58 protein-coding genes, 1 pseudogene and 1 riboswitch (1 of these 60 running past the window's edge) are annotated in these 57,671 nt (G+C 41.4%); of the genes and pseudogenes, 25 read left to right on the top strand and 34 right to left on the bottom strand.

Annotated elements, in window-relative coordinates:
• Positions 1–233, top strand: the 3' portion of a protein-coding gene (locus Xind_RS14805; protein WP_047682930.1) for an NAD-dependent malic enzyme. The gene continues 1,465 nt to the left of window position 1, outside the view; 233 of the gene's 1,698 nt are visible here — the last part of the coding sequence; its start codon lies beyond the left edge, outside the window; its stop codon occupies positions 231–233.
• A gap of 204 nt (positions 234–437) precedes the next feature.
• Complete coding sequence (gene sanA, locus Xind_RS14800; protein ID WP_047682931.1) at positions 438–1,157, top strand: outer membrane permeability protein SanA; 720 nt, start codon at positions 438–440, stop codon at positions 1,155–1,157.
• A 38-nt stretch (positions 1,158–1,195) separates the two neighbouring features.
• Here sanA and yeiB read toward each other — a convergent pair whose 3' ends face one another.
• The 3 genes from yeiB to Xind_RS14785 form a co-directional block, all read right to left on the bottom strand.
• On the bottom strand, positions 1,196–2,314 hold the full coding sequence (gene yeiB, locus Xind_RS14795; protein WP_338114362.1) for a DUF418 domain-containing protein YeiB: 1,119 nt from the start codon (positions 2,312–2,314) through the stop codon (positions 1,196–1,198).
• Between the two features lie 60 nt (positions 2,315–2,374).
• On the bottom strand, positions 2,375–3,043 hold the full coding sequence (folE, locus tag Xind_RS14790; RefSeq protein ID WP_187650355.1) for a GTP cyclohydrolase I FolE: 669 nt from the start codon (positions 3,041–3,043) through the stop codon (positions 2,375–2,377).
• Positions 3,044–3,218: 175 nt separating this feature from the next.
• Positions 3,219–4,397: a YbfB/YjiJ family MFS transporter gene (locus Xind_RS14785; RefSeq protein ID WP_187650354.1), complete on the bottom strand. Its 1,179-nt coding sequence runs from the start codon at positions 4,395–4,397 to the stop codon at positions 3,219–3,221.
• Positions 4,398–4,578: 181 nt separating this feature from the next.
• Here Xind_RS14785 and moeA point away from each other — a divergent pair, with 181 nt between their 5' ends.
• Positions 4,579–5,820 carry a molybdopterin molybdotransferase MoeA gene (gene moeA / locus Xind_RS14780; protein ID WP_187650353.1) on the top strand — a complete coding sequence of 414 codons (1,242 nt, stop codon included), beginning with the start codon at positions 4,579–4,581 and terminating at the stop codon, positions 5,818–5,820.
• Between the two features lie 30 nt (positions 5,821–5,850).
• A complete protein-coding gene (moeB, locus tag Xind_RS14775) occupies positions 5,851–6,609 on the top strand; it encodes a molybdopterin-synthase adenylyltransferase MoeB (RefSeq protein WP_047682938.1) in 759 nt (252 codons plus the stop codon).
• A 43-nt stretch (positions 6,610–6,652) separates the two neighbouring features.
• Here moeB and Xind_RS14770 read toward each other — a convergent pair whose 3' ends face one another.
• Positions 6,653–8,248, bottom strand: coding sequence for an ABC-F family ATPase (locus tag Xind_RS14770; RefSeq protein WP_047682940.1), 1,596 nt, complete (start codon positions 8,246–8,248; stop codon positions 6,653–6,655).
• 274 nt (positions 8,249–8,522) lie between these two features.
• Between Xind_RS14770 and Xind_RS14765 the strand changes: the two genes are divergently transcribed.
• On the top strand, positions 8,523–9,527 hold the full coding sequence (locus tag Xind_RS14765) for a Gfo/Idh/MocA family protein (RefSeq protein ID WP_047682941.1): 1,005 nt from the start codon (positions 8,523–8,525) through the stop codon (positions 9,525–9,527).
• Between the two features lie 52 nt (positions 9,528–9,579).
• A complete protein-coding gene (locus Xind_RS14760) occupies positions 9,580–10,197 on the top strand; it encodes a short chain dehydrogenase (protein ID WP_047682942.1) in 618 nt (205 codons plus the stop codon).
• A 117-nt stretch (positions 10,198–10,314) separates the two neighbouring features.
• Here Xind_RS14760 and Xind_RS14755 read toward each other — a convergent pair whose 3' ends face one another.
• From Xind_RS14755 to Xind_RS14740, 5 genes are all read right to left on the bottom strand, one after another.
• Complete coding sequence (locus Xind_RS14755; RefSeq protein ID WP_047682944.1) at positions 10,315–11,532, bottom strand: MFS transporter; 1,218 nt, start codon at positions 11,530–11,532, stop codon at positions 10,315–10,317.
• 201 nt (positions 11,533–11,733) lie between these two features.
• Positions 11,734–12,000 carry a GNAT family N-acetyltransferase gene (locus tag Xind_RS21760; RefSeq protein ID WP_338114361.1) on the bottom strand — a complete coding sequence of 89 codons (267 nt, stop codon included), beginning with the start codon at positions 11,998–12,000 and terminating at the stop codon, positions 11,734–11,736.
• Positions 11,997–12,194: a hypothetical protein gene (locus Xind_RS21755; RefSeq protein WP_246432564.1), complete on the bottom strand. Its 198-nt coding sequence runs from the start codon at positions 12,192–12,194 to the stop codon at positions 11,997–11,999. The genes Xind_RS21760 and Xind_RS21755 overlap by 4 nt, the downstream gene beginning before the upstream one ends.
• A gap of 32 nt (positions 12,195–12,226) precedes the next feature.
• Positions 12,227–12,661, bottom strand: a complete 435-nt coding sequence (locus Xind_RS14745; protein ID WP_338114360.1) for a GNAT family N-acetyltransferase — start codon at positions 12,659–12,661, stop codon at positions 12,227–12,229.
• 43 nt (positions 12,662–12,704) lie between these two features.
• Positions 12,705–13,316 (bottom strand): LOG family protein, encoded by a 612-nt coding sequence (locus tag Xind_RS14740; protein ID WP_052189599.1) that lies wholly within the window; start codon positions 13,314–13,316, stop codon positions 12,705–12,707.
• A 146-nt stretch (positions 13,317–13,462) separates the two neighbouring features.
• Here Xind_RS14740 and rhtA point away from each other — a divergent pair, with 146 nt between their 5' ends.
• The 3 genes from rhtA (at position 13,463) to Xind_RS14725 (ending at position 15,514) form a co-directional block, all read left to right on the top strand.
• Positions 13,463–14,353: a threonine/homoserine exporter RhtA gene (rhtA, locus tag Xind_RS14735; RefSeq protein WP_047682948.1), complete on the top strand. Its 891-nt coding sequence runs from the start codon at positions 13,463–13,465 to the stop codon at positions 14,351–14,353.
• Between the two features lie 261 nt (positions 14,354–14,614).
• Entirely contained in the window at positions 14,615–15,121 is a 507-nt protein-coding gene (gene dps, locus Xind_RS14730) for a DNA starvation/stationary phase protection protein Dps (protein ID WP_187650352.1), read from the top strand.
• Positions 15,122–15,292: 171 nt separating this feature from the next.
• Positions 15,293–15,514 (top strand): alkylphosphonate utilization protein, encoded by a 222-nt coding sequence (locus tag Xind_RS14725; RefSeq protein WP_047682950.1) that lies wholly within the window; start codon positions 15,293–15,295, stop codon positions 15,512–15,514.
• Positions 15,515–15,568: 54 nt separating this feature from the next.
• Here the strand turns inward: Xind_RS14725 and dinG are convergent, their stop codons facing one another.
• On the bottom strand, positions 15,569–17,704 hold the full coding sequence (dinG, locus tag Xind_RS14720) for an ATP-dependent DNA helicase DinG (RefSeq protein ID WP_187650351.1): 2,136 nt from the start codon (positions 17,702–17,704) through the stop codon (positions 15,569–15,571).
• Positions 17,705–17,915: 211 nt separating this feature from the next.
• Between dinG and Xind_RS14715 the strand changes: the two genes are divergently transcribed.
• Together Xind_RS14715 and sseA are read left to right on the top strand one after the other, a co-directional pair.
• The gene (locus Xind_RS14715) at positions 17,916–18,101 is read left to right on the top strand and encodes a hypothetical protein (RefSeq protein WP_047682954.1); all 186 of its coding nucleotides are present in this window, start codon (positions 17,916–17,918) and stop codon (positions 18,099–18,101) included.
• 105 nt (positions 18,102–18,206) lie between these two features.
• Positions 18,207–19,046 carry a 3-mercaptopyruvate sulfurtransferase gene (gene sseA, locus Xind_RS14710; RefSeq protein WP_047682956.1) on the top strand — a complete coding sequence of 280 codons (840 nt, stop codon included), beginning with the start codon at positions 18,207–18,209 and terminating at the stop codon, positions 19,044–19,046.
• 131 nt (positions 19,047–19,177) lie between these two features.
• Here the strand turns inward: sseA and Xind_RS14705 are convergent, their stop codons facing one another.
• The 5 genes and pseudogenes from Xind_RS14705 to rhlE all read right to left on the bottom strand — a co-directional run bounded on the left by Xind_RS14705 (position 19,178) and on the right by rhlE (position 23,709).
• Positions 19,178–19,426 carry a GlsB/YeaQ/YmgE family stress response membrane protein gene (locus tag Xind_RS14705; protein ID WP_047682958.1) on the bottom strand — a complete coding sequence of 83 codons (249 nt, stop codon included), beginning with the start codon at positions 19,424–19,426 and terminating at the stop codon, positions 19,178–19,180.
• A gap of 462 nt (positions 19,427–19,888) precedes the next feature.
• Positions 19,889–21,163, bottom strand: coding sequence for a bifunctional O-acetylhomoserine aminocarboxypropyltransferase/cysteine synthase (locus Xind_RS14700; RefSeq protein WP_187650350.1), 1,275 nt, complete (start codon positions 21,161–21,163; stop codon positions 19,889–19,891).
• A gap of 40 nt (positions 21,164–21,203) precedes the next feature.
• A pseudogene (locus tag Xind_RS21750) lies at positions 21,204–21,365 on the bottom strand (IS1 family transposase); the annotation flags it as partial.
• Between the two features lie 42 nt (positions 21,366–21,407).
• On the bottom strand, positions 21,408–22,361 hold the full coding sequence (gene dusC, locus Xind_RS14690) for a tRNA dihydrouridine(16) synthase DusC (protein WP_187650348.1): 954 nt from the start codon (positions 22,359–22,361) through the stop codon (positions 21,408–21,410).
• Between the two features lie 4 nt (positions 22,362–22,365).
• Complete coding sequence (gene rhlE / locus Xind_RS14685; RefSeq protein ID WP_047682962.1) at positions 22,366–23,709, bottom strand: ATP-dependent RNA helicase RhlE; 1,344 nt, start codon at positions 23,707–23,709, stop codon at positions 22,366–22,368.
• A 329-nt stretch (positions 23,710–24,038) separates the two neighbouring features.
• On the opposite strand from rhlE, the gene Xind_RS14680 reads away from it, so the two are divergent.
• The 6 genes from Xind_RS14680 (at position 24,039) to Xind_RS14655 (ending at position 31,189) form a co-directional block, all read left to right on the top strand.
• Positions 24,039–24,716 carry a transcriptional regulator gene (locus Xind_RS14680; protein WP_187650347.1) on the top strand — a complete coding sequence of 226 codons (678 nt, stop codon included), beginning with the start codon at positions 24,039–24,041 and terminating at the stop codon, positions 24,714–24,716.
• A 50-nt stretch (positions 24,717–24,766) separates the two neighbouring features.
• On the top strand, positions 24,767–25,756 hold the full coding sequence (hlyD, locus tag Xind_RS14675; RefSeq protein ID WP_187650346.1) for a secretion protein HlyD: 990 nt from the start codon (positions 24,767–24,769) through the stop codon (positions 25,754–25,756).
• A 9-nt stretch (positions 25,757–25,765) separates the two neighbouring features.
• Positions 25,766–27,502 (top strand): ATP-binding cassette domain-containing protein, encoded by a 1,737-nt coding sequence (locus tag Xind_RS14670; RefSeq protein ID WP_187650345.1) that lies wholly within the window; start codon positions 25,766–25,768, stop codon positions 27,500–27,502.
• Entirely contained in the window at positions 27,499–28,677 is a 1,179-nt protein-coding gene (locus Xind_RS14665) for an ABC transporter permease (protein WP_052189600.1), read from the top strand. The genes Xind_RS14670 and Xind_RS14665 overlap by 4 nt, the downstream gene beginning before the upstream one ends.
• Positions 28,678–28,688: 11 nt before the next feature.
• A complete protein-coding gene (locus Xind_RS14660; protein ID WP_047682970.1) occupies positions 28,689–29,795 on the top strand; it encodes an ABC transporter permease in 1,107 nt (368 codons plus the stop codon).
• A 368-nt stretch (positions 29,796–30,163) separates the two neighbouring features.
• Complete coding sequence (locus Xind_RS14655) at positions 30,164–31,189, top strand: hypothetical protein (protein WP_047682972.1); 1,026 nt, start codon at positions 30,164–30,166, stop codon at positions 31,187–31,189.
• Between the two features lie 199 nt (positions 31,190–31,388).
• On the opposite strand, the gene Xind_RS14650 is transcribed toward Xind_RS14655, so the two are convergent.
• The 5 genes from Xind_RS14650 to moaA all read right to left on the bottom strand — a co-directional run bounded on the left by Xind_RS14650 (position 31,389) and on the right by moaA (position 34,515).
• A complete protein-coding gene (locus tag Xind_RS14650) occupies positions 31,389–32,099 on the bottom strand; it encodes a Bax inhibitor-1/YccA family protein (RefSeq protein WP_047682973.1) in 711 nt (236 codons plus the stop codon).
• Positions 32,100–32,298: 199 nt separating this feature from the next.
• Positions 32,299–32,760, bottom strand: a complete 462-nt coding sequence (gene moaE, locus Xind_RS14645; protein WP_047682976.1) for a molybdopterin synthase catalytic subunit MoaE — start codon at positions 32,758–32,760, stop codon at positions 32,299–32,301.
• 2 nt (positions 32,761–32,762) lie between these two features.
• The gene (gene moaD / locus Xind_RS14640; RefSeq protein ID WP_047682978.1) at positions 32,763–33,008 is read right to left on the bottom strand and encodes a molybdopterin synthase sulfur carrier subunit; all 246 of its coding nucleotides are present in this window, start codon (positions 33,006–33,008) and stop codon (positions 32,763–32,765) included.
• Positions 33,005–33,484, bottom strand: a complete 480-nt coding sequence (moaC, locus tag Xind_RS14635) for a cyclic pyranopterin monophosphate synthase MoaC (RefSeq protein ID WP_047682982.1) — start codon at positions 33,482–33,484, stop codon at positions 33,005–33,007. The genes moaD and moaC overlap by 4 nt, the downstream gene beginning before the upstream one ends.
• Positions 33,485–33,516: 32 nt before the next feature.
• Positions 33,517–34,515: a GTP 3',8-cyclase MoaA gene (moaA, locus tag Xind_RS14630; RefSeq protein ID WP_187650359.1), complete on the bottom strand. Its 999-nt coding sequence runs from the start codon at positions 34,513–34,515 to the stop codon at positions 33,517–33,519.
• A riboswitch (molybdenum cofactor riboswitch) is annotated at positions 34,502–34,696 on the bottom strand. Its footprint overlaps the gene before it by 14 nt.
• Before the next feature lie 279 nt (positions 34,697–34,975).
• On the opposite strand from moaA, the gene Xind_RS14625 reads away from it, so the two are divergent.
• Positions 34,976–35,884, top strand: a complete 909-nt coding sequence (locus tag Xind_RS14625; protein WP_047682985.1) for a gluconeogenesis factor YvcK family protein — start codon at positions 34,976–34,978, stop codon at positions 35,882–35,884.
• An 80-nt stretch (positions 35,885–35,964) separates the two neighbouring features.
• Here Xind_RS14625 and uvrB read toward each other — a convergent pair whose 3' ends face one another.
• From uvrB to bioB, 5 genes are all read right to left on the bottom strand, one after another.
• Positions 35,965–37,998, bottom strand: a complete 2,034-nt coding sequence (uvrB, locus tag Xind_RS14620; protein WP_047682987.1) for an excinuclease ABC subunit UvrB — start codon at positions 37,996–37,998, stop codon at positions 35,965–35,967.
• A 706-nt stretch (positions 37,999–38,704) separates the two neighbouring features.
• The gene (bioD, locus tag Xind_RS14615; RefSeq protein ID WP_187650344.1) at positions 38,705–39,388 is read right to left on the bottom strand and encodes a dethiobiotin synthase; all 684 of its coding nucleotides are present in this window, start codon (positions 39,386–39,388) and stop codon (positions 38,705–38,707) included.
• Entirely contained in the window at positions 39,378–40,172 is a 795-nt protein-coding gene (gene bioC / locus Xind_RS14610; protein ID WP_187650343.1) for a malonyl-ACP O-methyltransferase BioC, read from the bottom strand. The genes bioD and bioC overlap by 11 nt, the downstream gene beginning before the upstream one ends.
• Complete coding sequence (gene bioF / locus Xind_RS14605; RefSeq protein WP_187650358.1) at positions 40,135–41,286, bottom strand: 8-amino-7-oxononanoate synthase; 1,152 nt, start codon at positions 41,284–41,286, stop codon at positions 40,135–40,137. Before bioF ends, bioC begins: the two co-directional genes overlap by 38 nt.
• Positions 41,286–42,326 (bottom strand): biotin synthase BioB, encoded by a 1,041-nt coding sequence (gene bioB, locus Xind_RS14600; RefSeq protein WP_047682994.1) that lies wholly within the window; start codon positions 42,324–42,326, stop codon positions 41,286–41,288. The genes bioF and bioB overlap by 1 nt, the downstream gene beginning before the upstream one ends.
• 95 nt (positions 42,327–42,421) lie before the next feature.
• On the opposite strand from bioB, the gene bioA reads away from it, so the two are divergent.
• Both bioA and Xind_RS14590 read left to right on the top strand, forming a co-directional pair.
• Complete coding sequence (gene bioA / locus Xind_RS14595) at positions 42,422–43,702, top strand: adenosylmethionine--8-amino-7-oxononanoate transaminase (protein ID WP_187650342.1); 1,281 nt, start codon at positions 42,422–42,424, stop codon at positions 43,700–43,702.
• Between the two features lie 251 nt (positions 43,703–43,953).
• Complete coding sequence (locus Xind_RS14590) at positions 43,954–44,526, top strand: hypothetical protein (protein ID WP_047682998.1); 573 nt, start codon at positions 43,954–43,956, stop codon at positions 44,524–44,526.
• Between the two features lie 74 nt (positions 44,527–44,600).
• On the opposite strand, the gene pgl is transcribed toward Xind_RS14590, so the two are convergent.
• Positions 44,601–45,587 (bottom strand): 6-phosphogluconolactonase, encoded by a 987-nt coding sequence (gene pgl, locus Xind_RS14585; protein ID WP_047683000.1) that lies wholly within the window; start codon positions 45,585–45,587, stop codon positions 44,601–44,603.
• A 148-nt stretch (positions 45,588–45,735) separates the two neighbouring features.
• On the opposite strand from pgl, the gene Xind_RS14580 reads away from it, so the two are divergent.
• Positions 45,736–46,551, top strand: a complete 816-nt coding sequence (locus tag Xind_RS14580; RefSeq protein WP_187650341.1) for a pyridoxal phosphatase — start codon at positions 45,736–45,738, stop codon at positions 46,549–46,551.
• A gap of 108 nt (positions 46,552–46,659) precedes the next feature.
• On the opposite strand, the gene modC is transcribed toward Xind_RS14580, so the two are convergent.
• The 4 genes from modC to Xind_RS14560 all read right to left on the bottom strand — a co-directional run bounded on the left by modC (position 46,660) and on the right by Xind_RS14560 (position 49,614).
• Complete coding sequence (gene modC, locus Xind_RS14575) at positions 46,660–47,724, bottom strand: molybdenum ABC transporter ATP-binding protein ModC (RefSeq protein ID WP_047683004.1); 1,065 nt, start codon at positions 47,722–47,724, stop codon at positions 46,660–46,662.
• On the bottom strand, positions 47,718–48,410 hold the full coding sequence (gene modB, locus Xind_RS14570) for a molybdate ABC transporter permease subunit (RefSeq protein ID WP_047683006.1): 693 nt from the start codon (positions 48,408–48,410) through the stop codon (positions 47,718–47,720). The genes modC and modB overlap by 7 nt, the downstream gene beginning before the upstream one ends.
• Before the next feature lie 17 nt (positions 48,411–48,427).
• Positions 48,428–49,210, bottom strand: coding sequence for a molybdate ABC transporter substrate-binding protein (modA, locus tag Xind_RS14565; protein ID WP_187650340.1), 783 nt, complete (start codon positions 49,208–49,210; stop codon positions 48,428–48,430).
• A gap of 257 nt (positions 49,211–49,467) precedes the next feature.
• Positions 49,468–49,614 carry an AcrZ family multidrug efflux pump-associated protein gene (locus Xind_RS14560; protein ID WP_047683008.1) on the bottom strand — a complete coding sequence of 49 codons (147 nt, stop codon included), beginning with the start codon at positions 49,612–49,614 and terminating at the stop codon, positions 49,468–49,470.
• A gap of 217 nt (positions 49,615–49,831) precedes the next feature.
• Between Xind_RS14560 and modE the strand changes: the two genes are divergently transcribed.
• The 4 genes from modE (at position 49,832) to gpmA (ending at position 54,465) form a co-directional block, all read left to right on the top strand.
• On the top strand, positions 49,832–50,638 hold the full coding sequence (gene modE, locus Xind_RS14555; protein WP_187650339.1) for a molybdenum-dependent transcriptional regulator: 807 nt from the start codon (positions 49,832–49,834) through the stop codon (positions 50,636–50,638).
• A 220-nt stretch (positions 50,639–50,858) separates the two neighbouring features.
• On the top strand, positions 50,859–52,343 hold the full coding sequence (modF, locus tag Xind_RS14550) for a molybdate ABC transporter ATP-binding protein ModF (RefSeq protein ID WP_047683012.1): 1,485 nt from the start codon (positions 50,859–50,861) through the stop codon (positions 52,341–52,343).
• 214 nt (positions 52,344–52,557) lie between these two features.
• Complete coding sequence (locus tag Xind_RS14545; protein WP_047683014.1) at positions 52,558–53,388, top strand: CPBP family intramembrane glutamic endopeptidase; 831 nt, start codon at positions 52,558–52,560, stop codon at positions 53,386–53,388.
• A gap of 324 nt (positions 53,389–53,712) precedes the next feature.
• The gene (gene gpmA / locus Xind_RS14540) at positions 53,713–54,465 is read left to right on the top strand and encodes a 2,3-diphosphoglycerate-dependent phosphoglycerate mutase (RefSeq protein WP_047683016.1); all 753 of its coding nucleotides are present in this window, start codon (positions 53,713–53,715) and stop codon (positions 54,463–54,465) included.
• Between the two features lie 63 nt (positions 54,466–54,528).
• Here gpmA and aroG read toward each other — a convergent pair whose 3' ends face one another.
• From aroG to Xind_RS14520, 4 genes are all read right to left on the bottom strand, one after another.
• Entirely contained in the window at positions 54,529–55,581 is a 1,053-nt protein-coding gene (gene aroG, locus Xind_RS14535) for a 3-deoxy-7-phosphoheptulonate synthase AroG (RefSeq protein WP_047683018.1), read from the bottom strand.
• Positions 55,582–55,782: 201 nt separating this feature from the next.
• Positions 55,783–56,484, bottom strand: a complete 702-nt coding sequence (gene pnuC / locus Xind_RS14530) for a nicotinamide riboside transporter PnuC (protein WP_047683020.1) — start codon at positions 56,482–56,484, stop codon at positions 55,783–55,785.
• Between the two features lie 52 nt (positions 56,485–56,536).
• On the bottom strand, positions 56,537–57,421 hold the full coding sequence (locus Xind_RS14525; protein WP_187650338.1) for an IS982 family transposase: 885 nt from the start codon (positions 57,419–57,421) through the stop codon (positions 56,537–56,539).
• A 103-nt stretch (positions 57,422–57,524) separates the two neighbouring features.
• Positions 57,525–57,671: IS1 family transposase (locus Xind_RS14520; RefSeq protein ID WP_222941825.1), on the bottom strand; the 147-nt coding region annotated here is incomplete at its 5' end.

The raw sequence follows: 57,671 nt of genomic DNA, 5'->3' as shown, positions 1-57,671 counted from the left end.
CTGCCAGCCGCGCATTAGCAGATTGTTCACCACTGGCACATACGGGTTCTGGCCCGTTATTGCCATTGATCGATGATATTCAGAGCGTTTCCCGTAAGATCGCTAAAGAAGTCGCGAAAAAAGCCCAGATTCAGGGAGTAGCTACGGTTACTTCTGAAGATGCACTTGAAGAAGCTATTGAGCGTAACTTCTGGAAACCAGAATACCGCGTCTATAAACGCACATCATTCTGATATATTACCAATTGGCCTGCCGATAACATTGACAGGCCTTTTAGTAAAGGCCTTTAGTATAGGTACTGCCAATCTCTATAATCCAATAAACATGCTAATAATAAAGAGCATTCTATCCGATATGTTCATCCAATGCTTGCTTCGGTATATCAAGTAAAGTAGCCTTTGATCACTTGTTTATAATTATGTAAAAGGCAAAAAATAATGTGGAAGCGCCTGATTACCAGTCTGATTTTCATAATAGCTGTTTTTATGCTATCAGCCATTATGCTTGATCGCTGGATCAGTTGGAAAACCGCTCCCTATGTTTTTGACGATCTTAGACAGTTACCTGAACGGCAAGTTGGTATGGTATTGGGTACATCCAAATATTATAAAACTGGTGCGTATAACCAATATTATTTCTATCGAATTCAAGGCGCTGTTAACGCTTATAACAGCGGGAAAGTAAAATACCTGCTGCTGAGCGGAGATAATGCCCAACACAGTTATAATGAACCAAATACAATGCGAAAAGACCTGATCAAGGCAGGGATCCCAGCCTCAAAAATTGTGATGGATTTTGCTGGCTTTCGCACATTAGATTCGATTGTCAGAACCCGCAAAGTGTTTGATACCAATGACTTCACTATCATCACCCAGCGTTTCCACTGTGAACGCGCCCTGTTCATTGCAATGCACATGGGAATAGAAGCACAATGTTATGCGGTGTCTTCCCCCAAAAATATGATGACTATACGTATGCGGGAAGTGTTTGCTCGCCTCGGCGCTTTAGCTGACCTTTATATTTTGAAGCGTGAGCCGCGTTTTCTGGGTCCTCTGACACCAATTCCTATCCAGCAGGTCGCTCTTAGCGGAATTGAGGGCTACCCTGCCGTATCACCAAAAGAGTTACAGGAACTGGATAAAAAAACAGCCCAATAAATAAGAGCCTATTTTTCAAATAATAGGCTCTGCACGGTTTAAAATCTTTCTGCCAATTTTCCAGACAGACTCTGCCAAAGTGTTTCAACAGGCCCTTTTTGATGATACTTCAACCACCAGCAGGCAAATCCGATATTACACCCCCAGACGAAAGGAACAAATATTAACAATTCCAAACGGGTGAATTGATTAAATAACGCCCAATGATAAAAAAGTACGGTACAAATCAAAGTTTGCATTAAATAACAGGTTAACGGCATTCTGCCAACCTGCTGGAACCAGAAAATAACTCGACAACGGGAAATAATCGGCCAGAATCCATAAGTCAGTGCCACATAAGCCAATGCCAGGAATGGTGTCGCTAATTCAGCGAGGGTATGACGCACAGTCAAGGCGATGAAATAACTGTACGGATATAAATACTGAACTAACAGAGCAACAGAGTGGATCACCAAACCAACGACAAACAGCCACAACGCCATCCGACGATAATGGTAACTACTGTATGCTCCTTTCAACCATCCATTACGTACTAACATTGCCCCACAAAGCATTGTCCCAACCATTTGCCAGCCATACTGTACCGCGGTGACTATCATTGCCCCACTGACCTGACGCAGACGATGCTCTATCGCCAATAGCCCGCCATGGGTTTTCCAGTAAACTTCATGAAAAACATCCTGTTCTAATGGACGCCAGAAAGTACTATTTTCTTCCACTGGAAATAATCCCAACAGATAAAACATCATCAAACCGAACAGGTAAAAAACAACCCCTTGGCCAAACAGATTGTGGCGGGTAACGAGCAAATGCAACGCAAAAATGCCAGCCAAACCATATGACAGCAAGATATCGCCATCCCACAGTAAAATCCCGTGCAATAAACCAATAACAGCCAGAATCAACAGCCTGTAAAGATTCCAGTTATGATCTCGTTGCCTCAATAACTCAAGTGACGCACCAAACAGCAGCGTTAGAACAAATAAAAATTTTCCCTGAGCAAAAGTACTCAAGGCAGACCATATTAATACATCAGAAAATGAGACATCCTCTTTATAAAAGAGATTCATATAAGCAGCATATGGCAACGCAAAACTAGAGATATTCAGTAATAATATGCCCAAAATGGCGAAACCACGCACACTATCAAGAGCCACAATCCTATGGCTCGTTACTCCACTATTTAACTGACGACTTGTCATGATAATAAAGATGGATCACGATAAGTGTAAGTGGCGAACGGCTCGCAAAAATTCCTGTCGTGTATTCTGACTGGACTTAAATAAACCGCCAAGAGAAGTCGTTGTTGTGGTACTGGTTGCATCGCGAATACCACGGGCTTTCACACAGTAATGAACAGCATCAATAGAGATGGCAACATTATTTGTCCCAAGCAAAGTTTGTAGCGCAATTAAAATTTGCTGTGTCAAACGTTCCTGCACCTGGGGGCGTTGCGCAAAAAATTGCACTATACGGTTAATTTTTGATAACCCGATAACTTTATCCTTAGGAATATAAGCTACAGTGGCCTTTCCATCGATAGTTACAAAATGGTGTTCACAAGTACTGGTCAGTGTGATATCTCTCACAGTCACCATCTCATCAACTTTCATTTTATTTTGTATCAAAGTGATTTTCGGAAAATTTCTGTAGTCTAAACCCGAAAATATTTCATCTACATACATTTTCGCAATCCGACCCGGCGTATCAGCCAAACTGTCATCACTCAAATCCAGGTTTAACAGTTTCATAATTTCTGTCATATGTTCCTCAATGCGTGCCTTACGCACTTCAGGCTCTAAAGTTTGTTCACGCAATGGGGTTTCAAGACCATGAGCGACCAGTGCCGAATGCACCAGCGTAGCTTCTGTACTTAAGGATGACATTGATTTCTCCAAGAGTAATACTTCCATTATATGATGGGTTATAGCTATACCAAATATTGAATAGCTATACCCGTCGCCCGTCGTCTTTCAAATCGCATTTTTGTCAGCGCATATTGAAATCCATTGGGTCAGGTTCATAACTATACCGTCACTGCATCAATGCACCAAATCAGGATTATTTCCGATAAATTCTGTTGCGATTAAATACCAACAATCCAGCAATAACCAAGCCAATAAATGCGATATATAAAGCAGGTTCCAGTTTACCAGTCAGCCATGTTGAAATAGCAGACAACATCGGCCCGACCAATTGCCCCACAGCATAACCTGTGGTCAATAATCCCGCCATATAATGAGTATGATTAGGTGCTAATTCACGTCCATACAGCAAGGCCAGTTGTACTACACACATAAAACCACCGCCAATCAACAATGCCCCAATGACAAGGCCGCTGATCCCCGGCATTACCTCGGCTATCAATATTCCGAGTGCCTGAAGCCAGAGTGTGATCGCTAAACGAACCTGAGCCGTCGATACATGACTTAACAGGATCCCCAGTACAATACCAATGACGGAAGCGCCGCCAAATATCGGCCAGACAAATTGCGCAAATAGGCTGCCGGGAAAACGTTCAGAAGCCATTTGAGAAAGGAATGTGGCAGGCAAAATATAACCAAATCCCGCCAGACTGTAACTCCATAGCAACCGTTTAATTTCTGGAGTTAACGCCAGTTTTTGGGTAACTGCCTGTGGGCGATGTAATTCGCCACGACGCGGTAAATGACGACTAGCATAAATACTGCACAACAAGGCCAGAATGCCATAAATAAACCATGCCTGAGCAGCATTCATTCCCCACGACTGAATCCCCGCCGCTAGTGCGCCACTGATCAAAATTCCAATTCCAGTACCTGCAAAGACAGCCGCACTTAGCCCCGGACGATTCAGTTTTGCCAGTACATCATTCGCCCATGCTGCCACTAATACCAATGTCCAACCACTCGCCCAACCAATAAAAAAGCGGGCAATACTGTGTAATACCGGGCCATTCAACAAGGCCGACAGAAGTGTAATAATTACCGCTCCCCACAGCCCGCCCCACAGACGATACTCTATAAACTGCCGTGCCCGCATTGCATCATAAGAGCCAGCAAAATAACCAAGGTAATTAAACGCAGCAACAATTCCTGCTTCTGTCAGAGTGAATTGCGATTCTGCGATCATCAATGGAACTTGTGGAGTAAAAGTAAAGCGTCCTATTCCCATTGCAACAACTAAAGCAAGAAAACCGCTCAATGCAATCTGAATAGCTTGATAGTTACGGCTGCTTGGTGCGATGATTTGATTGCTCATAGTGATTATGTATTTATTCAATCAATTGTTTTAATTGCCATTATTTAGTTATAGCAAATCATGAATCTAATATACATCTTTTCTTAGTCACTAATCATACCCATTGAGCACTAGCAATTCCCCATTAAAAGGATATTTGCCATAATGCCCTCATGCCACTTGCCGCACATTGGGAGCTTACATGGATCATTGTTATACTTCAGGTTTAATTTCACTCGAACAGGCGCTGAAAAAGCTATTAACACAAGCCGCTCCTCTTACCGAGACAGAAACAATTAACCTGACACAATCAGCAGGCCGTATTACGGCTACAGATATTATCTCACCAGTTAATGTTCCCCCTTTTGATAACTCAGCAATGGACGGCTATGCTATTCGCTTTACTGATCTGCACAATACTCAAGTTTTACCCGTAACAGGAAAAGCACTGGCTGGTATACCATTTCAAGGGGAATGGCCTTTAGGTACTTGCATCCGTATTATGACGGGCGCCCCGATCCCCGTAGGTACTGATGCTGTCGTTATGCAAGAGCAGGCAGAAGTTACTGAATCAGGCGTTCGGTTTACATACCCTGTCCATCAGGGACAAAACATTCGTACCATAGGCGAAGATATCGCTCAAAATACAGCAGTCCTGCCACAGGGTATGAAACTCGCTACCGCACAATTACCTCTGCTTGCTTCTCTGGGGATTGCGAAAGTTGATGTGATCCGCAAATTAAAAGTTGCAGTTTTTTCTACCGGTGATGAGCTACAAGCAATTGGTGAACCATTACAGGCGGGGCAAATTTATGATACCAACCGTTTTGCGGTTCGTCTGATGCTGGAAAAATTAGACTGTGACGTTATTGATTTCGGTGTCATCCCTGATGATCCTGACGCTCTACGTTACGTTTTTGTACAAGCCAATGAACTCGCAGATTTAGTTATCAGTAGTGGCGGGGTTTCCGTTGGTGAAGCTGATTACACTAAACAAATTTTGGATGAAATGGGTAAAATTAACTTCTGGAAATTGGCGATTAAACCCGGTAAACCTTTTGCTTTTGGTAAACTAAAAAACGCGTGGTTCTGTGGTTTACCGGGTAATCCGGTATCCGCTGTGCTGACTTTCTACCAATTAGTACAACCTTTGATTGCACACTTATCGGGTTTTACTGCATGGCAACCACCAATGAGGTTCAGCGCCAAGGTTATGACACCTTTGAAAAAATCCCCCGGCAGGCTGGATTTCCAGCGTGGGATCGCTGCACTCAATGAGCAAGGTGAGTTAGAAGTTCGAAGCACCGGGCATCAAGGTTCGCATATTTTCAGTTCATATAGCCTCGGAAATTGCTTTATCGTACTGGAGCAGGAACGAGGTTCCGTTGTGACCGGAGAAACCGTACAGATCGAATTTTTCAACCATTTGCTGAAAAATCAATAAATAAATGAAAACCAGTGATTAACTGAGAAAATGACTATCGAACTCACCGATGAAGAAATTCTACGCTACAACCGGCAGATTGTTCTACGTCACTTTGATTTTGACGGACAAGAAAAATTGAAATCATCCAAAGTGCTGATAGTCGGTTTGGGTGGACTTGGTTGTGCAGCCGCCCAATATTTAACATCAGCAGGTGTCGGAGCGATCACTTTATTAGATTTTGATACCGTTTCCCTCTCTAATTTACAACGTCAGATCCTTCACCGTGATGAACGCATTGGTATGGCTAAAGTGCATTCAGCAGCACTAACACTACAGGAAATCAATCCTCACATTGCTATCCATCCCATTGCAGAATTATTGGATGACTTGGCCTTAGATCAGCTAATTAGTCAGCATGATATTGTGCTGGATTGCACAGATAATGTTGCAATTCGTGAGAAACTCAACCGATTATGCTATGAGCATAAAACAGCCTTGGTTTCCGGTGCGGCTATTCGCATGGAAGGGCAATTATCAGTTTTTACCTATCAAACAGGAGAACCTTGCTACCGCTGCCTGAGCCGATTATTCGGTGAAAATAACCTGACTTGTGTTGAAACAGGTGTAATGGCACCACTCGTAGGTACAATTGGTTCATTGCAGGCAATGGAAGCGATTAAGTTGCTGACTCAATACGGTGAAGTTGCCAGAGGCAAAGTATTATTGTTCGATGCGATGATAATGCAGTTTCGTGAAATAAGATTGCTTAAAGATCCCCGGTGTGAGGTATGCCAGGACAGCGAGTAACAGGCCCCATTGTTAATCTACGGGGCCTGAAAAAACGGAGGAGTTACTCAACAATCCCCTGACTTCTCAGATACTCATCATAAGTACCTTTAAAATCAATAACCTTATCGGCTTTAATTTCCAGAATACGACTGGCCAATGAACTGACAAATGCGCGGTCATGGGACACAAAAATCAACGTACCTTGGTAAAGTTCCAACGCAAGGTTTAGTGATTCAATAGATTCCATATCCAGATGGTTAGTTGGCTCATCCATCACCAAAATATTTGGTTTATGTATCATTAGCTTGCCAAACAACATCCGGCCTTTTTCTCCACCAGACAATACGCCGACTTTTTTCCTGATATCATCCTGAGTGAACAGTAAACGTCCCAGTACACTACGTACTGCCTGTTCATCATCATTTTCACGCTTCCACTGACTCATCCATTCAAATACAGTCAGATCACCGTCAAAATCACTGGCGTGATCCTGTGCATAATAGCCAATGGTGCTATTTTCAGACCATTTAATCGTACCGCTGTTTGGTTCAGCTTCACCAATCAAAGTCTTCAGCAATGTTGTTTTACCAATACCGTTCTCACCAATCACCGCCATTTTTTCGCCAACTTCCATCAGCAAGTTCAGATTCTTAAACAGTGCCCCATTATCATAACCTTGAGTCAGACCTTCTAATTCCAGCGCATTACGGAACAGTTTTTTCTCCTGCTCAAAGCGGATATATGGATTCTGACGGCTGGAAGCTTTTACTTCTTCTAACTGAATTTTATCAATCTGACGGGCACGTGAAGTTGCCTGCTTAGATTTAGAAGCATTAGCACTAAAACGGCTGACAAATGCCTGTAATTCAGCAATCTGGGCTTTCTTCTTGGCATTATCTGCTAGCAGACGTTCACGTGCCTGAGTTGCCGCTACCATGTATTCATCGTAATTGCCGGGGAACAGACGCAATTGACCATAATCCAGATCAGCCATATGAGTACACACTGTGTTCAGGAAATGGCGGTCATGGGAAATGATAATCATCGTACTGTCGCGTTCGTTCAGTACTTGTTCCAACCAACGGATAGTATCGATATCCAGGTTGTTGGTTGGTTCATCAAGCAGCAAAACATCAGGATTAGAAAATAGCGCCTGTGCCAGCAAAACACGTAATTTCCAGCCCGGAGCAACTGCACTCATCAAGCCATAATGCTGTTCTACCGGAATACCGACGCCAAGCAATAATTCTCCGGCACGTGCTTCCGCGCTGTATCCATCCATTTCACCATAAGCGACTTCCAGATCCGCAACACGATAACCATCTTCTTCGCTCATTTCTGCCATGGCATAAATACGGTCACGTTCCTGCTTCACTTGCCACAATTCCGTATGCCCCATGATGACTGTATCCAATACAGTGCATTCTTCAAAGGCAAACTGATCCTGACGCAATTTACCTAAGCGTTCATTCGGATCAAGACTGACATTGCCGGAGGTCGGTGTTAGATCTCCCCCCAAGATTTTCATAAAAGTTGATTTACCTGCACCGTTGGCACCAATCAGGCCATAACGGTTACCGTGACCAAATTTGACAGAAATGTTTTCAAACAGAGGCTTACTGCCAAACTGCATAGTAATGTTGTTTGTACTTAACACAACGTTTGCTCTTATAGTGAATAAAAAAGGAATTTAGAAAAATCGATAGTTATCTATTATGCCACAACAGGCAAAAAGTATCGCCAGTATGCTTCCAGAGCTCCTTCAAACAGTCATTTCAAGACTCACATCATCAATGTCCTCCCCCAGAAATCAGAAAAATAAATTTTTCTAATGTAAAAATATAAACTACCGGACGGGGAGCATAGAACAAAGTAAGGAGGTATTATAGACTAGAAAGGAATTTTACAATTTGAGATACCGGAAGAATAAAATGCAAAAAATCAGATGGGGTATTATTGGTTGTGGTAATGTAACAGAGGTAAAAAGTGGCCCGGCTTTTTATAAATTGGAAAATTCAGAATTAATTGCCGTTATGCGACGCAATGCAAATTTGGCTAAAGATTTCGCCAAAAGACATAATGTGCCCAAATGGTATTCTGATGCCAAAACTCTGGTTAATGATCCTGATATTGATGCAGTATACATTGCAACTCCCCCTTCTACTCATAAAGAATATACTTTATTGGCTGCTGAGGCTGGCAAAATAGTTTATGTAGAGAAACCAATGGCTCTGACATTTTCAGAATGCAATGAAATGATTGCGGCCTGCCAGTCCCATAATGTGCCACTATTCGTGGCTTATTATCGCAGAGCCTTGCCGAGATTTACCAAAATAAAATCGCTAATTGATTCCGGTGCAATTGGCACTCCACGTATTGTGATCTGTCAATTATTCAGAGAAATGGAATCTCGTTATCTGGATCCGGATAATCTTCCCTGGTTTGTCAAACCAGAAATATCCGGTGGTGGATTATTCGTTGATTTAGCTTGCCATACACTGGATATGTTGGATTTTCTTCTGGGAAAAATTATTTCAGTCAAAGGGCACTCTAATTCACAGGCAAAAGCCTATCCGGCAGAAGATTGTGTTTCAATGTCATTGATGTTTGAAAATCAGGTGCAGGGAGTAGGTATCTGGAATTTTGTTGCCAGCTCTCGTGAAGATAAAGTAGAAATCGTTGGTACAAAAGGCAAAATAACCTTTGCAACATTCGGTGATTCCCCAATTTCATATTACGATGAAAACAATACACTGCATCATTTCCATTTTGAAAATCCCACACATATTCAAATGCCATTAATCCAGACAATAGTGCATCAATTACAGGGAAAAGATATCTGCCCTTCTAATGGTATATCCGCTTCACGAACCAGTTGGGTTATTGATGAAGTTCTAAAAAAATATAGAGCTGAGCTACACTCTAAAACTAAATAATCATTATTCTATCCGGCATGACATAATCTAATTAAATCACGGAGCCATCAATATGAAAATATTAGTGATAGGAGCAACAGGAAATATAGGAAAGCACATTATCAGTAATATCAAAAAATATCATCCCTTGCTGACTGATAACCCTACAGATCTTGAAATTCTTCAAGCCAGTCGTCATTCATCTGAATACCCGCTTGATATTTTCGATACTCAACAATTAGATAATTTTTTATCTAAAAATAAGATGTTTGAAGCTATTGTCTGTGTATTCGGTAAAACCAACTGGACGAAACCAAAAAAGCTGAGTGACTATGAGGAAAGTCTCAGGAATAAAGCACTGGGTCAGATCAACGTTGCACTCCGTGCCTTGCAATACGTTAAACCCGGCGGCTCAATCACTTTAACATCCGGTATTGTTGGTAAAATAATGTCGCCTAATGGTTCACAAACGGCTGTAACCAATGGTGCTATTGATGCTTTTGTCCGCTCGGCAGCAACTGAAATCACCAATATCCGAATCAACGTAGTTAGCCCAAGATTACTGGATGAATCATTTACCCGTTATGCCAAGTTCTTCCCCGGACAGGAAACTTGTACAGGAGAACAAATAGCTAAAGGTTATATACGTAGTATTTATAGTAAAGAAACAGGAATGGTTATTGAAATATAAACTCTTTTCTATCTGTCGTCTTTCAAATTACAATTTTGTTGTCTGCATTTGCAATCCATAAAGTATATTATTAGCGGTTTTTATAACCGCTAATAATCAATACTATTTGAATCGATACTATTTGGCATCAAGCTTCTCATTTTTTCCAATTACTATCCCCAAAATTCCCTGTATCCCTAGTATAATGAAAAGCATCCACATAATGATATTCCATGAGGATGTTAAATCATGAATATAACCAGAAACAACCGGGCCACAAAACGCAATCAAATAGCCAATTGACTGTATCATTGAGTTTGCTCTTGTAACATTGGCGGTATGATTGAAACGCAACAACGGCAGTAAAAATGCAACTCCTGTACAAATACCAGCACCGATTCCCATGATCATAACTGCAACAGGAATTAAACTTTTCTGACCATACACGAATAGTACAATCCCCAACATACCAATAATTGGGTTAATGATGAACATTATTTCCTGTCTTTTTATTTTATAGATATAAAATGCCGTTAATGTTGCAAAAGGTATCGCAATTAATGAGAACAGAGCTGCGTAGGATGCAGACTCAGTCTGGCCTAAACCATAAGAACTGATAATTTCGGGGAACCAGGCAGTAATGATATAAAAATTAAGCGATAAAATAGAAAAATAAACAGCCATAACCCAACATGGAATACTTACCCACGGATTAATGACCTTATCCGGTTTATCATTATCATTACTAGGGGAATGCGGGCTACTGTCTGAGGACTGAGATTTCTTATCAGAAAATAATAAAATCAAGAACAATGAAAATATCGGGATTAAGATCCAAATCCATGATACTCCGTTCCAGGAAAGCCCAAAAACATGCTTAACAGGTAAAGTGAGACCTGTTGCCATTGCTGGCCCCAAATACAGAGAAGCCGTATAAGATGATGATAAAAGAGCGATCCTGTTACTCCCCAATCTCTTAAAAAATGAAGGTAATGCAATATTTCCCAATGCAATGGCAAACCCAAACATTACTGTAGAAGTCAACAGTAATATCAGAGAGCTGTTTAACCTTAAAAGATAAGCAGCAATAGCGACAATAAATGTCATCAATAAGGTTTTATATAAACCTATTTTACTTTCAAAATAAGGAGTTAAGGGAGAAAATAAGAAAAAACACAAGGGTGACAGAGATGTTATCAAACCAAACGTAGAATGACTTATTTTTAAATCGTCGATGATTTCCTGTGACATCGGTGGGATATAAGATATCGGTACTCTCAATCCCAAACCAGCAATCATAATAAACAATAGTAACTTAAGAATAAAGCTATTACTAAAGTGTTTCCCTATTTTCATTATTTCACCACAGAAATTTAGAGGTTTATCATATTTTGACTTAACGAGATTGAGGATACACCAAATAAACTTTTTGCCATATTTATTTTAAATTCTGGCAGACAAATATTCTTTTAGCAAGCTCCAGAATTATTAATTTACCTGTAATATTTGTTAACAACGTTAATCATATGGGAAATATCTTTTCTCTTTGATGAGTAGCTAAACTTCCTTTTTTACAATGAGCTCCGCTAACATTTCCTCATACTCATTACAATAACTCACTTCGGTAAAACCAAAATGCGGGTAGAATTTGTGGTGTCGTTCACTCGTTTCATCATGACAAACAGATATTTTATGACAATTTGTCTGTTGTTTCATTTCATCCAGCAATAATTGTATGGCAACACTGCCGATTCCCTTATTTTGATACGATTTGTCGATCATCATGCGATAAAGATTATATTCATTAGGTCTTCCTTCATTCACACAACGTTCATACATAGCGAAACCGACAATTTTTTACCAAAATATATTACTCTTGGCCTGCAATATTGGTTGAATTTTGATTCAGCAATTGACTCCGAATTCGACGCAACGAATTTTTCTTGCCCTGGTTCAACTTCAAGAGACATAACATCTCGATAATTATCTTCATCCACTTCAACTAGCGAAATTTGCATCTGCTTTCCCTTGAATCACAATGTAATAGCCATTAATTTGCTAATTTCTTTATAACCTTCCCTTTCATAAAGTTTCGTCGTTTCGTCGCTGCAACATTTTTTGATAAAACATTGAGTTCCAAATGAGTATAGTTATTTTTCTTCGCCCACCTTTTCATTTCTGTTAATAATCGCTGACCAATGCCCTGACTTCTGACATCCTGACTGACAACTAAATCAATAATATAGCCATAATTTCTCGGTATCAGACAGTTAAATGGCGGTGTTTTATTTTCTTGTGCAATGCAGAAGCCTTTAATATCGCCATTATCATCTTCTGCAACTAATAAATAGAATTTATCATCATTTATACTGGAAATAATAAATTCTCTATCTTGTTCCACATCTCTCAATCGGTCTGGCTGCAATGCAGCCATTTCACTGAATAATATATTGTAGAGTGATGAAATAGCATCAAGATCCTGCATAGAGGCAGTTCTTATTATCATGCCTGCGCTCCTAATATCAGTATTAATTGTAAGTTTTTATTGAAGGCACTACATAATGTTCAAAACGGTCAAGTAACACAGTAGGATTTTTCTCAATAATCGCCATATTGCGATATTTTTCCTGCAAAAACCACTCGTCCGCCATTTTATTAATCATAGAGATAAGAGGATCATAAAAATTATTGATATTCAGAATACCACATGGTTTACTATTAAGGCCAATCATACTCCATGTAAAGACTTCACTAAATTCTTCCAATGTACCAAAACCACCAGGCAATGCAACAAAACCATCAGCAAGTTCAATCATTTTATTTTTACGCTGATGCATAGTTTCCACAATATGAAGTTCAGATAAATTCTTATGAGAAATTTCACGTTCTTCCAGCAATGCCGGAATGACACCAATAACTCTGCCTCCTTCGTGTAATACTGTATCTGCAACTGTTCCCATAATTCCTACACTGGCACCACCATACACCAAAGTAATACCACGTTTAACAAGCTCTTTTGCAAAAAGAATAGCATTCTCTTTATAAATTTCAGATGCTCCCAAACTTGAACCACAATAAACCGCAATGCTCTTTATTGCCTCATTTTTTTTTGATGAACTCTTCAATACAGTCTCTTTCATGTCTAAACTCCACATTATTATTTTTTTAATTTTTGATTATACGTTAGCTTAATGAACATACAACACATAATACAGTTGAGTTCTGATTATTTCGCTGCGAAGATAACCCTCCCTAAATAACATGTTGTAATTGAGGTTTTCTGCAAATGTCTCTTTCCAAACATCGGGCGGCATCTTTTCCTCTGCTTCCTATCATTTTATTGTTATTTTCAATGACATCAATTCAAGCTGGTGCATCATTAGCCAAAACAATATTTCATGTCATTGGTGCGCCCGGTGTAACAGCTCTGAGACTCGCATTGGGGACAATGATTTTATTCCTGATCTTTAAGCCCTGGCGTCTGAAATTTCAGCGGTCATCAATCATTCCTCTCCTTGCCTACGGTATTTCACTCGGTGGAATGAATTATCTGTTTTACATGGCACTTTCCAGAATTCCTCTTGGTATTGCCGTTGCGCTTGAATTTACTGGTCCTCTTGCTGTTGCCATGTTTTCCTCACGTCGTCCACTGGATTTTCTCTGGATCGCTTTGGTCATTGCCGGATTAGGTTTTCTGTTACCTATTGGGGACGATGTCAGCACACTTGATCCTATAGGTATTTTGTATGCATTAGGAGCCGGTTTTTTTTGGGCGCTCTATATTATCTTCGGTCAACGTGCTGGTGCAGGCTATGGTGCTGCAACAGTTTCTATTGGTTCATTAATTGCTGCCTTGATTTTCTTTCCAGTAGGATTAATCCAAACCGGCCCCGAACTCCTGTTTGATGTCTCATTACTGCCCGTTGCTTTAGGGATCGCCATTTTATCGACCGCATTTCCCTATACACTGGAAATGATTGCGCTTACCCGCTTACCTGCCAAAACATTTGGTACTTTAATGAGTCTGGAACCTGCATTAGGTGCCTTGTCAGGTATCATTTTCCTGAACGAGCACTTAACTACGACGCAATGGATTGCCCTTTTCTGCATTATCTGTGCCTCAATTGGTTCTACTTCCACCGTGAAACAGAAAACCAAAATCGAAAAGGTTGAATAAGCTGCTTTATCATATTACATAACTCATCAAGGCCGGATGAACTTAGTATTATCCGGTTTTGATTATTACCATTATTGATTAATGATATTTTTATCAACTATCAATTTGATAGAATAAAGCAATATGACTTCTGATAAATGATCAGCTACTTTTAATATATCCAATAAAATAATTCATTATATCTTTTGGATTTCAAAATACAGCCAGCAGGGCTGAAACCTGAAAGACGATAGGTATAGTTTAAATTAAGGAAGCGTTACGATGAGTACAGCAAAATTTATCAGAAAAAATCCCTCTAAGCTGATTTACACCCGTAATAATATTGATGAGGGTATTAAGCAAAGTTCTATTTCTACCCTGAACCATATGGTGATCCAATTTATTGACTTGTCCCTGATGACCAAACAAGCTCACTGGAATATACGCGGCAAAAACTTTATTGCCATTCATCAAATGCTGGATGATTTCCGTACCACACTTGTTGAGCATCTCGATACTTTTGCAGAACGTGTAGTGCAGTTAGGCGGTACTGCTCTGGGAACAACTCAGGATGTTCATAAAGGGACTCGGTTAGAAAGTTATCCAACAGATATTCATGATGTGCAAGATCACTTAAAAGCACTGGCAGATCGCTATGCCATCGTTGCCAATGATGTCCGTCAGGCTATTGTTGATGCAAAAGATGAAGACACAGCAGATATGTTCACCGCCGCTTCCCGTGATCTCGACAAATTTTTATGGTTTATTGAAGCAAATATTGAGCAATAAGATATTAAAAGTATCCTTTCATGATTTTAAGGCCGTTACCACGGCCTTTTTTGTTATTAAAAATATCTAAAAATAGAAGTTTTAGCATAAAAAATCATACTAACCTTTAAAAAATTATTTTTCTCTCTATAATCCTGTCTGTTCTAAAAATAAACATAAGGATCATATACGATGGATATCGAAGTCAAAGATACTAATGGTGCACTACTGAATGAGGGTGATTCAGTCCAGGTCATTAAAGATCTGAAAGTCAAAGGAACCTCTAAGACATTGAAACGTGGCACATTAATTAAGAATATTCGCCTTACCAACCGGGAAGATGAAATTGAATGTAATGCCGATAAAATCAAAGGATTAGTATTAAAAACCTGCTTCCTGAAAAAAGTAGGATAAATAGCGGTTATCCATAAAATTCTGCTTAAAGGATAAATAATATTAACTCTTTTATTATTTATCCTTTTTCATCCGCACTAATTCTTCTTCCGAGAGTATTTTGGGCTGTTCAATCGGAAATACAGGCAACGCCTTCAGCAATCGGGAACCATAACGCTTGGTTAATAACCGTTTGTCGTAAATCACTACATCCCCATAACATTCATGGCTGCGTATCAATCTCCCCACTTGTTGGATCAAACTGAAAGAAGCACTCGGCAGACTTTGCACTTCAAATGGATAACGCTTCAAAGACTTAAGCCATTCACTTTCAGTAATAATGACGGGATTTGTAACAGGTGGAAAAGCAATTTTGTGGATATGCACTTGTGAAAGGTAATCGCCTTTTAGATCCAGCCCTTCCGCAAAAGATTGTAACCCAACCAGAACACTGGCCTGCCCTTCATCAATACGTTTGCAATGGGTTTCCACCAGTCGATATCGCGGCTGATCTCCTTGCACCAGTAACATCAATCGTAAGTCTTTTACGAAAATGAGAAAACCGTCCATTGCTCGTTGGCTGCTAAATAACACCAACATTCCCTGATGTTTACCCTGCAAAACTTGTGCACGAAAATAACGAGCCATCTCTTCAAGATGTTTCATTTCATTATGAATTGTGGGTTCTTCTGTCATCTGAGGAATAACCAGATGCCCTTGCCGCACATGCTCAAAAGGAGATGATAACGTAATAAAGCGATCATCATGATTTTCATGTAAACCCGTCAGCTCCTGAATACGGGAAAAACTATTCAGGGAGCGTAATGTTGCCGATGTCACCACAACATGAGGAATATTCCGCCATAATAATTGAGTTAATTGCTCACTTACCCGAATGCCTACGCAATGAAAGTAGAAATGTGACTGACTCTTCTCATAACGGCGTGTTAACCATTTTGATATCGGAGCATGGGAAGATTCCTCCTGTACAGCCAATCGCCATAGTTTTGTCATATTTTCGAAATAACCTAATGTCCGGCTAGTCTGCAAGATAGCACGGTGCAGCCTGACAATATCCTGTTTGGCGGTTTGCTCGGTAAGATCACTTAAAATCGCTTCAGATAAGCCGCGTAATCCATCAGTAAGTTTAAAGAGTTGCTGGCAACACAACAGCAAATTATCCGGCAGTTTTCCCAATTCAAACAGATATTCTTCCACTTCACTGTTTTCAGGCAACAATACCTGTGTAATACCCGATAGTTCTTTAAAACATTCACGGATTTTTTCACAGTGTGTCTGCAAACGGGTAGTATTGGCCAAAGTGGGTGGTTTTGCCGGGCGAAACTGAAGCAAATACTGTTCTACATGACGAACAAATGAATCCAGTTGCCCATTTAACTGAAATAACGTGATTTCCCCTTCAACTTCCAGTGAATCTCTTGCAACATCGGGAACATGATGGCCTTCATCCAAAACCAACAGCAAATTTTTAGCTTCTGGTAAGACAGATTCACTTTCCAGTGCTGCCATAACCAAAGCATGATTGGCAACTACGACATCAGCATCTTCAATTTCCCTTCTGGCAAGAAAGAATGGGCAGCGATGGTAAAACTGACAGTTTCTCGCCAGACAGTTCACTTTATCCGTGCTGATCTTTGACCATAGCGTATCCGGCAATGCCAGTTTATGATGATCGCGTAAACCATCCCAGACAAAAGTGGTGTAATCATTGCGTAATCGGCGGCACAGCTCCCGTTCCTCACTATTAGCAATCGTTATCTGATCTTCCATCAGAAACATCAAATCAATTTGCTCTCCATCAGCAGCACAGATAGCCTCCAGATTACGCGGACAAACGTAACGCGCACGACCAAAAGCCCCGGTAAATTTCAAATCGGGAATAATCTTTCGCAATAATGGTAAGTCCTTACTGTAAATCTGATCTTGCAAGGCGACATTGGCTGTACTTACCACCAGTAGTTTTTTTTCCGCCCGACTGACAGCAATACCGGGGAGAAGATAAGACAGCGTTTTTCCCACACCTGTTGGTGCTTCTATCACTAAATGCCGCCCTTCTTCATCAGCCAATGTTTTTGCTACTTCGGCAATCATCTGACGCTGCGAAGCTCTTGGAACGAAACCATTGATATGAATGGATAGTGCCTTATACCATTGGCTGATTTGAGTTTTTATTGAATTGGAAAGTGCCATGAGTTTTGCTGCATAAAAATTGGAGTACTATTCTCCCACAGAGTTGTTATCAGATCAGCCTGATATCGTCATTATTGGAAACAGCTTTTGAAAAGTGGAGGGTATATCGCTTGTCTGGAATGCAGAAGACTATATACTGCTGACTTTCTATGTGACAAAGACCTTGTAACTAAAAAAACCTTGTAACTAAGAACGTTATTGAGAAACAAAGATGAAAAAAATCCTGCTTATTATTATCGTATTATTCACTCTTGGCTCCATTGGCGGCATTATTTTAGCAGGAATGAATATGTATAACCGTTCAACAGCATCAACAGAAGAACCTCAACAAACACAGCAAGAGCAAATACAGCAGGAAGTAGTACAACAGGAAACTACATCAACAGAACAACAATAGTAATCAATACACTTTCAAATTTATCGTCCCCCTGAACTTAACAGTATTTGCACTGAACAGCATAATGTATGCAATATCCGACATGCACATCAGATGAGGAAGCTTATGAACAATGAATATTTTGTGACTCCACAGTGGCTAAGCGAACATCTCAATGATGAGAATGTCGTCATTATTGATGCCAGTGCTCCTATGCCAACCCAAACTATCGACTATCATCAGAAGTGGGTGGAGAACCATATCCCAGGCAGCCAGTTTTTTGATCTTGATAAAATAGCTAATCTCCAAACCGAATTACCACATATGCTACCGGAGCCAGAAACTTTCCGGCTGGCTGCCAGCGCAATGGGAATAAGTGAAAGTCATTTGGTAGTGATTTACGATCAGGGGAATATGTTTTCTGCCCCTCGTGCGTGGTGGACGTTTAAGATTTTTGGTGCTCAGCATATCCGTATTCTGGAAGGTGGCTTACAAGGCTGGCAACAGGCGGGTTATCCAACAGAATCAGGAGCAGTCAACCGCCAGCCCCAGAAATTCAATATTCAATTTACGCCTGAATATGTTTTTTCCCAACAACAGATCCTTGATGCCCTGCAAGGCAATGCGCCGACACAGTTTATTGATGCCAGAGCGGAAGATCGTTTTCAGGCCAAAGTACCAGAGCCGCGTCCCGGTTTAAGAATGGGTCATATTCCTGGCGCCAAAAATGTCCCGTGGACAGCATTAATTGAGAATGGACGCTATAAATCACCAGATGAAATCGAACACATCTTTAAACATCAAAGCGTCGATTTAAACCGACCAATTATTACCAGTTGTGGCTCTGGTATGACAGCAGCCGTTTTAGTATTAGGACTTGATATAATCGGTCATAAAACAGCAGGACTATATGATGGTTCCTGGGCGGAATGGGGAGCAGATGATATGCTTCCATTAGAAAAATAGTGATCTGTCTGATAAATTTTAAACACACCGAAATTTAAAAGGGCATTAAAGTATCATGCCCTTTTTCTAATACTTTTTTCTATCGATCATATGATATCAACCAAATTAAACCTATTACTTTTGCTAATCGATTAGTTAGAAACTTTATGGTATATAAACAGAACGATTAATGCGCCAATAACTGCAATAGCGAAACTCCCCAGGTTAAAACCATCTACTTTTCCCATACCCAAAAAAGTACTGATATAACCACCAACAACCGCACCAATGATCCCTAAAATCACCGTCATAATGATACCACTGCTATTATCTCCCGGCATAATCCACTTCGCTATAATTCCGGCAATTAAACCAAAGATAATCCATGACAAGATACCCATATCCAACCTCCTGAATTTATAGTTAAATAAGATTTATATTAGTTAAGAACTAAAAATAGCTATGGGGTGATCTTACTGAAAGTTTCTTAATTCCACGTCCTAATTTAAGACACTAAATAAAAGAATTGCAAATAGTAAAAGATAAGATATTTGTAAGTGATTAGTAATATTTATAGAATTCGCTGATATTAAAAATCGGCACTAATTAATTTAATATCAATATTAATTTTTCCAGATTAAGCATTACAATAAATTAGTCAAACCTAATTTTTATAAATAATAAGACTTGTAGATCGACTGAAAATTACCATAAATAATATTTATAAAAATCAGAATAAGATAAAAAAATCAAAAAATGGATTAATTAATATAAATAATCTTATTTATCTTCAGAACCCACATATTCTCATAACAGTATAAAAGCCTATCCAATTTAGGCTTTTATTCAAATAATATTGAAAATTATTTTGCTGCATCCAGTGCTTGTGCAAGATCGGCAATAATGTCATCAATATGTTCGATTCCGATAGATAGACGGATCAGATCACGTGACACTCCAGCTTTTACCAACTCTTCATCATTCAGTTGACGGTGAGTTGTGGATGCTGGATGACAAGCCAATGATTTTGCATCACCAATATTAACCAAACGTATAATCAATTGCAGGGTATCGATAAAGCGTATCGCTGCTTTTTCTCCTCCTCTGATGCCGAAAGAGATAATAGCAGACGATTTACCATCCATATATCGAACAGCCAAATCATATTCAGGGTGTGCCGGCAATCCTGCGTAATTAACCCAGGAAACCTGAGAATGTTGTTCCAGATACTGAGCAACTTTCAGGGCATTTTCAGTATGGCGCTCCATACGAAGAGCCAATGTTTCAAGACCTTGTAGGATCAAGAAGGCATTAAAAGGGGAAAGTGCCGCACCAGTGCTACGCAGTTGCCCGACACGGCAGCGAGCGATAAACGCCGCGGAACTAAAATGTTCGATGTAGTTTATTCCGTGATAGGAAGGATCCGGTGTATTTAAAACCGCAAAACGATCTTGATGTTCTGCCCAAGAAAATTTGCCTGAATCAACAATTATTCCACCAATAGAAGTTCCATGACCGCCGATATACTTGGTCAAAGAGTGAATGATAATATCCGCGCCATGTTCAAACGGGCGGCATAAATAAGGTGTTGCAACAGTATTATCGACAATAAGCGGAATGCCGTGCCGATGGGCAATATCAGCTAATGCCTGGATATCAACAATATTCCCGCTTGGATTAGTGATGGTTTCGCAAAAGACGGCTTTGGTTTTTTCGTCAATTATCGCTTCAAGGGTAGTAAAATCATTATGATCAACGAAACGAACTTCAATCCCAATATTCGGGAAATTGTGCGCCATTAAGTTATAAGTTCCGCCATACAATTTTGCTACGGAGACAATGTTATCTCCCAAACCAGTAATCGTCTGGATAGCGTAGGTAATTGCCGCCATGCCAGAAGCAACTGCAAGCGCCCCAATTCCTCCTTCTAAAGCAGCGATACGTTTTTCCAATACATCATTAGTTGGGTTCATGATGCGGGTATAAATGTTACCTTCAACTTTTAAATCAAATAAATCAGCACCATGCTGGGAATCATCAAAAGAGTAGGACGTTGTTTGATAGATTGGGACTGCAACGGCTTTGGTTGTAGGGTCAGGTGAGTAACCGGCATGGATGGACAGTGTTTCTAATTTCATTGTCATTTCCTTCAGTGAATTACAGAGTAAGGTCATGTATTCAACCTGCTGATCGACCGCCAACATAATATGCGGTTTCGATAAAAGTACCAATGACTTTATCGTGCATTTTCAGTGATTCTGAATAACTCAATACTTTACTATTTAGCCTTGAAATTCAGTTAAATAGGGTCATATTTTCACGTTCGATATGTAGTGTGAAGAAAGGTATATAATAAAAATTACACTGCCACTTTAATTTTAATTATACATACAAGCCACTCTCTACGGCTAAAGAAATAACTTCAGATATAGCAGATGAAGTTTTCAATGCTCTGATTTGCATAAATAGTTCATCAGCTTCATCATATTCTTTGCGTAGATAACCAAGCCATTGCTTGATACGTGTGACATGATATATGCCTGAATCTCCTTGCTTTTCCAGCCAGATATACTTTTGCAGGAGCTGGAGCACCCCATGCCATGCCATTTTCGGTTCATTATATTTAATAACACGGCTTAGATTCGGCACATGCAACGCACCACGTCCAATCATTACCGAATCACACCCGGTAACGTTGATACACTCCTGTGAACTCTGCCAATTCCATATTTCACCATTAGCGACCACCGGAATAGTAAGGCGTCGGCGGATATCGCCAATCGCCTGCCAATTTATGCATTCTGCTTTATAGCCATCTTCCTTAGTACGCCCATGCACAACCAATTCCGTTGCACCCGCTTGCTGAACAGCATCCGCAATTTCAAACTGACGGGCATCGGAATCCCACCCCAGACGTACTTTGACTGTAACCGGCAATTCTGCCGGTACAGCTTCTCGCATGGCTTTAGCACCACGATAGATAAGTTCAGGATCTTTCAGTAACGTGGCCCCTCCTCCACTACCATTAACTGTTTTGGAAGGACAACCACAATTTAAATCAACTCCCCACGATCCCAATTCCACCGCTCTGACCGCATTTTCAGCCAACCATTCAGGATATTGCCCCAAAAGTTGTATCCTGACCGGCGTACCCGATGGAGTCCTGCTCTGATGATGCAATTCAGGACATAAACGGTAAAAAGATTTCACTGGCAACAAGCGGTCCACTACACGCAAAAATTCGGTAATGCAAAGGTCATACTCATTGACCTCACTCAATAACGCCCTAACCAATGAATCCAAAACCCCTTCCATCGGAGCCAGCAAAACACGCATGGAATTACTCTCCTGCTGCCACTTTGGCTGGCCTACGATGACGGCGCTGCTGTGATGATGCACCTTTGCCACGTGGGTTACGACTATCACGTGGGTTACGACTATGATGTTGCTGACTATCCTGTTTGTTACTGCTTCGCTGATCCTGACCACGGGATTGATTACTGCGCCCGTTGCGTCCATTCTGGATAGGCTCCGCTTTAATGGAGGGATCGGGTTCATAACCAGGAATCGCGATACGTGGAATTTCCCGTTTCAGCAAGCGTTCAATATCTTTTAATAGCTTATGCTCATCAACACACACTAGTGATATTGCCTGCCCTGTTGCTTCTGCGCGACCAGTGCGGCCAATACGGTGTACGTAATCTTCTGCAACATTAGGTAATTCATAGTTAACGACATGAGGCAATTGGTCGATATCCAATCCACGAGCAGCAATATCCGTCGCGACCAATGCACGTATCCGGCCTGCTTTAAAATCGGCCAATGCACGAGTTCTGGCTCCTTGACTCTTGTTGCCATGAATAGCCGCCGCAGCAACACCATCCTTATTAAGTTGTTCTGCCAGACGGTTCGCACCATGTTTAGTTCGGGTAAATACCAATACCTGCTGCCAGTTTTGGCTGCCAATCATATAAGAAAGCAATTCTCCCTTACGTTTCTTGTCCACAAAATGGACAGACTGATCGATCTGTTCAGAAGCCGAGTTACGACGAGCGACTTCCACACTAACCGGATCACGCAGCAATTTATTAGCAAGATTTTTGATTTCATCAGAGAATGTAGCTGAAAACAGTAAGTTCTGACGTTTAGCGGGTAGTTTGTTCAGTACCCGACGGATATCATGGATAAATCCCATATCCAGCATGCGGTCGGCTTCATCCAAAATCAGAATTTCCACATGGGATAAGTCCACGGCATTTTGATGTTCCAGATCCAGCAAACGGCCCGGTGTGGCGACCAAAATATCGACTCCACCACGTAATTTCATCATTTGTGGATTGATGCTAACACCACCAAATACTACAAATGAACGCAATCGGAGATATTTGCTGTAATTACGCACATTTTCACCAACTTGTGCGGCTAATTCACGGGTTGGTGTCAGGATTAATGCCCTGACCGGCCGACGCCCTTTGGATTGAATGGGAGATTCGCTCAATAACTGCAAGACAGGTAAAGTAAAGCCCGCCGTTTTCCCCGTTCCTGTCTGGGCACTAGCCAGGAGATCTTTACCAGATAGCACAACAGGAATTGCCTGTCGCTGAATAGGGGTAGGTTCTGCATAGCCTTGTTCTTCAATGGCACGCAAAATATCAGCCGACAAGCCGAGTGACTCAAAATTCATAAATAAGAAATACTCCAGACTTCACCATTCCTGATATCAATTCAGGGGCAGTTTTATGGGAAGAAAAAACAGACGCGATTAAATCGCAAAAGAAATTACACAAACTGCAATGCTCCATAAGGGTGCATTATAACAGATAAGTTTTTTCAATCAGCATGAGTACACAAGTAAATTTACATCAGCCTGTTTTATACTCTTTGTCGTTTGTCGTGCAAATTTAGCTTTGTTGACTGTATCTTGAAATCCAGTGGCTATAGCTTTAAAGTTAATCATACGATTGATATATTTATAACCATTTCAGCAATTTTTATCACAGGATATTTCTTAACATGGCAGCGAAAACGGCTCAGACTTCACGAGGTGAACAAGCTAAACAACAACTTCTTGAATCTGCATTAGAAATTTTTGGTAAATCAGGTCTGGAAGGTGCAACCACTCGTAATATTGCCCAACACGCAAAACAGAATATCGCTGCTATCGCTTATTATTTTGGCTCCAAAGAAGGGTTATACCTGGCTGTTGCACACCATATTGCAGAAAGACTAAAAGCTGAATTTTCTCTGCTGATTAAAACTATTGACCAATTTTTTATCACTACTTCTCAACCTTACTCACAAGACCAGATACTGGCATTTATTCATCAAGGCTTGATTAGCTATAACCGTCTTATTTTCGATAAAAGCAGTCTGAATCTCAGTCGCATTATGTCACATGAGCAATTGACACCGACAGAAGCTTATAGCGTCATCCATGAACAAGGGCTTGCCCCAATTTACTCTCGCTTGAATAAGTTGATCGCCTATTATATCGGTGCTGATGAAGGAAAAATTTCAACACAAATCCATACTCATGCCTTATTAGGCGAGATCCTCTCTTTCCGGCTGGCACGAGAAGCTCTATTACGCCAAACCGGTTGGGATAATATTGGCACCAAAGAGTACGAATTAATTAACCAGGTTTTGACTCAACACATTAATGTTTTGCTTAATGGGTTGCGAAAAAAATAACCAACAAACAGCGTAAGTTGAAAATTTAATAACGCATAAGGGATAGTAGTATGAACACTAAAAAGTTTGCTCTTGTCCTATTGGCGATCATCATGATTATCGGTGTTATTAGTCTTTATTATTATCAGGAGAAGAATGACAAAGAGTTAACCCTATATGGCAATGTTGATGTCAGAACTGTCAACCTTGGCTTTCGGGTCAGTGGTAAATTAGAAAATCTGCTGGTGGATGAAGGAGACACCATCACCGCAGGACAACTCCTTGGTCAACTCGATAACTCCCCTTTTAATAATGCATTGAATCAAGCCAAAGCAAATCGCGATGCAATCAGGGCAAATCTTACCAAAACAGAAGCAGGTTATCGCTCTGAAGAAATTGCTCAGGTACGCGCCGAAGTTGCTCAGAAAGAGTCAGCATTCCGCTTTGCCGATAGTTTTCTGAAACGTCAACAGGAATTATGGCAACGTAAAATGATCTCAGCCAATGATCTGGAAAACGCCAGAACAGGGCAACGTCAGGCATTGGCCGCTTATCAAGCCGCAAAAGATAAATTACGTCAGTTTGAAACAGGATATCGCAAAGAAGAAATCGCCGCCGCTAAAGCACAACTCGCACAGGCCGAAGCAACCGTCGCACAAGCTGAACTCAATTTACAAGATACCCGCCTTATTTCACCATCCGCCGGAATTATTCTTACCAGAGCCATTGAACCAGGGACAATTCTGGCCGCCGGAAATACAGTATTTACACTATCACTGACTAATCCGGTCTGGATCAGAGCATATATCAATGAACCTAACCTCGATCAGGCGGTGGCAGGACGCGATATCCTGATTTATACCGATGGGCGGAAAAACCAACCCTATCACGGTAAAATTGGCTTTGTTTCTCCGACCGCTGAATTTACCCCCAAAAATGTTGAAACCCCGGATTTAAGAACCGATCTGGTCTACCGATTGCGCATTATTGTCAGCGATCCCGATGAGGGGTTGAAACAAGGGATGCCTGTCACATTACGTTTTACTGAGCCACACAAGTAAGGCTAAAATATGACCAGTTCAGAATATACGATAAAACTGAACGGCGTGGAGAAAACTTTTCCAGGGTTAGAAAAACCCGCTGTATCCCATCTGAATGCAGAAATCTTCGGGGGTTCTGTAACGGGTCTTGTCGGCCCGGATGGAGCAGGAAAAACCACACTGATAAGAATGTTGGCAGGGTTATTAAAACCTGATAGTGGCAATATTGAAATCATGGGGCTGGATCCCATTAAAGACAGTATTGAAGTACGTTCTGAGCTTGGCTATATGCCGCAAAAGTTCGGTCTGTATGAAGATTTAACCGTATTAGAAAATCTCAATTTGTATGCTGATCTCCGCGGTGTACTCGGAGAAGAACGAAAAACCACCTTCCAAAAGTTACTGACCTTTACTGATTTAACACGTTTTACTGACAGGCTGGCAGGTAAACTCTCTGGCGGAATGAAACAAAAACTAGGGCTTGCCTGCACATTGGTCGGCAGCCCAAAAGTGTTATTGCTTGATGAACCCGGTGTCGGCGTAGATCCCATTGCCCGGCGGGAATTATGGCAGATGGTGCATGAACTCGCTTCCGATGGAATGTTGATTTTATGGAGCACCTCTTATTTGGATGAGGCTGAGTTATGCCCTGATGTTTTATTACTGAATCAGGGGGAATTACTCTATCGCGGCCAACCACAGAAATTAACCCAAGGTATTGTCGGACGCTCTTTTCTGCTTGATATCGAACCTGACTCACGCCGAAAAACACTGCAACATGCACTCACCTTGCCACAAGTGACTGATGGTGTGATCCAGGGTAGATATCTCCGTTTAATTTTAAAAGCGGATGCAGATAAAGATGAGTTACTTCAGCAACTAGGTTTACCCGATGTAGAAATGCTGGATGCCGAGCCACGTTTTGAAGACGCCTTTATCGACCTCTTAGGTGGTGGCCCTTCCCACCGCTCAGAGCTGGCAGAAATCATGCCTCAAATCCCACCGAATCCGACAGAAATCGTGATAGAAGCCCGTAACCTGACGAAAAAATTCGGGGATTTTGCGGCGACAGATCAGGTGAACTTTCAGGTGAAACGCGGGGAGATTTTCGGTTTACTGGGACCAAACGGAGCCGGGAAATCGACGACATTCAAAATGATGTGCGGATTAATGCTCCCTACTCACGGCAATGCGCTGGTACTGAACATGGATTTAAAAACCAGTTCAGATAAAGCTCGCCAGCGTCTCGGTTATATGGCACAAAAATTTTCACTCTATGGCGACTTAACTGTAGAGCAAAACCTGAAATTCTTTTCCGGTGTTTATGGTTTGAGTGGCCGCCATCAGCAGAAAAAAATGACAGATATGATCAGTGCTTTTAGTCTGAGACCCATTCTGCACCAAACTACCGACAGCCTGCCACTCGGCTTTAAACAGCGTCTTGCCCTCGCCTGCGCCCTGATGCATGAACCGGATATTCTGTTTTTAGATGAACCAACTTCGGGCGTTGATCCACTGACTCGTCGTGAATTCTGGCTGCATATCAACGGCATGGTGGATAAAGGTGTGACTGTGATGGTAACGACACATTTCATGGATGAAGCAGAGTATTGTGACCGTATCGGGCTGGTTTTTCGCGGAAAGTTAATTGCAGCAGGTACGCCTGATGAGCTGAAACAGCAAGTATCGGCCACTGACCGCCCTAATCCTTCAATGGAAGATGTTTTTATCGATCTCGTGGTGAATTATGATAAGGAGCCGCAATGAGTGACATTGAACAGAATCATCCTGCTTCTATTCCCTCTACTCAAAAAGCAGTCAGTTTTTCATGGCGGCGATTAAAAGCACTTTGTATTAAAGAGAGCAAACAGATTATCCGCGATCCCAGTAGTACCTTAATTGCTGTGGTTATTCCACTCATATTACTGTTTATTTTTGGTTATGGAATCAACCTTGATTCCAGCAAACTTCGCCTCGGAATTTTGATGGAGCAACAAAGCGAAGATGCCCGCGAGTTGGTGCACGCATTTATAGGATCGCCTTATATCGATGCCACAATCAGCAATGATCGCCAACTTTTAATCAATAAAATACAAGCGAGTGAAATCCGCGGCATTATTGTTATTCCGGTTAATTTCGATGCCCGGCTTGCTCGTGTCGGCGATCATGCTCCGATTCAGGTAATCACAGATGGTAGTGAACCCAATATCGCCAATTTTGTGCAAAGCTACGCTAAAGGTATCTGGCAAATCTGGTTACAGCAACAAAGTCAGGATCGTGGAGTTTCAACGACTCCATTGATTGATATGCAAGTTCGTTATTGGTTTAATCCTGCCGCTATCAGCCAACATTTCCTAATCCCCGGTGCTATTTCAATTATCATGACAGTCGTTGGCGCAATCCTTACTTCTCTGGTTGTCGCACGTGAATGGGAACGCGGCACCATGGAGGCCCTTCTGTCCACCCAAGTTACCCGAACCGAACTGTTGCTTTCTAAGTTATTGCCTTATCAGGTTCTGGGCTCTTTCGTTATGGTGCTTTGCATGGTATTCGCTGTGTTTATTATGGGCATTCCTTATCATGGTTCCCTCTGGGTACTCGCTTTGATTTCCAGCCTGTATCTTGCTACAGCTTTGGGAATGGGATTATTAATTTCAACGGTCACACGCAATCAGTTTAATGCCGCAATGATTTCCCTGAATACCGCCTTTTTGCCAGCAATTATGCTATCCGGCTTTGTGTTTGAAATTAACAGCATGCCAGCTTTGATTCAGGTATTCACTTATATCGTTCCTGCCCGTTATTTTGTCAGTAGCCTACAGACGCTATTTTTAGTAGGTAATGTCGGTACTGTTTTAATCACAAACTTATTGTTTCTGATTGCCAGTGCCATCGTGTTTATTAGCCTGACTGCATGGAAAACCCGCCGGCATCTGGATTAAAAGGAAAGAACATGTTTCATCGTCTATATACACTCGTCATGAAAGAATTGCAGTCTCTCCTGAGAGATCCTAAGACACGAGCCACGCTGATCTTACCCGTGATCTTCCAGATGAGCCTGTTTCCGTGGGCTGCTACGCTGGAAGTAAAAAACGCTACCATTGCAATTTATGATGAAGACAAAGGACGGGCTTCCATTGAATTAACCCAACGGCTGGCTAAATCGAAAGCCTTTCCTGATGTTATTATGTTGAACAGTTCACAAGAAATTCGTCCAACATTGGATAATCGTGATGCCCTGTTACTGGTCCGTTTCCCACAAAATTTCAGTGCCCATCTCGCCAGCCAAACCCCTACTTCAATTCAAGTCCTGCTGGATGGACGTAATTCAAACAGTGCACAAATTGCCGCTAATTACCTTCAACACATTGTAATGGATTACCAGAAAGAATTACTGGGTAATGCACCGGGACTCAATAACAGTGAATTGATCATTCGTAACTGGTATAACGCCAATCTGGATTATAAATGGTTTGTCGTTCCATCTTTGGTTGCCATGATAACGACCATTGGTGTTCTTATCGTTACTGCCCTTTCCGTTGCCCGTGAAAGAGAACAGGGAACATTGGATCAATTACTGGTTTCCCCGCTGACTACCTGGCAGATTTTTATTGGCAAAGCCATTCCAGCGTTAGTCGTAGCAACGATTCAGGCAAGTATCGTTTTATTGATTGGAACATTGGGTTACCAGATCCCTTTCTCCGGTTCATTGTTATTATTTTATGGTTGTATTCTGGTTTATGGATTGTCGCTGGTTGGGTTTGGCCTCCTTATCTCCGCCATCTGTTCAACTCAACAACAGGCTTTTATCGGTGTGTTTGTGTTTATAATGCCAGCTATTTTGCTCTCTGGTTATATATCTCCCGTCGAAAATATGCCAGTCTGGTTGCAAAACATAACGTGGATAAACCCAATCCGGCATTTTACTGATATAACCAAGCAAATTTATTTAAAAAGTGCTGATTTTTCAGTTATCTGGCATAGTTTATGGCCATTATTGCTGATTATTGTCACTACAAATGGAATCGCTTATCGGTTATTTCGGAGTAAGATTGCCTAACGGCAGAGAAGTCGCCTAATAACCATTTTTCCATCCTATGAGTTGATACGCGGATTTTTTCTTCTACACTAAAAGAAGAGAGGTGAATATCTTCTTATTTTTCTTTTAGTAGAGTCTTTACTTTTCAAGTTGCCTTTTTGTTGGCAGTGATCGTTCACCCTAGCCACTGTAGATTCTATCTATGTTTCCAGGGATTCATTCCCTTTCTGCTGCAACGTAACTGTTTCCTCAGCTAAGTTACCAACGGCATAAGAACATAATTAACATATGATTAAAGGAGATTTATTTGTATTTCCATTTGTTATACAAGGATTTTAAACTAATTTATTATTACAAATAATAACACCATGATCTAAGAGGATAGTTTTATGGATAATATTAAAAATATTAATCAATCTTCTGATTGGCATGGATTAAATGATCTTAAAATAAAACTTTGTTATATAAAAGAAGGTAATAATGCTAATATATTTGCTAACTCAAGAAATATGGTTGCGGTCATCATCCAAGTACAACCAACTGATATTTCAGGTAATACTATATCCATTTCGAGCAAATTAATTTCAGAACATATTTATCTAGTTGACTATAATACAGAAGAGAAACTTATTTATAATGCACAAGAAGATGACAACTTTACTTGGTCATATACCAATGAACCCAACGAATTTACAGCAATATCAGAAAATTCATCTTGTATTAAACAATACCAACATGATAAATCAGAAAATAATGTAATTTTATATATATATTGTTCACCTAAAGTGGAGAATCAAGCTAAACAGATAGCTGTATCAGTTAATGCCCCAAAAGGTAAATACTCTACTGCTCATCAGGAAAAAGAGGGAGCATTTATCCAATTAACACCGAATAATGAAATATATTATCACATGTCCGATCTAGAAATAAATGAAGAACTTATCGCAACTCATAATGAACGGGAAGACTACTTCTTCTGGAATCAATTCAATACATATGTATCTCTTAAGCCAAAAGATCAATGTGGGGAACGGAATATTATAAAATTAAAAAATGTCGGCGGTGCACTCGATTCTGTTCATCAACTCTATCATATAAATGTCGGGTATTTTCGTTATTATGCACATTTTCTCTGGTCATTAGGCGAACATACGACCGTCTCCGTGGGCAATACTAAGTGGTTTAATTTAGATATTCCACATCCTATAGATATAGAAATTAGACAAAAAGCTAATGCTCTTTGTTTTACCGTCATTTTCATGGGATTCGATTCCATTGGTAAAACACAAGATACTTGGTACAACATGTATATAAGTATCTATGACCAATTCGGTAATAATGGCATGTTTGATGTCGTACCAAGGAATGATAACGACCACGAGAAAATTAAAATTCATCTTAGAGATCATGAATAATCATTAATTACCTTGTCTATAACAAAACAAAATTCGCTCACCAATTTCTTATATTAATCTCTTTGACAGATAATTAATTGTTTCAAATTCTCGGTATTCGTTGTAGTCCAAACTGAAGAAAAATCCTTATATTGAAAGCCAGTAGCAAAAGACCCTGCCAAACAGGGTCTTTAATATTTTAGGACAGAAATCGCAGTAATTAACGACGATCACCCAGAATACGCAGCAACATCAGGAACAGGTTGATAAAGTCCAGATACAGCGTTAGTGCACCAGTAATGGAGTATCTACGCAGGTTCTCTTTATCATTGACATCCAGTTCAGCACCCATTTCTTTCAGTTTCTGAGTATCGTAAGCAGTCAAACCAGCAAAGATCAGAACCCCAATATAGGTAATGGCCCACATCAGAGCCGGACTTTTTAGCCAGATATTGACCAGAGAAGCCAATACAATACCGATTAGCCCCATAAACAGGAAACTGCCTAAACCGCTCAAGCTACGCTTCGTGGTATAACCATAGACACTCAGTGCACCAAACATCGCTGCCGAAATAACAAAAGTGCTGGCAATAGAGCTACTGGTGTAAACGACAAAAATACTGGATAACGTCAGCCCGGTTAGCATGGAATAGAGCATAAACAGCCCTGTTGCCAGAGCACCACTCATTTTATGCACCAGACCAGACAGCACAAACACCAATGCAAGTTGTGCAATGATCAAGCCATAAAATACGATAGAGTTACTGAAGATGGCAGATAAAATTTCTGGCGTATTTGCCACATACCATGCAACAAATGCGGTTAACAACAGACCACAAGTCATCCAGCCATAGACTTGCGCCATATAAGTTTGTATACCTGAACCAGCTTGCTGGACAATCGAACCACTAGAACGTTGATATCGGTCCATGACGAGTACCTTTTATGACAATGTTTAAGGGTTAAGACTGTTAAAAATAAACAATCTATTTCAAATGCTATACATTAGCATAAAACATGAACAAAACCATCTGCCAATTAATGACAATTTTAGTGACATATTATTTCTTTACCCAGTTTTAGAGATAGTTCGCAAACTACTCCACTAATGTATTTTTTCTGACTTTATATCATTGAGTTAACCAACGACTGGCTGCTTCCCGATCGCTTTCCTTTGCTTCCACCCAACGCTCTCCATCAAAAAGGAGTTCTTTTTTCCAGAAAGGAGCCTGAGTCTTCAAATAATCCATCAAAAATTCAGCCGCAGCAAAAGCCATGCTGCGATGGACACTGGTTACGCCGACAAATACAATTTCATCCCCCGGATATAACTTTCCAATACGATGAATAATGTTGATACGTTGTAATGGCCAACGCTGGCGAGCTTCCTCAGCAATCTTCTGCAACATGTTTTCCGTCATGCCCGGATAATGTTCTAATATTAACGCCCGGACATTATCGCCAAGATTGTGGTTACGCACCTTGCCTGTAAAGGTCACGACCGCACCATCTTCATCACACTGTGCCAGCCATTGGTATTCTGCTCCAACATTAAATACCTCTTTCTGGACACAAATCCGTGTATTTTTCACGCTTATCCTCCTGTAACAGGTGGAAAAAATGCCACTTCATCACCATCACGCAGAGGATGTTCAGCATGAACAAAAGATTGATTCACAGCTACCAGCAATTTGCTTTCTTCCAATGCCAATTTCCAGCGCTCGCCTTTTTCAAGTAGTGCCTGACGAAGATGGGCCACCGTTGGATATTCACTGGACACTTCAAGATAATCGGTTCCCACCAACTCACGGATTTGAGCGAAAAACAGAACTTTTATCATTTTTCCACCTTAAAATTTCCCGATTTTCCACCACTTTTTTCCAGCAAACGTACAGACCCGATAACCATATCTTTTTGTACTGCCTTGCACATGTCGTAAATTGTCAGTGCTGCTACGGAAGCGGCTGTCAGAGCCTCCATTTCCACCCCGGTTTTGCCTGCCAGACGACAACAGGATTCAATTCTGACGCGGTTATGTTCTGTTTGTGCCTCTAATTGAACCTCAACTTTGCTGAGTAACAAAGGGTGACATAAGGGAATTAATTCCCAAGTCCGCTTCGCTGCCTGAATGCCCGCAATGCGGGCCGTTGCAAAAACATCCCCTTTGTGATGATCGCCGGCCATAATCATAGCCAGCGTTTCGGCCTGCATTTCAACAAAAGCTTCCGCTCTGGCCACACGCACAGTTTCTGCTTTGGCAGAAATATCCACCATATGAGCTTCACCCGCAGTATTGATATGAGTTAATTGGGACATGCTTGCTCCTGAAAATAAATTAAGCCGTTAAATTAACCGCCAATAAAAGAAAGGTTAGGGGTAATGCCACTGTTCCCCTGATGCAGAAAATGCGTTTCACGTTTATGACGCAACCCGCCCTGAATACGTAATTTCAAATCATTAAGTGATGTGTCATCGGATAATAAATCACGTAACGGGATCCCCTGCTCTCCAAACAGGCACAGGTGAAGATTGCCAATAGCGGAAACACGCAGGCGATTACAACTTTGGCAGAAATCTTTTTCATACGGCATGATCAAGCCGATTTCTCCCTGATAGTCTGCATGCCTGAACACCTGAGCTGGCCCGTCACTACGTGTTCGCGGCTGTTGCTGCCAACCTTGTTGAAGTAAACGATGCCGGATCACCTCACCAGAAAGATGATGGCGTTGGAAAGTTGCACTCCCTTCTCCCGTTTCCATCAATTCGATAAAACGCAATTGAATTGAACGGTGCTTTATCCAATCAAGAAAAGCTGGCAGGCTGGTATCATTGATATTTTTCATCAACACCGAATTAACTTTTACTGTGCTGAAACCCGCTTCAAAGGCCGCATCAATGCCACGCATAATCTGGAAAAATTTATCCTGTCCGGTAATAGCGTAAAATTGGCGGGGATCGAGACTATCTACACTCACATTGATTGCTGTAAGGCCGGCTTCTTTCCAGCGAGCAACTTCACGCTCCATACGGTAGCCATTAGTCGTGACAGCAATTTTTTTAATCTGCGGATTTTCATGCACCGTCGCAATAATATCGCAAAAATCACGGCGCATAGTAGGTTCTCCTCCGGTCAGACGAATCTTCTCTGTACCAAGCTCGGAAAACGCACGACTGATACGACGGATCTCCGGCAGGGTCAGAAATGATTTGTGTTCCCTGGAGGGAGAGCTGTTAGGTTGGTAACCGTCGGGCAGGCAATAGGTGCAACGAAAGTTACATACATCAGTAATCGATAACCTCAAATAGTAAAACTTGCGGGAGAACATATCTATGAGTTGTTCCACTATAACACCTTCCAATCATGGGGGATGCAGGCATTTCTGTCTTGCACCCTGGTGACTCAAGAGCCACGGCCAAAGCATCATATCGGTGTGGTATCCATTTGACAGGGCTATTTATGGTAGAACTAATTAGTAAAAAATTACACAACAAAGACTTAGATGCAGAGGCTAGGGGTTAATTTCAAACTTGGTCATCATGTAAACTATTACGTGAATAACCAAGCCTTAGTGTGGATTCTAACGCTTAAATCAATAAAAAGCTAACTTCGACACCGATATATATCTTTATATACAAAGAGTTAATAAACATCATCAACATCAAACTGTTGTCGGCTATTCATTCTATTTATGTAGAAAAATAGTTGATAAAAATCGCATAAAATCATGGCAATTGCTCAAAACGTCATACTTTATGATAGATTACATAAAATTTATTCAATTGCATTTATTCAGTAACAGGAACCCTATGCGAAACCGAATATTAGCCGATTTGGATCGTGTTGTTGCCCTCGGAGGTGGTCACGGACTTGGGCGCGTCATGTCTTCCCTCTCATCTCTCAGTACCCGACTGACTGGTATTGTCACTACAACAGATAATGGTGGCTCAACCGGAAGAATAAGACGTTCCGAAGGAGGTATCGCTTGGGGAGATACCCGCAATTGCCTTAATCAGTTGATTACGGAACCTACTGTTGCTTCAGCTATGTTTGAGTATCGGTTTGGTGGTAATGGCGAGCTGGCAGGGCATAATCTGGGTAATTTGATGTTGAAAGCGTTGGATCATTTAAGTGTCCGGCCTCTTGAGGCGATTAATCTGATCCGCAATCTACTGAAAGTGAATGCTCATCTGATCCCTATGTCTGAACAATCTGTTGATTTAATGGCCGTAGATGATCAGGGAAATACAGTGTATGGTGAAGTGAATATTGACCAACTAAATTGTGTCCCGCGAGAGTTAATGCTTTACCCCCATGTTAACGCTACTAAAGAAGCACTGGAAGCAATTGAACAGGCTGATTTAATTCTAATCGGCCCCGGTAGTTTTTTCACCAGTCTGATGCCGGTATTACTGTTGGAAGATTTAACTCAATCCTTGCGTCGCAGCAATGCCAATATGATTTATATCGGTAACTTAGGGAAAGAACTCAGTCATGCTGCCGCTGATCTCTCATTGAAAGATAAACTCGCTATGATAGAGAATACGATTGGTCGCAAGATGATTAATGCAATCATTGTTGGCCCATGCACAGATACCAGCAATTTGAATGACAGGATTATCACACAACAAATTTTGGAAGCTCAGGATATTCCTTATCGTCATGATCGCGAATTATTACGACAAGCGATAGAAGAAACGTTGCAAAAACTGGGGTAATTCATTCGTTAGTAGCATATGTTACAGATTACATAGCTAAATTGCCGATGGAGAGTGATTATTTCACTCTCCATTTCAATTTAAGAATTGACAATAAACTGTGCTCTTAATGCCTGAACCTGATCACGCACGTTAGCCGCTTGTTCAAATTCAAGATCCCGGGCATATTGGTACATCTTTTCTTCCAATTCGCGGATTTTACTCTCCAATTCTTTCGTTGAGAGTTTTTGGTAATCATCCATCCCCAAATCTGCTTTACCTCTGCTTTTGCTCTTAGTTCTCCCTTTACCATTAACAGGTTGACCAAGTTGCAGAATATCACCGATTTTTTTATTCAACCCTTTTGGTGTAATACCGTGCTCTTCATTAAACGCCTGTTGTTTAGCACGACGACGTTCTGTTTCATTAATTGCTTTCGCCATGGAATCGGTAATTTTATCACCGTACAGAATCGCTTTGCCATGCAGGTTACGCGCTGCACGCCCAATTGTCTGGATCAAAGAACGTTCTGACCGAAGGAAACCCTCTTTATCGGCATCTAAAATTGCAACTAAAGAGACTTCCGGCATATCCAAACCTTCACGTAACAAGTTGATCCCAACCAGTACATCAAATTCTCCCAGGCGCAAATCACGGATGATTTCCACCCGCTCAACGGTATCAATATCAGAATGAAGATAACGCACCCGCTCGCCATGCTCCTCCAGATATTCTGTCAAATCCTCCGCCATACGCTTGGTCAGAGTGGTTACCAGCACACGTTCATTTTTTGCTGCACGGGCACGAATTTCAGATAATAAGTCATCAACCTGAGTCGCAACTGGACGAACTTCAACCTCTGGGTCAATAAGACCCGTTGGACGCACCACCTGTTCAACCACTTCATTACCGGATTTCTCCAGTTCATAGTGACCGGGTGTTGCCGATACATAAATGGTTTGTGGTGCCAGAGCTTCGAATTCTTCAAAGCGCATCGGACGGTTATCCAACGCTGATGGTAACCGGAAACCATATTCCACCAGTGTCTCCTTACGAGAACGATCCCCTCGATACATACCACCCAATTGTGGAATAGTGACGTGGGATTCATCCACAATCAACAAACCATCTGCTGACAGGTAATCGAATAAAGTCGGAGGCGGTTCCCCCGGAGCACGGCCGGACAGATAGCGGGAGTAGTTTTCAATCCCAGAGCAATAGCCCAGTTCATTCATCATTTCCAGATCAAATTGGGTTCTCTGGGTTATACGCTGTTCCTCCAGCAGCTTATCTGAAGCCAGAAGAACTTTACGTCTCTCATCCAGCTCAACTTTAATATATTCTATCGCCTGGAGGAGACGCTCACGTGGTGTTACATAGTGAGTTTTGGGATAAACAGTATAACGGGGAACATTATATTGCACCTGCCCTGTCAACGGATCAAACAAAGAAAGCCGTTCTACTTCATCGTCAAACAATTCAACACGCAACGCATGTTCATCTGATTCAGCAGGAAAAATATCAATCACTTCACCACGTACACGGAAAGTTCCTCGCTGGAATGCCTGATCATTACGCGTATATTGCAACTCTGCCAGACGACGCAGGATAGAGCGCTGATCTATTAACATCCCGTTAGTCAGATGCAGCATCATTTTCAGGTAACTATCGGGATCACCCAAACCATAAATTGCAGAAACAGAAGCAACCACAACAACATCCTTTCGCTCCAACAAGGCTTTTGTTGCAGACAAGCGCATCTGTTCAATATGCTCGTTCACAGATGCATCTTTTTCGATAAAAGTATCAGAGCTAGGCACATAAGCTTCTGGTTGATAATAATCGTAGTAAGAAACGAAATACTCTACTGCATTCTCAGGAAAGAACTCCTTCATTTCGCTATAGAGCTGAGCCGCCAACGTTTTATTCGGAGCCAAAATCATCGTTGGTCGATTCATATTTGCAATAACATTGGCTATCGTGAATGTTTTGCCTGATCCCGTAACCCCCAATAACGTCTGATGGGCAAGACCATCTTCCAGCCCATCCTGTAATTTTCGGATAGCTTCTGGCTGATCCCCGCCAGGCTCGAAATCAGAACATAACTTGAATACTTTGCTCGTCTCTTTACTCATCTTCCACCCGATATCATTGCATGCCTATATACTCATCTTTCAAGTTACAACTTTACTGACTGCACGTTGAAATCCATCACGTATATATGCTAACCAAAACGCCCTTATAATACTGGATAAAAAACCAGCTTCAAGTAGATCAGCAAAATAATATTGTCCCCAATTCAAAAGTTGTACCCGACAGACGTTAACCAAGAGCAGAAACAACCGTAAGGTGATAATAACAATTAGTTAACATTAGTTGAGGCTATTTTTATCCCCAGATAGCGATTTTACTTTTTCCTATTTTCATTGTAGCTACTGAAATGATAAAGCAGAGAATGATCAAGAGGCGTTGAAAAGGATTGATTTTATATAACCAACTAATTTTAAACAAAAAAAATTCAAAGGAGAGAATAACAGCAAATCTTGTGCAAGCCGCGTATCATCTTGTGTCAGACTACTTTTCTAAACCTAATACACAAGGTTATCCACAGGAACAGTGGATAACTCAACAAATCCTATTAGCTATGGGAGGTTGCAGAGTTATCCTCTTCTGCGGATTTCTTCAATGGCGAAATGTTTTCATACTATTTTGAAATAGTTTCACGCTATTTTTTGTGCAAAAACAGGATAATAATTGTTAAAAGAAAGTGTATTTTATACCAACATCTCCACCAGAACCCACTTATTTAGTGGGCTATTTTAACTAACAGCAAATAAATAATTAGTTAACCAATAAATCAATATTTATATATTCTCCAATGTTATTTTTCTTATCTGAGTCGCTTAAATGGGGTATCACACCAAGTAAGGGTGCAGAAATCATCCGTTTTAATGTTGCTAAATACTCAGCCTGACGCTTGCCAGCGGGTTCTATTTCATTCGCAACCCAACCCACTAATTCCAAACCTGAACCTTGAATAACTTTTGCTGTTAAGACAGCATGGTTAATACAACCCAATTTAATCCCTACCGTCAAAATCACAGGCAGTTTTTCCTGAACCACCCAATCTGCGAAAGTGGTATTTTCAGATAACGGTGTGTACCAACCACCAGCCCCCTCAATTAACACCCAATTCGCTTTTACCGCCAATTCTTCCAGACCTTGTGATATCACAGTAAATTCGATCGGCTGATTGAGTTCAGCACTGATAATATGGGGAGAAGTAGGTTCCACAAATACTAATGGATTAACTTCCTGGTAAGACAGAGATACTGAACTGTTATACTGCAAAGCTAAAGCATCTCTATTACGTACCCCTTCCGAAGTGATTTCACTGCCTGATGCCACTGGTTTATAACCCGCAGTTTGATAGCCTTTTTTATTCGCCGCTTGTAACAAGGCACAACTGACAACCGTTTTACCCACTTCGGTATCAGTCCCGGTAAGAAAGTATTTATTTGTCACAATAAATGACTCCAAAAACAATTTGATAGCTTAATGGGTAACTTCCATTCTTTCTCGGATACACTTCTGAAAGAACATTCAGGCGTTTTTTCGTCATCAAACCCTGTTGACGGCCACGATGAAGGTGTGTAGCTCCGATACCTTTCAAGGAATTCAATAAAAGCAGCAACTGTGGATAATGCTGGCTATATTGCTTGTGTATGAATTGATGCCGGTACGGTTGACACGCATCAGCAATTGCCTGCAAAGACAGGAATTGATTAATGTGTCGATAAGCATCAACGCGCTCCCATGCTGCTTCCAGCTCACACAGTGAGCCCTGTGCAAGAGTGGAAAATAAAATAAGGCCTCCGGGACGGGTTACACGATGGAATTCCTGTAATGCACATGGCAGATCATTACACCACTGTACAGCCAAGTTACTGAAACAGATATCTACACTACTATCGGCCAGCCCTAAGTGCTCAATATCGCCTTGCAGGTAGTAGTCAGCAGCTTGCTGACTCTGAGCATGGTTTAACATGCCGGCAGCCAGATCCAATGCGATAACCTGTTTACCCCATTGTTTCCAGCGGTTACTAAAAAAACCGGTGCCACAACCAGCATCCAATACCCGCATACCGGTATCCTCTGCACGAGCCAATTCCATCAGGTATTCCCCGGTTTGTTGTTGCAGCTTTGCAACCATGTCATAGCATGAGGCTGCCCTGCCAAAAGCTCCCGCAATCGCCTGTTTATCAACACATTTAACAGCCAGAACCACGCAACACCTCCAGTAATGCATCAATATGTTGTCGGGTATGATTTGCTGTCAGTGTGATACGCAAGCGGGCACTATCCGGTGGCACTGTCGGTGGAAGAATCGCTTTTACCCATAATTTTTGTTGCATAAGTGAATGGGATAAAGCGATACAACGTTCATTATCACCAATGATCACAGGCTGAATAGCCGTTTCAGAATCCATCAGGGAAAAAGGTAAGTTTTGTGCCTCACGGCGAAAATATCGGATATTATTTTGCAATCGGTAGCGTAATTCATCTCCAGCCCGGATTTGCCGCACAGCTTCAGAAAGAGCTATAGCCTGAGCAGGTGGCATAGACGTGCTGTAAATCAAGTGTCGGGCATATTGAATCAGGTACTCTGCGGTCTGCTCATCACACAACACAGCCGCACCACTTAAACCAAATGCTTTACCAAATGTGACGATTAAAAGCTCTGGTTTCACATTCTGCAACCAACAACTACCCCGTCCTTCATCCCCACGAATACCGATACCATGAGCATCATCAACCAGTAACCAACTGCCCGTAGATTGTGTTTGCTGTGCAATCACATCAAGTGGCGCGCTATCTCCATCCATACTGAAAATGCCCTCGGTGACCACAAATGTTTTACCTGCACACTCTTTTGCCAGATGCTGTTTCAGAGAATCAGGATTATTGTGCAGAAAGCGTCGCAATTGAGCTGGAGATTGCATAGCGGCTTCCATCAATGAAGCATGGCTCAGGCGATCAGCAATAATACGATCCTCTTTTTCCATCAATGCCGCTATCACGCCTTGATTAGCGGCATAACCAGAAATGAACAGTAAAGCCCGGGAATAACCAAGCCATTCCGCCAGTTGTTGTTCCAGCATATGGTGAGCGGCGGTATAACCTGTAACATGCCCAGAACCACCACTGCCTACACCATACCGCTCCGCCCCTTGTTGCCAGGCAGCAATAATTTGCGGATGTTGGCTCAACCCAAGGTAGTCATTACTGGAAAAGTTCAGATACTGACCATCAGCAGTATCTAAGAGTTGCCCATCTGAACCCAAATGGACTTGCCTGCTACGCCATAAAGATGTGCCCCGGCGTTCAGCCAAACGCCGGGAGATAAAATCTGACCAATTCATCATATTGCCGCATTATAGAATTGTTCATTTTCAGCACTGTTTATGATCGCTTCTGCCAAGTGTTGCTGCTGCTGATTATCACCGAATGCTGTTTTTGTCTGCTGAGGATTGATGCCCAGTCTGCGGAACAGTTGCAGGTCTTTGTCTTCCTCCGGATTCGGAGTCGTCAGTAATTTACAGCCGTAAAAAATAGAGTTGGCCCCGGCCATAAAACACATAGCCTGAGTCTGTTCATTCATCTGTTCACGCCCTGCGGATAAGCGGACATGAGATTTCGGCATCATGATCCGAGCCACCGCAATGGTGCGAATAAAGTCAAATGGATCGACGTCTTCGTTACTTTCCAGTGGCGTTCCTTTAACTTTTACCAGCATGTTGATTGGCACACTTTCAGGCGGTTTCGGCAAGTTTGCCAGTTGTACCAACAATGCTGCCCGATCACGAATTTCCTCACCCAGACCGACAATACCGCCAGAACACACCTTAATGCCTACATCCCTGACATTTTCCAGTGTATCCAGCCTGTCCTGGTAACTGCGTGTGGTAATGATATTGCCGTAAAATTCCGGCGAGGTGTCCAGGTTATGGTTATAGTAGTCCAGACCCGCTTCTGCCAGACGCTGCGCCTGAGATGAGTTCAACATTCCCAGTGTCATACAAGTTTCCATACCCAATGCCTTAACTTCTTTAACCATCTTCTCCAGATAAGGCATATCCCGTTCGTGTGGGTTTTTCCATGCTGCCCCCATACAAAAACGGGTTGAACCTGCATTTTTGGCTTTGCGTGCAGATTCAATGACTTTTTCCACCTCCATCAGGCGTTCTTTTTCCAGACCCGTTTTATAACGGGAACTTTGTGGACAATACTTACAGTCTTCTGGACAGGCTCCGGTTTTTATTGAAAGAAGTGTGCTGACCTGTACTTGCTGTGGATCAAAATGTTCGCGGTGTATCTGCTGTGCCTGAAACAATAATTCAAAAAAAGGCTTATCAAACAGCGCCTGTGCCTGTTTGATAGTCCATTGTTGACGCTCACTCACAGTAATTTCTCCAGTGTGAAAAATGTTGTCAGTTTAAATAACGCCGCTATCATGTCAACTAAAACAAACACAAAAAGGTTTACAATAAATTTATCATGAATCATTCAGATATTGAATTTGACCTGCGCCATATCTGGCATCCGTATACATCAATGAGCAATCCACTGCCGACTTATCCTGTTGTTTCAGCCAGTGGTGTTGAACTGGTATTGTCAGATGGTCGTAAGTTAATTGATGGTATGTCTTCATGGTGGGCTGCCATTCACGGCTATAATCACTCTGTGCTTAATGAAGCGGCAACGACTCAAATTGGCAAAATGTCTCATGTCATGTTTGGCGGTATTACCCATCTACCTGCTATTGAACTGTGTAAACAGCTAGTGGCAATGACTCCTGTGCCATTAGAGTGTGTTTTTCTGGCCGATTCCGGATCTGTTGCCGTGGAAGTTGCCATGAAAATGGCGCTGCAATATTGGCAAGCCAAAGAGAAAAAACAGGAAAAAAGACGCCAGAAATTTCTGACACTACGTCATGGTTATCATGGCGATACTTTTGGCGCAATGTCGGTCTGTGATCCCGATAATTCAATGCATAGCCTTTATAAAGGCTATCTCCCCAATCATCTGTTTGCGGATGCCCCTCAATCCCGTTTTGATGGTGAATGGCAGCCTGAAGATATCGCTTCTTTCCGGCAATTGATACAACAGCATCATGACGAAATCGCTGCTGTCATCCTGGAACCGATTGTTCAGGGAGCGGGCGGAATGCGAATTTATCATCCTGAGTATCTGCGTCGGGTCCGTCAGCTTTGTCATGAATACCAGATTTTGCTGATTGCGGATGAGATCGCTACCGGATTTGGCCGCACGGGTAAGTTATTTGCCTGTGAACATGCTGAAATCGAACCAGATATTTTATGCTTAGGCAAAGCACTAACAGGCGGTTATATGACGTTATCTGCAACGTTAACAACTCGCCATGTAGCAGAAACCATCAGCCAGAGTAAGGCCGGCTGTTTTATGCATGGCCCAACTTTTATGGGCAATCCACTGGCTTGTGCCGTTGCCAGCGCCAGCCTGAAACTACTTACTGGAAGCCAGTGGCAACAACGTATTCAGTCAATTGAATCCCAGTTAAAAAGAGAGTTGCTGCCTCTGAAATCACATGAAATGGTTGAAGATGTACGGGTATTAGGTGCAATCGGCGTTGTAGAAATGAAACAGCCTGTTGATATGGCTTCTCTACAGCATCATTTCGTACAACAGGGGGTTTGGATAAGACCATTTGGACGCTTAATTTATTTAATGCCTCCTTATATTATTCAGCCTGAGCAATTGTCGAAACTGACAAATGCTATTACTGATGCAATAATTTAACAATTAAGGCCAGTACTATAATTATGCTGGCCTTATTTTTCTAATAATTTAATTATCTCTTCTATTTTTCAACTTATTCATTTATCGATTTATATCATTAAACTCGCCATATAATTATCCGATTTAACTTCAAAAATCAGTCACTGATAAATATTAGTAAATAATTAGCTATATTCTTCATCATTTAAAAATAAATTTTCTGATATATTGCGTACACAGTCATATTTATTCTAACCAGAGAGGGATATATCATGAACCAAGAAAACTTAGTTGTTCCTTCTAAAGACGAGTTGGAAGCTATATTCACACAGTCCAACGATATGTATGCGCAAGAACAATTACATTATGAGGCAATAGCAAAAGAGAAACCTGAACTGGCTCATTTATTTGGTAAAAACCCTGGGGCAAATTCATTACCTCATCCTGGCTTAAATATAACAGAATATGTCAGTGGATATTTTAATATTAACACATACCTCCAATATGGAAGTTATCCGTTTATTCAAGTATCATCTTATCCTGTTTTAATTGGAACTGCTCCGAATACAAGAAGGAATGCTAATTTCAATGGGTATATTTATGGTGGATATAATATGCCACAATTGAATTTTAATAATCTCTACCTTGGTGGTGTGATACACCATACCAATACAATTATAAACACTCCGCTTAATTTCCAGCTTTTCATTTACCCGCAAAAAATATATCTGCGTCTATTTAAAGGAAGTGTTTATTTGGGAGATTTAATTTCTGTATATCAACATCATATATTGGTTACATATCCTATTGTTTTCTCAGGGGTTGGCACCTTTAGCCTTGCCTAAAAGACAGCCGGATATCAGCATAATTCTTCAGAAGAAAAATCTAATGCCGCGCTAAAAATTTGCGCGGCTTCTAATTACAATGCCAATATTGTTACCCACATAGGACCTTTACCAACCGGATAACGTGCCAATTGGGTCAGTTTTCCGCTGTATTTATCAATGCTGGATACTGAAATATGATCGGATTTCTGCCCTGAAGAGATTAAAAAGTTACCACTGTAATCTATGGCAAAACCACGAGGCTGACTTTCTGTCAGGTAATGTCCTGCTAACGTCAGATGATAGCCATCTTGTGAAACACGGAAATGACTAATCACACTTTCAGAACGCTCGCTGGTATAGAGATGACGGCCATCCGGTGTGATATGAATATCCGCAGACCAACGGACACTGGAAAAATCAGCAGGTAATGAATCAACAGATTGTACTATGCGGTATTTCTCCCATTTACGCAGCACATCTACGGTTGAATCGAGCTCATTAATGCAATAAATTGCCTCTTTTTCTGGATGAAAAGCCATATGTCGTGGGCCTGCACCAGCTTCTGTTGTAATTTCGTCGGTACGGCTTTCTGTCAGATATCCCTGCTCATTCAAATCAAAAATACGAATACGATCTTCTTTCAAACATGGAACCAATAATTGGCGATTCTCCCGATCAATATTGACCGAATGTGGCGCTTTCAACCCTTCTACAATTTGGATCGGTGCTTTGACCACACCATTTTTGTCAATAGGGTGAACACTTAAGTTGTTGAAGCTATAGGAAGCAGAAAATAAAAAACGCCCTGCTTTGTCCGTTGAAATATGAGTCGGGCTACCCGGTAATGGTGCAATGGCTTGCTGCTCCAATCGACCATCAGAGCCAATTTTATAAGTTACGATGTTGAATTGAGGGCGTATCCCTACATATAAGTGTTGACCATCAGGATTAACCACCATCGGTTGTACTTCACCCGGTACATTTACCGTCTGGAGTAACGAAAGTTCTCCAACAATATTCAGAGACCAGACATGAATCTGACAACTATTCGGACTGGCTGTATAAACCACTTGTTTCATTTGCTCTCCTTAAAGCTCCATCACTATTTTATTGATCTGTAATGATTCTTGGGAAAATTTGTTTGTTAAACTGAATGCATATCAGTTTAACTGTTTTTAATTAGCATATAATATTTGCTTAAATCATCAACAACCTAGAGGCTAACTCATGTCATACCGCGTTATCGCGCTGGATCTGGATGGAACATTACTTGATCCACAAAAAAATATTCTACCAGAGTCAATAACAGCCCTAAGTGAAGCCTGCCAGACAGGTATTAAAGTTTTGATTGTCACTGGGCGTCATCATGTTGCTATTCACCCTTTCTACCAAGCACTCCAACTCGATACTCCGGCTATTTGCTGTAACGGGGCTTATTTATACGATTACCACGCTAAAAAAGTTCTGGCTGCCGATCCTCTCTCTATTCAAGAAGCCTCTCAAGCACTTTCTTATTTGCAAGGTGCGGAAGTTGAACATCTGATGTATGTTGATGATGCTATTTTATATGAATTTCCACACACAATTGCCCGTACCATTGCGTGGTCAAATTCTCTGCCTAAGCACCAACGCCCTACTCTCCAGCTCATTAAGAATTTTCAGGAAGTGCTGCACAATGTGAATTTCATCTGGAAGTTCGCTACCAGCTCTCCCGATTTAGAGAAACTGCGTGAGGTTAGCGAGCAAATTGAGAAAAATGTGGGTCTGGAATGTGAATGGTCCTGGTTTGATCAGGTCGATATCACCAAAAAAGGCAATAGCAAAGGGATGCGTTTACAGCAATGGGTAGAGTCACAAGGGATGAGTATGAAAGATGTCCTCGCCTTTGGCGATAATTATAATGATCTCAGTATGCTGAAAGCAGCAGGTCTGGGTGTTGCTATGGGAAATGCTGTCGATGATGTCAAAGCACGGGCAGATCTTGTCACAAAGAATAATGCTCAGCCCGGTATTGCGGAAGTCATTCGAAAATATGTGCTTTAGTTTCTCACTTAATTAGCTGGATCTAAGGGAGAGCGAAAAACAATTTCACTCCCTGAATGATCTACCCTTTTATTTTTTCTCAGTTTTTTCTTTCATGAATAGTTGTCCTTACAGGTGACGATTCAGTGAAATACTCTTTATCTGAGCATATAACCATTGCCCTGTGCGTAAGTTAAGCTCCTCCCGCGCCCATGGTGTGATCCTTGCCCACAGAAATTGATCGCTTAACGACAATTTGACATCAATCTGACCAGCCTCTTCAAAGATCTCGATGACCTTCACCTGTAAGGTATTACGGATACTGCTGCCTCTTGGTGGTTCTAAGACTAAAGAGACGTCCGATGCATCAATTCGTATACGTAAGTCAGTTCCTGCAACTGCATCGATTTTCGGCAACCAAAGGGCTTTATCTCCCACCGCTACTGCCGTCATCTGATGACGTTGATGGTGATCCATCACAATCACAGGTAGTATGCTGCTAAGACTCTCTTTTTGTAACCACGGACGCAGTATGCTGTTTGACCATATTTCTTCCAGTGAACCTGTGGCTCTGATTTTTCCCTTGTCCATAACAACCACATTATCGGCTAAACGGATAACTTCATCCAAACTGTGACTGACATACAGTATTGGGATCTTGACGTCTTCAGACAATTTTTCCAGATAAGGCAACAATTCACGTTTACGCGGCAGATCCAATGAAGCCATTGGTTCATCCATCAACAGTAATTCAGGCCCGGTCAATAACGCACGCCCAATTGCAACTCGCTGTTTTTCACCTCCTGATAAAGTCATCGGGAAGCGGGACAGTAAATGCCCAATACCGAGTAAATCGACAATTTTATCAAATTGCAGTTGCATATCGGGTGACATGCCATATTGCAAATTTCCTTTGACCCGATAATGAGGAAAAAGGCGGGCATCCTGAAACACGTATCCAATTCGGCGTTTTTCTGGTGGCAGAAAAATTTTTTGTTCTGTATCAATCAAGATACGTTCATTCAAGGCAATTCTGCCTTTTTGTGGTCGGGTTAAACCAGCAATGACATTGATTAACGAAGTCTTACCTGCACCTGAAAGCCCAAATATGGCGGTAATGCTTTCTGTTGGCAAAGTGGTATCAACCTGCATACGCAGATCACCCAAACGCTGGTCAAAACTTAGCTCTAACATGCTGCCCCCAGTCGCTTTCTTCCCCAACGAGTTAACCACTCAGAGATCAACAATGAAACCAAGGCCAGCACTACAGCAATGATACATAAACGTGCCGCTGCCGTTTCTTCACCGGGCATTTCAATCAATGTGTACATAGCCAGAGGGATAGTGCGTGTTTCTCCGGGGATATTCGATACAAAAGTGATTGTGGCGCCAAACTCCCCCAGTGAACGGGCAAAAGCCAGCACAGAGCCAACAATTATTCCCGGTAATGAAAGCGGTAAAGTAATGGTAAAAAAGACTTTAAGTGAACTTGCTCCTAATGTGCGGGCGGCCAGCTCCAGACGAAGGTCTATAGCCTCCAATGCCAACCGGATGGCTCTGACCATTAACGGAAAAGATACAACGGCTGAAGCCAGAGCAGCTCCTGTCCAGTTAAACGCAAAGCTCACGCCAAACCAATTATAAAGAAATTCCCCAAGTACACCTCGGCGTCCCATGCTGATTAACAGCAGGTAACCAACAACAACCGGAGGTAATACCAACGGCAGATGGACAAGGCTATCAAGCAGAGACTTCCCCAAAAACTGACAGCGCGCCAAAACCCATGCCATCAAGATCCCTAATGGCAAACTGAATAACACCGCAATACCTGAGACTTTCAGGCTCAGTAAAATTGCCTGCCATTCATATTCACTTAACATCTCCAAAAGTATAGTTCCTACAGTGGACTAAAGCCGTAACGTTTGAAAATGTTAACGGCTTTAGGCGTTTTGAGATAATCATAAAAATCACGTACTGCTTGATTTTCATGACCTTTAATAATTGCAATAGGATATTCCACTGGTTTATGACTCTCTTGCGGGAATATACCAACCACTTTCACTTTCTTACTGGCAACGGCATCAGAACCATAGACAATTCCCAATGGCGCTTCTTCCCGTTCCACCAAAGCCATACCGCTGCGTACATTATTGGTACGAGCCAACAATGGGTTAACCAAGTTCCACGCGCCCAGATATTGCAGTGATTCTTTAGCATAAATACCAACAGGAACATAATCAGGATCACCAACCGCTAAACGTCCTCCAGACAATAAAGACTGCCATTTTGTTTCTCGATTGAGATCGATTTTATTCAATTTACCCTCTTTGGAAGCAATCAAAACCAGTTGATTCCCTAGCAAAGTATGACGAGTATTTTCAACAATAAGTTTCTTATCAGAAATATAATCCATCCATTGTTGATCAGCAGAAACAAAGATATCTGCGGGTGCTCCCTGCTCTATCTGGCGAGCTAATGTTGAAGACGATGCGTAAGAAGCAACAATATCTCCTCGATTTTCTTTTTTATACTGCTCAGCAATATCATTAAGTGCATTCGTTAATGATGCAGCAGCGAAAATAGTCACCTTCTCCGCTGCCCAACCCTTTCCGACAAGTGCAAAAGAAACCACAGTTCCTGTCAGTAACTGATAAAAATTCTTTGCTATGCGCTTTTTCATGTTGTATTCCACTTATGATAACCAAGACGGTGCGCTGTATATAACAAGATACAACGTTAAATGAAAATACTATTCTGAGATTAATCGGCAAGTTGTGAGCCAGTTTTAGCTTTTGTGTTCACTTAGGCAGGTGTTGCAATCCAGGATGTGGAGAATTTTTACTTGTAAACTGGCGGTTGATGAGAAAAAGTGTAAAGCAAAAAAAAATTACCCGGAAAAACCGGGTAAGGTGAACTCTGATGATCAATCAACTGAGATCAAAGCTTTCGTTCAAGATTTTTCGATTCGTTTTTGGAAATAATGTTAAACAGCTCGCCAAGCCCGTAAATCAATCCCAGAATTACTGCCATGACAACAGGAACCATAACCAGCGCAAACGCCATACTTTTAATCAACTCAAACATGTAAACCTCATATCATGAGTGACTATCATCTAGCCTAAAATAAACTGTACCGTATTTAACTCTCTTTGTCCCCTCCCCTACCAGGGCAAGAGCAACGTACTGCACAGACAACAATCTCACTATTCTAGACAATAAAAAGATAACAGTAACCGACGAAACGTGCGATTCTTACAGTTATTCTGTAAAAACTTTCAAATAGTTGCCTGAATAAATCACTATGCAAGCAGAAATATTGTTAACACTCAAATTACAGTGCCGGGTTTTCGCCGATCCCCGACGAATCGAGTTACTAAAACAGATTAAAATCACGGGTTCTATCAGTCAGGGGGCTAAGCAGGCTGGTATCAGCTATAAAAGTGCCTGGGATGCTATCAATGAAATGAATCATCTCGCAGATGAGTTACTGGTTGATCGTGCAACTGGTGGTAAAGGGGGTGGAGGTGCCCAACTTACACGTTATGGTGAGCGTCTGATACAGCTCTACGATCTGCTGGAAAAAATTCAGCAAAAAGCATTTGATGTTCTCAATCAGGATTCATTACCTTTGGATAGCTTGTTAGCAGCCATATCGCGCTTTTCCCTACAAACCAGTGCCAGAAATCAATTTTTCGGAACCATTGTCGAGCGTGATGATGAGAGCGTTCAGCAAAATATCCGTATCCTGCTGGCTGATAACAAAACATCAATTTGTGCTGCGGTAACAGAGCAAAGCGCTAACCGATTAAACCTGACAAAAGGTAAGGAGGTGATCGCCTTAATTAAAGCTCCGTGGATTACCTTAAACAAAGGCACTGTAGCTGTAATTTCCTCCAACAAGATCTCTTTTGAGAATAAGTTATCTGGTCAAATCAACCAGATTGAAACAGGAAAACAATGCAGTGAAATTATTCTGACGCTTGATGGTGGTGAATCACTTTGTGTCACGTTATCTAATCAGGAAATAGAAAATTTGGATCTTCAACTGCATGACTCTGTGACTGCGCTTTTTAATGCAGATAAGGTGATTATTGCAGCATTATATTAATTAGCGATATTTTATCGATATTTGCCCCTGATACTTACTTGTTAGGGGCATCTGTACTGTTGTTGTAATGGTTGTTGTAACGATTGCTGTAACAATTTTTGTACCTCCCTTCCCAAAATATCAACCCATAACGAATAACAGACGATTACTCATTGACATTGAACATTATTCCGCTTATTTCTGTGATCCTTTAGTTGATGTTGCTTAAAAAGGAATAGAAATGTCTGAATTGCAAGTAAAGCAAAGTAGTTTCCGTTTAAGTGACACCCGTATTCTGCGGCTACCGTCACTAAAAATTATTTCCGGGGAAAACTGGGCATTTGTTGGCGCTAATGGCAGTGGAAAGTCTTCTCTGGCTCGTGTTTTATCAAATGAATTAACTCAACTGACAGGTGAAACACATTGTTCTTTTCATACTCCGATACGAGTCTCTTTCGAGCAGCTTCAGCAATTGATCGATGAAGAATGGCAACGCAACAATACAGATTTGCTCAGTGAGGATGAAGAAGATACGGGACGTACTGCCGCAGAAGTGATCCAAATGTATCACAAAGACAATGAATTGTGCCTTGAACTGACAAAATACTTTGGCATTAAAGACTTGCTTTCACGCCGTTTTAAGTATCTTTCTACTGGAGAAGTACGCAAGGTATTGCTTTGCCAGGCATTAATGGCCGATCCAGACCTTTTAATCCTTGATGAGCCTTTTGACGGGTTAGATGCTTATGCCAGAAATCAATTATCTCAATTATTAGAAACTCTGACCACAAAAGGCATCACTCTGGTTTTAATCTTAAACCGATTTAACCAGATCCCTGATTTTGTCGAACAAATTGGTGTATTGGCCGATTGTCATTTGACATTAGTCGGAGAAAAAAAACGTATTTTGGCTGAATCTCTTGTAGCACAGTTGGCACACAGTGAAGCGCTAAAAAACATTCAACTACCAGATCCAGACGAATGTCGTGCTGATAAGCAACTCCCCGCCGATCAACCTTTAGTATCAATGCACAATATGGTTGTTCAATACAACGATAAACCAATATTACATGGCTTGAACTGGCAGGTTAATCCTGGTGAACACTGGCAAATCATCGGTGAAAATGGTGCCGGAAAATCCACTCTCCTCAGCCTGATCACTGGCGATCATCCTCAAGGTTATAACAATCACCTGATTTTATTTGGCCGCCAACGAGGAAGTGGTGAAACTATTTGGGATATAAAACGTCATATTGGTTATGTCAGTAATAGTATTCATCTCGAATATCGTGTCAGTACCAGCGTCCGTAATGTTATCCTCTCCGGTTTCTTTGATTCTATAGGTCTTTACCAGGCAGTTTCAGATCGTCAGCAACAATTAGCTGATGAATGGCTAATGCTATTAGGCTTATCCGGCGCAACTGCAAACAGTCCATTTCATAGCCTGTCATGGGGACAACAGCGGTTGGTGTTGATTACCCGCGCTTTAGTGAAACATCCGACATTATTAATTCTGGATGAGCCATTACAAGGGCTTGATCCACTCAATCGTCAATTAGTTTTGCGCTTTATTGACATCATGATTAGAAGTGGTGATACACAACTTTTGTTTGTTTCTCACCACCAGGAAGATGCGCCTGAATGTATTACTCATCGGCTGAAATTTATTCCTGATGGTGATGTCTACCGGTATGAAACAGAGCAGGCTTCTCGTTCCCTTTCGTGAGTTCTTAATGTCTCTCACAATAAAACTAAGAGGGGTAAGTTTACACACTGCATCGCCTCTCGAATGAAGAAGATTGTGTGCCAGCTCACAGAATGGTAAGGAACACTTTTTTGGTAATTTTTACTATTTTTTTTGAATTTTTTCTCTCTTGCTATAAAATCTCGGTCTATTTTTAGACTATTTATCCATTTTTTCAAAAATAACCGAGAGTTGTATGGGCTGGACTTTACTTGCCGTTTCGTTGGCACTACTAGATATTCGCCAAAAAATCGCTTTTTTCATTGCATTTTTAGCTATTGTTGTTGGGATCAGCACTTATGTGCTGGCCTATCCCGCGATTATCTCACTATTAATGATAAGTGTGTTGGGTGTAACACATATCTATTTCAATACCAAAATGCATACTATTGGTAAAAATATAACCGAATTGCTATTGGTTATCGTGAGTATTTTATTATTTATACATCACATCCCCGGTTTTCATAACCTGAAATATCTGGATAAAGTACAGGTTGGGCCACTCAGCGCACCTTTTTCCATGTATTTTAATTTTGACAAAGCATTGATCCCCTTTATTTTATTATGCTGCATGCCGAGTTTATTCCGCCGCAATCCGGTGGTTAATGCTCCGGCACATGGTTGGGCACTGTTAATCGCAACTATACCTGCATTATTAGGGCTCGCGACTGTTCTCGGTGGATTAGCCGTTGAACTCCATCTCCCTAGCTGGTTTCCTGCATTTGTTGCTGCCAATATCTTATTCGTTTCATTGGCAGAAGAAGCCTTATTCCGTGGTTATATTCAACAAAAACTCAGCCAGTGGATGAACCCTTATTTTGCACTTATCATAACTTCGCTAATATTTGGTGTTGCTCATTTTGCTGGCGGTGCCCTGTTGATGGCTTTCGCAACACTGGCGGGTCTGATTTATGGTATAGCATGGATGTGGAGTGGACGTTTATGGGTAGCTGTCGGCTTCCACTTTACGCTTAATGTGTTACATCTGCTGTTTTACACTTATCCGATAAAAGCAGTCATCAGCTAAACGGAATCTGATTCTAATCAATCTCCAGTTGCAGCCATACTCAATAAATTTCAAGATGCGGTTCAACGGCAAGAGAACAAACTTCGGGGAATATAGATCTATGTAACAGATGCTATGTAACCGAGACGAGTGAATGCCGCCAATGAAGCTGCACTTGAAAAATGGCAGGAATAATCAGGCTGCAACTGTCTTCAGATGTGCCCAAACATGATTTAAAACAGGTGTTCCGAGACTATTGTTTGCCGTTTCGGTCTATCACGCCATATAATGCCCCCAGCGACCATTTCATTTTGTATTAAAAAGTTAATGATAGGAGTTTAAGCTATGGCTGTAACTAAGCTGGTTCTTGTAAGGCATGGTGAAAGTGAGTGGAACAAAGAGAACCGCTTTACCGGCTGGACTGATGTCGAATTGTCTGATAAAGGCCGCACTGAAGCACAACAGGCTGGTCAATTGCTAAAACAAGAAGGTTTTACTTTTGATTTTGCCTACACTTCTGTTTTAAAACGTGCCATTCATACTTTGTGGAATATTCTGGACCAAGTCGATCAGCAATGGCTGCCAGTTGAAAAAAGCTGGAAACTGAATGAACGTCATTATGGTGCACTGCAAGGTCTGGACAAGGCTGAAACAGCGGCCAAATACGGTGATGATCAAGTTAAATTGTGGCGTCGTGGGTTTGCAATCACGCCTCCAGACCTGACTAAAGATGATGAACGTTATCCTGGCCATGATCCTCGCTATGCAAACCTGAAACCAGAAGAACTTCCTGTCACAGAAAGTCTGGCAACCACTATCGAACGTGTTGTCCCTTATTGGGAAGAAGTTATCAGACCTCGTGTTGCAAATGGTGAAAAAGTCATTATTGCCGCTCATGGCAACTCCCTGCGTGCGCTGGTGAAATATCTGGACAACATGGGCGAAGACGAAATTCTTGAATTGAATATCCCAACTGCTGTGCCATTGGTTTATGAATTTGATGAAAACATGAAACCAATCAAACACTATTATCTGGGTAATGCAGATGAGATCGCTGCAAAAGCAGCCGCAGTAGCAAACCAAGGTAAAGCAAAGTAATTCAGACTATCTCTTAAAGATAATAAGCAAAAGCCGGAAATCATTCCGGCTTTTTATACTGGTTTAACCCCGGCGAGCTCTGACAGCCTGAGATAATTGACGCAATAAAGTCTCTGTATCATCCCAGCCAATACAGGCATCTGTCACACTTTGACCATAAACCAGGGGTTCGTCACCAGCCAAGCTTTGGTTGCCTTCAACCAGATTGCTTTCAACCATCACGCCGATAATCGCAGTTTCTCCTGCGGAAATCTGGCCACAAACATCAGTACCAACATCCATTTGCCTTTTGAATTGCTTCGCACTGTTTGCGTGGCTGAAATCAATCATTACCCGTGGTGCCAATCCTGCTTTTATCAACTCTTCTTTGACAGCACCGACATGTTCAGCACTATAATTCGGCTCCTTACCACCACGCAGAATAATATGGCAATCCTGGTTACCTACCGTGTTAACAATCGCAGAGTGACCCCATTTAGTCACTGACAGGAAACAGTGTGATGAGCCGGCTGCATTAATGGCATCAATCGCAACTTTTATTGTACCGTCAGTACCATTCTTAAAACCAACCGGGCAAGAAAGACCAGATGCCAATTCCCGATGAACCTGGGACTCTGTTGTACGCGCTCCTATCGCTCCCCAACTCATGAGATCTGCAAGATATTGAGGTGTGATCATATCAAGGTATTCGCCTGCTGCGGGTAATCCCATGTCGTTAATATCTATCAGAAGCTTACGTGCTATGCGTAATCCATCATTGATATCAAAACTACAATCCATTTTCGGGTCATTAATTAACCCCTTCCAACCTATTGTGGTACGAGGTTTTTCAAAATAAACCCGCATCACGATTTCCAAATCTGCCTTTAATTCCTTACGTAATTTGTTCAGGCGCTCTGCATACTCCAATGCAGCCTTTGGATCATGAATTGAGCACGGGCCAATTACTACCAATAGACGATCATCTTCACCCGCTAAAACGTTATGAATAGCTTCACGGGATTCACGGACAGTAATAGCAGTATCTTTTGTCGCAGGAAATTTTTCGAGCAATGCAACTGGTGGTAATAATTCTGTTATTTTCCTTATTTTTATATCGTCATTCTGGTAATTCATCGACCTTCCACCTAATGAGTTTACAGTTATTTGAAATAATTTTGTGATCTCAATCTAACTGTTAGGCGCTGTCCTGTAAATAATCTTTGTGGGTAAGAAAAGAACTTTTTTCACAGAAAAATATAAATAAACAAGCCATAAGGCAATTAATGACTTATGGCCTGCGCTAACTGTTAGTTTACGTTTTTAATAGATCACACTTCATTCATTATTTTTTGTTGCTTTGATCCACAAACGAGCGCCATTCAGAGCGATCCCCGTCAGGATAATGTACTGCAACGACATAGCCAGAACACCTTGATAAAAGTAAATCACTACACTAATAACATTAATAAGCACCCATATCAGCCAATTTTCTACATGCTTACGAGTCATTAAAATCATTGCCACTATCGATAGCACTGTCATCACTGAATCCCAGAATGGGAACGCATCTGGCTGTAAATTCGGCATGGTAATATTGGAACCCATACCCTGTAAAACAAGAACCACAATTTTTGCCATATAACCAAAGATCTGATCAATATTGAATGTCATGATCAGGATAAAAATAATAGAAACTGCCGCAACACTAAGCATTTGTTTAGGGTTCAACCAACGGATCTTTAATTCTATTTGTTTCTGTTCGTTGATTCGGCTCCAGGCATACCAACCATAAATATTAGCGGCGAAGAAAAAGATTTGTAGGATAAGACTGGCATAGAGTTGAATTTGGAAAAATATCACAGCAAATAATGACACATTAATCAAACCAAACAGGTAATTAATGATTTTTTCTTGACTGGCGAGCCAAATACATAATAAACCGGCAATTGTACCAACAGCTTCTATGTATGAGAGGTTATAACCATTTGTTCCTAACGGAATATGTACTAATATGTTATGAATGTTGAAAAAATCCATGCTTTCTTATCCTTACCATAAATAATGTTTAGTATATTAACCCCAATTCCGCTTAAGCTATTGCTGAAATATCTTCTTCTGAGTAGAAAATTTTCAGTGATGGCTTTTTCTCTTTAAGGCAGTAAGCAATCAATCCCGTTAAAATCGTTAACAAAAAACCGGTTATACTTCGGTGACGAGAATGTTCTAATTGAGAGCCGTTTTTTAATTGTCCATTAATCGTTTCAATGATAAAACGCTTTTTAAGCATAACCTTATCCCACTCAGCCAGTGCAAGCGCTTTCATGTTGCGGCGCTTTTTCGTGATAAAGGTGATATCCGTTTTAGCTAAATCATCCGCCAATTCCTGACTCAGATATCCTTTGTCGCCGTAAAGAGAACCCGTGAGATCTTTTGATAATTCGCGAACAGGTTCCCTATCATCCACATTACCCAGGGTCACTTTAAGCGCTAAAATTTCGCCCAGATGGTTAATAATCAGGTGTAATTTGAACCCATAGAACCATCCCATTGAGGTTTTTCCGCGTTGCGCTATGCCCTGAAAGACCTTATGACGAGGAATACGGATGTTATGACAAACGCGCAAACTCGTGGAATCGATAAAAGCAATGCCTGTCGGTTTTCCTTTTAATTGAGTCAGATAACTGGATAAAGGTACCAAAACGGACGGGGCAACGCTGATAAAACGGGTATAACTGAGCAAGGAGGGGAAGTCGCGGTGGTGGTATTGCCAGATATGCTCCAAATAAAAGTTTTTAAAATCACGGTAATGCGACCGCTGAAAGAGGATTAAAATTGTCATGATTTCACTGGGATACATGCGGCCTTGTCTGCGGCGCAGGCGGTATCCGTTATCGAGACAAAACTGCGCCCACTGGGGGATGAAAAGACGACAAAAGTCGTCGACATCGCAGAAAATTTCAACTAACTTGTCCATGGCCTGTTCCTCCCCGGAGTCGTTTTAGGCTTTCACCAAAACTTTGCTCCTGGAACAGGCCTCTCGTCAATTTCTTATCCAGAATTCAGGTTAGTTAGTTCGCTTAGAGAAAGTAGTATTCACGCTCAATAAACGTTCCTATCACTTTATCGTGTATTTCTTCAGATTTGGAATAGCCTATCGTTTTTCGATTCAGCCTCTTTATCCGGATACGGAGAGTGAGATTAGTTCTCTCAATACGTTGGGTAAA

It is taken from the genome of Xenorhabdus indica (genome assembly GCF_014467235.1).
GTDB lineage: Bacteria > Pseudomonadota > Gammaproteobacteria > Enterobacterales > Enterobacteriaceae > Xenorhabdus > Xenorhabdus indica.
Note: the sequence above shows the minus strand (reverse complement) of the source record. Positions and strands in the feature narration are given on the sequence as shown.

What these genes read in the sequence shown, in the direction of transcription:
- Xind_RS14660 (WP_047682970.1), top strand. Translation starts at nt 28,689, where the DNA reads ATGTTTCATCGTCTATATACACTCGTCATGAAAGAATTGCAGTCTCTC.
- Xind_RS14545 (WP_047683014.1), top strand. Translation starts at nt 52,558, where the DNA reads ATGGGCTGGACTTTACTTGCCGTTTCGTTGGCACTACTAGATATTCGC.
- Xind_RS14650 (WP_047682973.1), bottom strand. Translation starts at nt 32,099, where the DNA reads ATGGACCGATATCAACGTTCTAGTGGTTCGATTGTCCAGCAAGCTGGT.
- rhtA (WP_047682948.1), top strand. Translation starts at nt 13,463, where the DNA reads ATGTCTCTTTCCAAACATCGGGCGGCATCTTTTCCTCTGCTTCCTATC.
- hlyD (WP_187650346.1), top strand. Translation starts at nt 24,767, where the DNA reads ATGAACACTAAAAAGTTTGCTCTTGTCCTATTGGCGATCATCATGATT.
- uvrB (WP_047682987.1), bottom strand. Translation starts at nt 37,998, where the DNA reads ATGAGTAAAGAGACGAGCAAAGTATTCAAGTTATGTTCTGATTTCGAG.
- dusC (WP_187650348.1), bottom strand. Translation starts at nt 22,361, where the DNA reads ATGCGTGTTTTGCTGGCTCCGATGGAAGGGGTTTTGGATTCATTGGTT.
- moeB (WP_047682938.1), top strand. Translation starts at nt 5,851, where the DNA reads ATGACTATCGAACTCACCGATGAAGAAATTCTACGCTACAACCGGCAG.
- Xind_RS14740 (WP_052189599.1), bottom strand. Translation starts at nt 13,316, where the DNA reads ATGAAAGAGACTGTATTGAAGAGTTCATCAAAAAAAAATGAGGCAATA.
- modE (WP_187650339.1), top strand. Translation starts at nt 49,832, where the DNA reads ATGCAAGCAGAAATATTGTTAACACTCAAATTACAGTGCCGGGTTTTC.
- bioA (WP_187650342.1), top strand. Translation starts at nt 42,422, where the DNA reads ATGAATCATTCAGATATTGAATTTGACCTGCGCCATATCTGGCATCCG.
- Xind_RS14785 (WP_187650354.1), bottom strand. Translation starts at nt 4,397, where the DNA reads ATGAGCAATCAAATCATCGCACCAAGCAGCCGTAACTATCAAGCTATT.
- Xind_RS14665 (WP_052189600.1), top strand. Translation starts at nt 27,499, where the DNA reads ATGAGTGACATTGAACAGAATCATCCTGCTTCTATTCCCTCTACTCAA.
- folE (WP_187650355.1), bottom strand. Translation starts at nt 3,043, where the DNA reads ATGTCATCCTTAAGTACAGAAGCTACGCTGGTGCATTCGGCACTGGTC.
- pnuC (WP_047683020.1), bottom strand. Translation starts at nt 56,484, where the DNA reads ATGGATTTTTTCAACATTCATAACATATTAGTACATATTCCGTTAGGA.
- rhlE (WP_047682962.1), bottom strand. Translation starts at nt 23,709, where the DNA reads ATGAATTTTGAGTCACTCGGCTTGTCGGCTGATATTTTGCGTGCCATT.
- sanA (WP_047682931.1), top strand. Translation starts at nt 438, where the DNA reads ATGTGGAAGCGCCTGATTACCAGTCTGATTTTCATAATAGCTGTTTTT.
- sseA (WP_047682956.1), top strand. Translation starts at nt 18,207, where the DNA reads ATGAACAATGAATATTTTGTGACTCCACAGTGGCTAAGCGAACATCTC.
- Xind_RS14715 (WP_047682954.1), top strand. Translation starts at nt 17,916, where the DNA reads ATGAAAAAAATCCTGCTTATTATTATCGTATTATTCACTCTTGGCTCC.
- Xind_RS14745 (WP_338114360.1), bottom strand. Translation starts at nt 12,661, where the DNA reads ATGCAGGATCTTGATGCTATTTCATCACTCTACAATATATTATTCAGT.
- Xind_RS14590 (WP_047682998.1), top strand. Translation starts at nt 43,954, where the DNA reads ATGAACCAAGAAAACTTAGTTGTTCCTTCTAAAGACGAGTTGGAAGCT.
- gpmA (WP_047683016.1), top strand. Translation starts at nt 53,713, where the DNA reads ATGGCTGTAACTAAGCTGGTTCTTGTAAGGCATGGTGAAAGTGAGTGG.
- dinG (WP_187650351.1), bottom strand. Translation starts at nt 17,704, where the DNA reads ATGGCACTTTCCAATTCAATAAAAACTCAAATCAGCCAATGGTATAAG.
- aroG (WP_047683018.1), bottom strand. Translation starts at nt 55,581, where the DNA reads ATGAATTACCAGAATGACGATATAAAAATAAGGAAAATAACAGAATTA.
- modC (WP_047683004.1), bottom strand. Translation starts at nt 47,724, where the DNA reads ATGTTAGAGCTAAGTTTTGACCAGCGTTTGGGTGATCTGCGTATGCAG.
- moaC (WP_047682982.1), bottom strand. Translation starts at nt 33,484, where the DNA reads ATGTCCCAATTAACTCATATCAATACTGCGGGTGAAGCTCATATGGTG.
- dps (WP_187650352.1), top strand. Translation starts at nt 14,615, where the DNA reads ATGAGTACAGCAAAATTTATCAGAAAAAATCCCTCTAAGCTGATTTAC.
- Xind_RS14725 (WP_047682950.1), top strand. Translation starts at nt 15,293, where the DNA reads ATGGATATCGAAGTCAAAGATACTAATGGTGCACTACTGAATGAGGGT.
- Xind_RS14670 (WP_187650345.1), top strand. Translation starts at nt 25,766, where the DNA reads ATGACCAGTTCAGAATATACGATAAAACTGAACGGCGTGGAGAAAACT.
- Xind_RS14655 (WP_047682972.1), top strand. Translation starts at nt 30,164, where the DNA reads ATGGATAATATTAAAAATATTAATCAATCTTCTGATTGGCATGGATTA.
- pgl (WP_047683000.1), bottom strand. Translation starts at nt 45,587, where the DNA reads ATGAAACAAGTGGTTTATACAGCCAGTCCGAATAGTTGTCAGATTCAT.
- Xind_RS14760 (WP_047682942.1), top strand. Translation starts at nt 9,580, where the DNA reads ATGAAAATATTAGTGATAGGAGCAACAGGAAATATAGGAAAGCACATT.
- Xind_RS14580 (WP_187650341.1), top strand. Translation starts at nt 45,736, where the DNA reads ATGTCATACCGCGTTATCGCGCTGGATCTGGATGGAACATTACTTGAT.
- modF (WP_047683012.1), top strand. Translation starts at nt 50,859, where the DNA reads ATGTCTGAATTGCAAGTAAAGCAAAGTAGTTTCCGTTTAAGTGACACC.
- Xind_RS14525 (WP_187650338.1), bottom strand. Translation starts at nt 57,421, where the DNA reads ATGGACAAGTTAGTTGAAATTTTCTGCGATGTCGACGACTTTTGTCGT.
- bioC (WP_187650343.1), bottom strand. Translation starts at nt 40,172, where the DNA reads ATGCATTACTGGAGGTGTTGCGTGGTTCTGGCTGTTAAATGTGTTGAT.
- Xind_RS14560 (WP_047683008.1), bottom strand. Translation starts at nt 49,614, where the DNA reads ATGTTTGAGTTGATTAAAAGTATGGCGTTTGCGCTGGTTATGGTTCCT.
- Xind_RS14755 (WP_047682944.1), bottom strand. Translation starts at nt 11,532, where the DNA reads ATGAAAATAGGGAAACACTTTAGTAATAGCTTTATTCTTAAGTTACTA.
- Xind_RS14700 (WP_187650350.1), bottom strand. Translation starts at nt 21,163, where the DNA reads ATGAAATTAGAAACACTGTCCATCCATGCCGGTTACTCACCTGACCCT.
- Xind_RS14625 (WP_047682985.1), top strand. Translation starts at nt 34,976, where the DNA reads ATGCGAAACCGAATATTAGCCGATTTGGATCGTGTTGTTGCCCTCGGA.
- moeA (WP_187650353.1), top strand. Translation starts at nt 4,579, where the DNA reads ATGGATCATTGTTATACTTCAGGTTTAATTTCACTCGAACAGGCGCTG.
- moaD (WP_047682978.1), bottom strand. Translation starts at nt 33,008, where the DNA reads ATGATAAAAGTTCTGTTTTTCGCTCAAATCCGTGAGTTGGTGGGAACC.
- Xind_RS14705 (WP_047682958.1), bottom strand. Translation starts at nt 19,426, where the DNA reads ATGGGTATCTTGTCATGGATTATCTTTGGTTTAATTGCCGGAATTATA.
- Xind_RS14765 (WP_047682941.1), top strand. Translation starts at nt 8,523, where the DNA reads ATGCAAAAAATCAGATGGGGTATTATTGGTTGTGGTAATGTAACAGAG.
- Xind_RS21755 (WP_246432564.1), bottom strand. Translation starts at nt 12,194, where the DNA reads ATGCAAATTTCGCTAGTTGAAGTGGATGAAGATAATTATCGAGATGTT.
- modA (WP_187650340.1), bottom strand. Translation starts at nt 49,210, where the DNA reads ATGAAAAAGCGCATAGCAAAGAATTTTTATCAGTTACTGACAGGAACT.
- Xind_RS14680 (WP_187650347.1), top strand. Translation starts at nt 24,039, where the DNA reads ATGGCAGCGAAAACGGCTCAGACTTCACGAGGTGAACAAGCTAAACAA.
- bioF (WP_187650358.1), bottom strand. Translation starts at nt 41,286, where the DNA reads ATGAATTGGTCAGATTTTATCTCCCGGCGTTTGGCTGAACGCCGGGGC.
- modB (WP_047683006.1), bottom strand. Translation starts at nt 48,410, where the DNA reads ATGTTAAGTGAATATGAATGGCAGGCAATTTTACTGAGCCTGAAAGTC.